39 protein-coding genes, 3 tRNA genes and 1 riboswitch (1 of these 43 cut by a window edge) are annotated in these 45,335 nt (G+C 55.2%); of the genes, 22 read left to right on the forward strand and 20 right to left on the reverse strand.

The annotated features are described in order from the left end of the window. On the forward strand, positions 1-489 hold the 3' portion of the coding sequence (locus HALTITAN_RS20255; protein WP_082116921.1) for a trimeric intracellular cation channel family protein. Its footprint begins 228 nt before the window's first position; 489 of the gene's 717 nt are visible here — the last part of the coding sequence; its start codon lies beyond the left edge, outside the window; its stop codon occupies positions 487-489. A gap of 10 nt (positions 490-499) precedes the next feature. On the opposite strand, the gene HALTITAN_RS20260 is transcribed toward HALTITAN_RS20255, so the two are convergent. Further along, positions 500-3,511 (reverse strand): AsmA family protein, encoded by a 3,012-nt coding sequence (locus HALTITAN_RS20260; protein WP_009288205.1) that lies wholly within the window; start codon positions 3,509-3,511, stop codon positions 500-502. Positions 3,512-3,620: 109 nt separating this feature from the next. On the opposite strand from HALTITAN_RS20260, the gene HALTITAN_RS20265 reads away from it, so the two are divergent. Then, positions 3,621-4,334: a DUF3581 family protein gene (locus tag HALTITAN_RS20265; RefSeq protein ID WP_009288206.1), complete on the forward strand. Its 714-nt coding sequence runs from the start codon at positions 3,621-3,623 to the stop codon at positions 4,332-4,334. A gap of 45 nt (positions 4,335-4,379) precedes the next feature. On the opposite strand, the gene HALTITAN_RS20270 is transcribed toward HALTITAN_RS20265, so the two are convergent. From HALTITAN_RS20270 to HALTITAN_RS20290, 5 genes are all read right to left on the reverse strand, one after another. Continuing rightward, a complete protein-coding gene (locus HALTITAN_RS20270) occupies positions 4,380-6,104 on the reverse strand; it encodes a potassium/proton antiporter (RefSeq protein ID WP_009288207.1) in 1,725 nt (574 codons plus the stop codon). A 93-nt stretch (positions 6,105-6,197) separates the two neighbouring features. Next, complete coding sequence (locus tag HALTITAN_RS20275; protein ID WP_027960031.1) at positions 6,198-6,623, reverse strand: hypothetical protein; 426 nt, start codon at positions 6,621-6,623, stop codon at positions 6,198-6,200. Positions 6,624-6,684: 61 nt separating this feature from the next. Beyond that, the gene (locus tag HALTITAN_RS20280) at positions 6,685-7,551 is read right to left on the reverse strand and encodes a transglutaminase family protein (protein ID WP_022522531.1); all 867 of its coding nucleotides are present in this window, start codon (positions 7,549-7,551) and stop codon (positions 6,685-6,687) included. Continuing rightward, complete coding sequence (locus HALTITAN_RS20285; protein WP_009288209.1) at positions 7,548-9,974, reverse strand: circularly permuted type 2 ATP-grasp protein; 2,427 nt, start codon at positions 9,972-9,974, stop codon at positions 7,548-7,550. Before HALTITAN_RS20285 ends, HALTITAN_RS20280 begins: the two co-directional genes overlap by 4 nt. Positions 9,975-10,037: 63 nt before the next feature. Then, positions 10,038-13,388 (reverse strand): transglutaminase family protein, encoded by a 3,351-nt coding sequence (locus tag HALTITAN_RS20290; RefSeq protein ID WP_009288210.1) that lies wholly within the window; start codon positions 13,386-13,388, stop codon positions 10,038-10,040. A 364-nt stretch (positions 13,389-13,752) separates the two neighbouring features. Here HALTITAN_RS20290 and HALTITAN_RS20295 point away from each other — a divergent pair, with 364 nt between their 5' ends. Both HALTITAN_RS20295 and HALTITAN_RS20300 read left to right on the forward strand, forming a co-directional pair. Then, positions 13,753-15,234 (forward strand): circularly permuted type 2 ATP-grasp protein, encoded by a 1,482-nt coding sequence (locus HALTITAN_RS20295; protein ID WP_009288211.1) that lies wholly within the window; start codon positions 13,753-13,755, stop codon positions 15,232-15,234. Between the two features lie 4 nt (positions 15,235-15,238). Continuing rightward, positions 15,239-16,249 (forward strand): alpha-E domain-containing protein, encoded by a 1,011-nt coding sequence (locus HALTITAN_RS20300; protein ID WP_009288212.1) that lies wholly within the window; start codon positions 15,239-15,241, stop codon positions 16,247-16,249. Here the strand turns inward: HALTITAN_RS20300 and HALTITAN_RS20305 are convergent. Beyond that, positions 16,246-17,316 (reverse strand): zinc-binding metallopeptidase family protein, encoded by a 1,071-nt coding sequence (locus HALTITAN_RS20305; protein ID WP_039860267.1) that lies wholly within the window; start codon positions 17,314-17,316, stop codon positions 16,246-16,248. The genes HALTITAN_RS20300 and HALTITAN_RS20305 overlap by 4 nt on opposite strands. Before the next feature lie 275 nt (positions 17,317-17,591). On the opposite strand from HALTITAN_RS20305, the gene HALTITAN_RS20310 reads away from it, so the two are divergent. Further along, positions 17,592-19,091 (forward strand): CoA-acylating methylmalonate-semialdehyde dehydrogenase, encoded by a 1,500-nt coding sequence (locus tag HALTITAN_RS20310; RefSeq protein WP_009288214.1) that lies wholly within the window; start codon positions 17,592-17,594, stop codon positions 19,089-19,091. A gap of 88 nt (positions 19,092-19,179) precedes the next feature. Here the strand turns inward: HALTITAN_RS20310 and HALTITAN_RS20315 are convergent, their stop codons facing one another. Next, entirely contained in the window at positions 19,180-19,872 is a 693-nt protein-coding gene (locus HALTITAN_RS20315; protein ID WP_009288215.1) for a hypothetical protein, read from the reverse strand. A 178-nt stretch (positions 19,873-20,050) separates the two neighbouring features. Between HALTITAN_RS20315 and HALTITAN_RS20320 the strand changes: the two genes are divergently transcribed. The 6 genes from HALTITAN_RS20320 to HALTITAN_RS20345 all read left to right on the forward strand — a co-directional run bounded on the left by HALTITAN_RS20320 (position 20,051) and on the right by HALTITAN_RS20345 (position 26,247). After that, positions 20,051-20,632 carry a peroxidase-related enzyme gene (locus tag HALTITAN_RS20320; RefSeq protein WP_022522537.1) on the forward strand — a complete coding sequence of 194 codons (582 nt, stop codon included), beginning with the start codon at positions 20,051-20,053 and terminating at the stop codon, positions 20,630-20,632. 124 nt (positions 20,633-20,756) lie between these two features. After that, positions 20,757-20,862, forward strand: a riboswitch (TPP riboswitch). Further along, on the forward strand, positions 20,852-22,264 hold the full coding sequence (locus HALTITAN_RS20325; RefSeq protein WP_009288217.1) for a sodium:solute symporter family transporter: 1,413 nt from the start codon (positions 20,852-20,854) through the stop codon (positions 22,262-22,264). It overlaps the preceding riboswitch by 11 nt. Further along, positions 22,236-23,204: a magnesium/cobalt transporter CorA gene (corA, locus tag HALTITAN_RS20330; protein ID WP_009288218.1), complete on the forward strand. Its 969-nt coding sequence runs from the start codon at positions 22,236-22,238 to the stop codon at positions 23,202-23,204. The genes HALTITAN_RS20325 and corA overlap by 29 nt, the downstream gene beginning before the upstream one ends. 164 nt (positions 23,205-23,368) lie before the next feature. After that, complete coding sequence (locus HALTITAN_RS20335) at positions 23,369-23,947, forward strand: NnrU family protein (RefSeq protein WP_009288219.1); 579 nt, start codon at positions 23,369-23,371, stop codon at positions 23,945-23,947. Between the two features lie 45 nt (positions 23,948-23,992). Continuing rightward, positions 23,993-25,171 (forward strand): alcohol dehydrogenase catalytic domain-containing protein, encoded by a 1,179-nt coding sequence (locus tag HALTITAN_RS20340; RefSeq protein WP_039860269.1) that lies wholly within the window; start codon positions 23,993-23,995, stop codon positions 25,169-25,171. Positions 25,172-25,182: 11 nt separating this feature from the next. Continuing rightward, positions 25,183-26,247, forward strand: a complete 1,065-nt coding sequence (locus HALTITAN_RS20345) for a proline racemase family protein (protein WP_009288221.1) — start codon at positions 25,183-25,185, stop codon at positions 26,245-26,247. Here the strand turns inward: HALTITAN_RS20345 and HALTITAN_RS25010 are convergent. From HALTITAN_RS25010 to HALTITAN_RS20355, 3 genes are all read right to left on the reverse strand, one after another. Then, positions 26,214-26,459, reverse strand: a complete 246-nt coding sequence (locus tag HALTITAN_RS25010) for a DUF1289 domain-containing protein (protein ID WP_083868861.1) — start codon at positions 26,457-26,459, stop codon at positions 26,214-26,216. The genes HALTITAN_RS20345 and HALTITAN_RS25010 overlap by 34 nt on opposite strands. Next, the gene (gene arfB, locus HALTITAN_RS20350; protein ID WP_027960041.1) at positions 26,459-26,875 is read right to left on the reverse strand and encodes an alternative ribosome rescue aminoacyl-tRNA hydrolase ArfB; all 417 of its coding nucleotides are present in this window, start codon (positions 26,873-26,875) and stop codon (positions 26,459-26,461) included. Before arfB ends, HALTITAN_RS25010 begins: the two co-directional genes overlap by 1 nt. A 181-nt stretch (positions 26,876-27,056) precedes the next feature. Further along, complete coding sequence (locus HALTITAN_RS20355) at positions 27,057-28,004, reverse strand: D-2-hydroxyacid dehydrogenase family protein (protein WP_039860271.1); 948 nt, start codon at positions 28,002-28,004, stop codon at positions 27,057-27,059. 122 nt (positions 28,005-28,126) lie between these two features. Here HALTITAN_RS20355 and HALTITAN_RS20360 point away from each other — a divergent pair, with 122 nt between their 5' ends. The 5 genes from HALTITAN_RS20360 to HALTITAN_RS20380 all read left to right on the forward strand — a co-directional run bounded on the left by HALTITAN_RS20360 (position 28,127) and on the right by HALTITAN_RS20380 (position 33,509). Then, on the forward strand, positions 28,127-28,741 hold the full coding sequence (locus HALTITAN_RS20360) for a flavin reductase family protein (protein ID WP_009288223.1): 615 nt from the start codon (positions 28,127-28,129) through the stop codon (positions 28,739-28,741). A gap of 318 nt (positions 28,742-29,059) precedes the next feature. Continuing rightward, complete coding sequence (locus HALTITAN_RS20365; RefSeq protein ID WP_169331560.1) at positions 29,060-30,181, forward strand: ABC transporter substrate-binding protein; 1,122 nt, start codon at positions 29,060-29,062, stop codon at positions 30,179-30,181. 45 nt (positions 30,182-30,226) lie between these two features. Next, on the forward strand, positions 30,227-32,326 hold the full coding sequence (locus HALTITAN_RS20370) for a methyl-accepting chemotaxis protein (RefSeq protein ID WP_009288225.1): 2,100 nt from the start codon (positions 30,227-30,229) through the stop codon (positions 32,324-32,326). A 111-nt stretch (positions 32,327-32,437) separates the two neighbouring features. After that, positions 32,438-33,007: a DJ-1/PfpI family protein gene (locus HALTITAN_RS20375; RefSeq protein WP_022522546.1), complete on the forward strand. Its 570-nt coding sequence runs from the start codon at positions 32,438-32,440 to the stop codon at positions 33,005-33,007. A gap of 139 nt (positions 33,008-33,146) precedes the next feature. Beyond that, complete coding sequence (locus tag HALTITAN_RS20380; protein WP_027960044.1) at positions 33,147-33,509, forward strand: ribbon-helix-helix domain-containing protein; 363 nt, start codon at positions 33,147-33,149, stop codon at positions 33,507-33,509. A gap of 29 nt (positions 33,510-33,538) precedes the next feature. Here the strand turns inward: HALTITAN_RS20380 and HALTITAN_RS20385 are convergent, their stop codons facing one another. Beyond that, positions 33,539-34,306, reverse strand: coding sequence for a DUF1499 domain-containing protein (locus HALTITAN_RS20385; protein WP_009288227.1), 768 nt, complete (start codon positions 34,304-34,306; stop codon positions 33,539-33,541). A 111-nt stretch (positions 34,307-34,417) separates the two neighbouring features. Here HALTITAN_RS20385 and HALTITAN_RS20390 point away from each other — a divergent pair, with 111 nt between their 5' ends. Further along, the gene (locus tag HALTITAN_RS20390; RefSeq protein ID WP_039860273.1) at positions 34,418-34,777 is read left to right on the forward strand and encodes a hypothetical protein; all 360 of its coding nucleotides are present in this window, start codon (positions 34,418-34,420) and stop codon (positions 34,775-34,777) included. On the opposite strand, the gene HALTITAN_RS20395 is transcribed toward HALTITAN_RS20390, so the two are convergent. After that, positions 34,774-35,007 (reverse strand): DUF3820 family protein, encoded by a 234-nt coding sequence (locus HALTITAN_RS20395; RefSeq protein ID WP_022522550.1) that lies wholly within the window; start codon positions 35,005-35,007, stop codon positions 34,774-34,776. The two genes, HALTITAN_RS20390 and HALTITAN_RS20395, sit on opposite strands and share 4 nt — an antisense overlap. Positions 35,008-35,039: 32 nt before the next feature. Then, a complete protein-coding gene (locus HALTITAN_RS20400; RefSeq protein ID WP_009288228.1) occupies positions 35,040-35,924 on the reverse strand; it encodes a LysR family transcriptional regulator in 885 nt (294 codons plus the stop codon). Positions 35,925-36,058: 134 nt separating this feature from the next. On the opposite strand from HALTITAN_RS20400, the gene HALTITAN_RS20405 reads away from it, so the two are divergent. Next, positions 36,059-36,484: a VOC family protein gene (locus HALTITAN_RS20405; protein ID WP_022522552.1), complete on the forward strand. Its 426-nt coding sequence runs from the start codon at positions 36,059-36,061 to the stop codon at positions 36,482-36,484. Positions 36,485-36,504: 20 nt separating this feature from the next. Here the strand turns inward: HALTITAN_RS20405 and HALTITAN_RS20410 are convergent, their stop codons facing one another. Further along, complete coding sequence (locus HALTITAN_RS20410; RefSeq protein ID WP_039860276.1) at positions 36,505-37,398, reverse strand: AraC family transcriptional regulator; 894 nt, start codon at positions 37,396-37,398, stop codon at positions 36,505-36,507. A gap of 220 nt (positions 37,399-37,618) precedes the next feature. Between HALTITAN_RS20410 and HALTITAN_RS20415 the strand changes: the two genes are divergently transcribed. After that, complete coding sequence (locus HALTITAN_RS20415; RefSeq protein ID WP_009288229.1) at positions 37,619-38,680, forward strand: NAD(P)-dependent alcohol dehydrogenase; 1,062 nt, start codon at positions 37,619-37,621, stop codon at positions 38,678-38,680. A 129-nt stretch (positions 38,681-38,809) separates the two neighbouring features. Here HALTITAN_RS20415 and lnt read toward each other — a convergent pair whose 3' ends face one another. The 5 genes from lnt to miaB form a co-directional block, all read right to left on the reverse strand. Then, the gene (gene lnt / locus HALTITAN_RS20420; RefSeq protein WP_009288230.1) at positions 38,810-40,291 is read right to left on the reverse strand and encodes an apolipoprotein N-acyltransferase; all 1,482 of its coding nucleotides are present in this window, start codon (positions 40,289-40,291) and stop codon (positions 38,810-38,812) included. A 63-nt stretch (positions 40,292-40,354) separates the two neighbouring features. After that, complete coding sequence (locus HALTITAN_RS20425; RefSeq protein ID WP_009288231.1) at positions 40,355-41,254, reverse strand: CorC family transporter; 900 nt, start codon at positions 41,252-41,254, stop codon at positions 40,355-40,357. Positions 41,255-41,433: 179 nt separating this feature from the next. Then, complete coding sequence (gene ybeY, locus HALTITAN_RS20430) at positions 41,434-41,919, reverse strand: rRNA maturation RNase YbeY (protein ID WP_009288232.1); 486 nt, start codon at positions 41,917-41,919, stop codon at positions 41,434-41,436. Continuing rightward, entirely contained in the window at positions 41,916-42,995 is a 1,080-nt protein-coding gene (locus HALTITAN_RS20435; RefSeq protein ID WP_009288233.1) for a PhoH family protein, read from the reverse strand. The genes ybeY and HALTITAN_RS20435 overlap by 4 nt, the downstream gene beginning before the upstream one ends. Before the next feature lie 285 nt (positions 42,996-43,280). Beyond that, complete coding sequence (miaB, locus tag HALTITAN_RS20440; protein ID WP_009288234.1) at positions 43,281-44,624, reverse strand: tRNA (N6-isopentenyl adenosine(37)-C2)-methylthiotransferase MiaB; 1,344 nt, start codon at positions 44,622-44,624, stop codon at positions 43,281-43,283. Positions 44,625-44,822: 198 nt separating this feature from the next. Between miaB and HALTITAN_RS20445 the strand changes: the two genes are divergently transcribed. From HALTITAN_RS20445 to HALTITAN_RS20455, 3 genes are all read left to right on the forward strand, one after another. Next, a tRNA-Asn gene (locus HALTITAN_RS20445) sits at positions 44,823-44,898 on the forward strand. 93 nt (positions 44,899-44,991) lie between these two features. After that, positions 44,992-45,067 (forward strand) — tRNA-Asn (locus HALTITAN_RS20450). Positions 45,068-45,163: 96 nt separating this feature from the next. Next, positions 45,164-45,239: transfer RNA gene (locus tag HALTITAN_RS20455), tRNA-Asn, on the forward strand. The last annotated feature ends 96 nt before the right edge of the window (positions 45,240-45,335 follow it).

Raw genomic sequence — 45,335 nt, forward strand, 5'->3', positions numbered from 1 at the left:
TCGTTGATGGGCTTTCACTATATCCACCGGCTGTCGCGGGGCTTTTTACCGATCGCTGATGCGTTTGGCTTGGCACTGTTTACTGTGATTGGGACTCATAAAGCACTGCTCCTGGGCACGTCTGGAACGGTAGCTGTCTTGATGGGCATGATGACCGGCGTAGCAGGCGGCATGATACGTGATGTATTGGCCCAGCGAGTGCCCATGGTGCTTCGCGAAGAAATTTATGCGACGGCAGCGATGGCTGGGGGAATCGTTTACGTGGCGCTGCATGCCCTGGAGGCGCCGCTAACCATGGCGATTGGCGCCTCACTAAGCGTCACCCTCGGGCTGCGTTTGGCGGCGATCCATTGGCACTTGGCGTTGCCGGTGTTTGCCTGGGTCACGGTGCCGCCGAAAACCCATGATGAGGCGGCAGCACCGCTCTCGACACCGCAAAAGGCTAAAGAGCGGGTGAGGATGATTCGCCGTGAGCGCAAAAAACGCTAATCATTAGAGACTAAGGATTAAGGGAGCGGTTCGTCTCCCGCCAGCGGTCAAACCAGCGGCGGGGTTGAATAACATGCAAGGTTGGTTCGCTGTCCTCAAGTTCAACCCCTAATCCAATCACGCCAAGGTGGGCATAGAGCGCGCCGTTTGCGCTGCGGTCTGCCAGAGCGACATCGGAAAGCAGCAGCAGCGGGCCACCAGCGAGCGTCAAGTCGCTAAGGCTGATCTGCTTGCCGCTGATCTCTAGCTGCGCCGTGCCCTCGATATCGTGCACATTTAGCAGTCGCCCTAACCAGTCGCTATCCCTTGCGCGTGCGAGAAATAGCCGGGCGAGTAAACCGGTATCGCGCATCTCAAGGCGGAGCTGGCTGACGAGACGAATAGGGTCTTCCCACGCCAATTGCGCATCCAACATGGAAAGCGTTACCCACCAACCGGCATCGGCAGAGCCATTTTCACTTTGTCGGCTAACGTTCTCCAAGCGTAAGAATGAGTCATCTGCGTTAAAACGACGCGTTTCCAGGTCGCCGTCGGTTAGGTGTAAGTCGAGATGAACGTCGCCGCGAAGCTGCTGATCCAACAGCACTAACTCTGCGCCGAAGGCGCGCAGAGTTAGTTCGCCCTGTGCATTTAATCCTTCCAACAGCCACTCGCTTTCCAGGCTGGCTTGCCCATCCAGCAACCTAACACCCGCGCCTTCGGGCAGGTAGCGGTTGTAACGGGTGAAGTCGGGCACCTCGGTAATCGGCAGCGCGATGCGCGTGGTGAAGTGCTCGGGCTGTGGAGATTCAAGCACATCGCTAAAGCGCTCGGTTTGCGTGGTGAGAGCAAAGTGGCGTCCTTCCAGGTGCGGGCTATCATCGCCTTGGCGACTCAAGGCAAAGCGGGGGATGCCAAGCGAGAGCTGGGCCCGCTCGGTGCTATCCAACTGGGCGGTGAGCTCGCCCCGTCCGGTGGCGAGATAATCTAAAAACGTGACTTCTAACTGGTCGGCGTTGACCCGCAGCCGAGTGGGTGCCAGCAAGCGGTTATCGCGAAAGGCGCCCTGAGAAAAGAGTTGTCCTTCACCCGCGATGGCTAAACCGTGGGCGTCAGGCAAAAACGCATTTAAAAAGCCTAGCCGTTGCACGCTTCCCTCGAGTGAAAATTGCCCGCTTGGTACGTCACCTCTGCGTTGAAAGCGACCATCATTTAGCACCAATATGCTCTCTAAGCGTTCGCTCGGTTGGTCGATATCGGCCACTTGCCAGCTCAACCGGGTGCCGCTGATGTTCAGCGTTGAGCCATCCATTGCTGCCTGCTGAATAGGCAGGAAAAGCTGCATATCACTGGTTAACGTGCCGACTTGTTCGCCATGTTGCCAGCGTGTGGTAAGCCCGTTTCCGGCTAAATGTACCTCTCCGCTGAGCTGTTTTGACGCCATGGTGAGCTGGCCGTGGCTGGCGGCTTTCCCGCTAAGCAACTGCAGTGGCGCGGGGTCAGGTAAAATGGCGCCTAAGTAGGTTTGTAAAACGCTGATATTAGGCAGTTGCGCGGATTGCCAGCTCAATGTCGCGGATGCTTCTTCGCGGGCCTTTTCTGGATCAGCTGGGCTCGATGCCGAGACGTTGATAGCGGCATCGTCAAGCAGCAGACGCTCCTGGTGGTGCAGCGTGGCGTTGGCAAAGTAAAGCGTTGCTTCGATAATTTCTTGTGGCGTTAGCTGGGCATCTAATGAGCCGCCACCTCGGGCAATGAAGCCACGCGTATCTGCCATCAACTCAGTTGCTTGAATACTTAGTTGGGCATCAAAAAGGCGCGATTGGCGAATGCTGGCAGAGGCCTCAATTTGCCCATGGCCGGAAAGACTGATGCCTTCCAGTTCAGAGTTCTCACGTTCAGAATCCTGTCCTTCAGAACTCTCTCCTTCAGAACCCCGTTCTCCTATACCGGGCGAAAGATATCGATCCAGCATATCCAGGCGGGTGATATCGCCTTGCAAGGCGAGTGTCGCTGAGGTGGGAAGGTCGAGTTGATCCAGTCGCTGATTAGGAATTTGGGTCGCAAGGCGTAGCTCGGTATGCTCTGCGTAAGGGTGCGTGTCGGCTAGCTCAACATCGGCCAGCTGCGTTGAAAAATGCAGTTGATCGTTCTCAACCGACAAGCGCACTTGGCCCTCGCCCGTAGCCGTGTGACGAGGCGGAGGGGTATCCGCCAGTATCCAGCGCGGCGAGTCAGTCGGCGCATGTAAACGTTGCTCATCAATCGCTAAGCGTAGCAGGGGCGCGTTCAGTATAAGCTTGCTGCCGGGCTGTAATTCTCCTGCGGTGAGCTCCAGTGCTCCAGTTAGCGCCCCGCGCCCTTCAATGGTTAGCCAGGGCAGGGTGCCTAGGTAGGGCATAAAGACATTCCAGGCATCCGCCTGGGCATCCAACTGAAGCTGCGCTGAGAGCGCTGCTAGTAGGTTGGGGTTCAGCTCGCCGCTGGTAGCGTCGACAGGAGTTATCGAATTGAGCGTTGCATCAGCGTTAAGGTTAATATCACGCACTAAGGTCTCTTGATCACTCAAGCGAACTAAACGACCATTGGTAATGGCGAGGGAAACGTTAGGAATCGCTAGGGTGTCGCGACTTAGCGTGGTCTCCGTTACCTGCAGCTGGCCGTCAGCTTCAAGCGCGATGTCACCAACGGTCAGGCGGCGAATACCCTCGGCATCGAGTGTGTCGATATGCAGTTCGCCGCGTAATAGAGCCATTAGCGAGAGCGAAAGGGTGGCGCGTTCGGCTTCAATTGAGATGGGCAGTGCTTCATCTTCACGAGCGAGATAGAGTCCCTCTACTTCCCAGCGGCCTGGGGGGCGGCTAACGCCTTGCTCCCAGCGGATGTCGATGCCCTCGAATTGTGAAATGCGCTCGGGCAGCCACTGGCTGTTAAGCAGCCAATAGCTGCCCGCCACCCAGGTAAAGAGGATAAACAGTAGGCCAACCAACGCCCTTCGCAGCAGGCGAGGTAGGCGATTTTTACGAGTGTTCGCGTCTGACATAGTGGCTTCCCTAGCAGATAACTCCTGTTGGGGCGTGTTTTATGGCATTATGCGCGGCGTTGGGCAGTGACGGGTTTTCGATTTCAACGCTAGGCAGGCAACAAACGCCATGTTCAAGGATTTTTACGCGCAGCGCGGAGAGTATGTAGTGATCTCCGCAGAGCAGGCCAGTCGCTTCGCCAAAGGCGTGGCGGGTGACTACAACCCCATTCATAACCCGGATGCACGCCGTTTTTGTGTGCCCGGTGATCTACTGTTTGTACTGATACTCACAAAGTTTGGGTTGTCGCGGCAAATGGAATTTCGCTTCACCAACATGGTGGGCGCTGATACGCCGCTTAAGTTTAGCGAAGCAGACAACGGTGCACTTCACGTCTGTGATGAGAGCGGCAAATGTTACTTACAGGTGGTGCGTAGTGGTGACATTACCCACGATCCTGCGGTGGTGGAAGCCTTTGCGCGTTGCTATGTCGCGTTTTCAGGCAAAAACTTTCCGCACTATCTCAAACCGCTGATGGAAGAGCACGGGGTCATGTTTAACCCCAAACGTCCACTGGTGATCTACGATAGCATGGGGTTTTCACTCGAGCGCTTGGATGGTTTTGCACCGGGCTTGACGCTGAACCACTCTTCGCTGGAGGTGCACGGTAAACGCGCCGATGCACTGCTGGAGTTCTCTATTGAGTCCGCCGGGGAGGCCGTAGGGGTGGGTTCCAAAAAGCTCGTAGTGAGCGGCCTTTGTGACTATGACGCCGATGAAATGGCCGCTATTGTAGAAGAGTTCTATCGTCTCAAGGCCGCTTACGAGACGGCCTCGACTTGAACACTGGTACTTAGCCTCTTGCGAGGCTAAGTATGGATAAGACGCTTATTGGTCAGGCTTGTCCTGCACCGTCAAGCCAACCGTGGTAATACGGCCACCGAGTGTCGCCAGTACCGCCAGCATGATGCCATCGAGCTGAAGTGAGTCGCCTATCTCCGGTTGGCTGGAGAGTGTATTGCGCAGCAGTGCGTCGAGAGTCGTCTGGCCATCCTCTCCTTCGATCAACACGCCATACGAGTGGCGTAAATCGTCTATCCTTGTACTGCCCTTGAGCTTTAGCTCCTGATCGGGCAGCTCTTCACTGACCACGCCCACCGCATCTGAAAAGACACAGTCGATAAACGGCCTCGTCTCGGGACGCAGCACCACGAACAGGTGATCGCCAGCCATTAGCTCTGTCGAGCCTCGCGGGGGAATTACGTCCTTACCCCGGGTAATCATCGCGACGACCGTCGTATCGGGTAGTGCCATTTGTGAAAGCCGCCGACCCGCTGCGCGTGGATGGTCGCTCAGGGTGTACTCCACAATATCGGCATCTACCTCTTCCAGCGCGGTAATCTCAAGGCTGGCCGCCGGTACCGCTGGCGGTTTTTCAGTCAATCCCAGCTTGCGGGCCACCACTGGCAGAGTGGTGCCCTGGATGGTTGCCGAGATCAGCACCACGAAAAACACCACATTGAAGATTAATTCTGCACCCTCCAGCCCAAACATCAGCGGAAAAATAGCCAGGATAATAGGGACGGAGCCACGTAGGCCTACCCAGGCCACTAAACTGGCTTCACGGGCATTGAAGCCGAACAGTTTCATGACCGGCAACACGGCGATTGGCCGGGCAACCAAAATCAGTACCGCAGCAATCACCAGCCCTTCCAGCCATACATCCAGCAGAGACACCGGGTTTATCAGCAGCCCCAATACCACGAACATCACGATCTGGCTTAGCCAGGCGAGCCCATCATGAAACAGGAATGTGCTGCGCTGAAAGGCGATACGGTGGTTGCCAATGAACACCCCGGTCAGGAAAATGGCCAGGAATCCGCTACCCCCTGCGTTGGCTGAGATACCAAAGGAAAGGAAGCCACACGCGGCCACCATTACCGGGTAAAGGCCCGAGGCCACCAGATGGATGCGGTTAATGATCTTGACCGATGCCCATCCTACGCCAAGCCCTACCAGGCCCCCTACGCCCATCTGCATGACGAAAAGCTCAAGCAGCCCCATGCCTGGTTTCATGCCATTGACCAGCACTTCCAGCAACCCGACGGTAAGGAAAATAGCCATCGGGTCGTTTGAGGCGCTTTCGATCTCTAGCGTGGATTTCAGTTTTTTATTGATATGTATGCCGGCGTTTCTTAACAGCGAAAATACCGCTGCGGCATCTGTGGAGCCCACGATAGCCCCTAGTAGCAGGCCTTCCAGCAGCGGTAAGTCGAGAATGTAGGCGGCTGCCACGCCGGTGATTAGAGCCGTGATCAACACCCCGAAAGTGGCGAGCAGGGAGGCGGGTTTCCAGACTTTTCGAATCGATGAGGTAGGCGTTTGAAGCCCGCCGTCAAAGAGGATCATTGCCAGCGCCAGCGTGCCTAGGGCATGTGCCCCCGCTGGGTTGTCGAAGGCGATCCCTCCAATACCACTCTCACCGGCCAGCATGCCAATGACCAAGAACAGAACCAGGACAGGTAAGCCAAGGCGGGCAGATAATTTGCTCGATACAATGCCCACCAATATCAAAATCGCAGCAAGTAAAATGAGCTTGTCAACGGGAAACATAAACGGAGAACCCTTCTAAAAAGGTACTGATAGTTTGAATGGCAGCGTGTCTCTAAAGCGGTGCCACTAATGAATAACTGAACAACTACGTAGTTAGCTCTTTGCGAGGATAGGCGGTGCCCGACCGGGGGGAAGAAGGAGGGCACAGCCGCTGGTGTCGTTTGAAACGACACGGCCAAGAATTGCCTGGTGGGAGATAGCTGAATGCAGCGAGGCGAAAAAGCTAACGGGAGGGGGATCGTCGGCTGACCATTCGATGGCCTTCAAAAGCTCTTTATCTACCTGCCGCTTGGTGGCATCGTTTCTTATTCGTAGCTTGGTGGGGAGTGGCGCGAAAGCGTAGTGACTCGAAAGACTTTTCAGGCTTTCATCGGTCTGTTGCAGCTCGGTGAAATGTGGCTTGTAAAACTGTTCGACGGCACCCGATAGCAAGACCAGAAAACAGCCCAGAAGCAGGATCTGGGATGCCCAGAGAGGCGCATGCCCGACGTTTTTTCCATCCCCACCCCCTTGCTGCATCGAGTCTTCCTTGAACAAGCCAACTATGTAGCTGTTATACCTTAGGTGGAGTTGGTTTGCATCAGCCCACCAGTGGCATGACATCCACTTCGACTTCCAGGCGGTGTTCGCCGCCCCCGTTCATGACGCCTTTTAGCGGGGCTACGTCGGCGTAATCTCGCCCCCAGGCCAGTACAGGGTGCTGTTCACTGGCCACGGTGCCATTGGTGGGGTCTAGGGCCAGCCACCCCCATTCGGGAATCCAGGTCGCCAACCATGCATGGGAAGCATCTGCGCCGATCAGGCGTGGCTGCCCGGGCGGGGGCTGGGTTTCCAAATAGCCACTGACATAGCGCGCAGCAAGACCTACCGAACGCAATGCACCAATCGCGAGATGAGCAAAATCCTGGCAGACACCCCGCCGGTTGGCGAGTACTTCGCTTAGCGGCGTTGCAAGTGTGGTAAAGCTGGGGTCGTACTCGAAGGTTTGATGAATCAGTTCATTGAGCGCGAGAGTCGCCTCGACTATTGGCCTGCCTGGGGTAAAGCAGCTGTGGGCAAAGGTGGCCAGCTCATCATTACGGCGAATAAACGGTGAGTCGAGGCGGTAAAGTTGAATGTCAAAACTGTTGTTCTGGCTAAGCTGCTGAGCGACTTGTTCCCACGTCGTTGAGGTGGTGGGTAGCGCTGCTAAGGGGTGTGTACTCAACTGCGTTACCACCGTGACATCCAAGGTTTGATGAACTTCCTCCATGGCGAAATAGAGCACTCGATTGCCGAATACATCGCGGCGCTCCATCTGTACCTGCGGCGTGGGGCTGATCTGCAGTTCCGAGGCACCACAGTGCTGATGCGGCGTTTTACGTGGTAGCACCCGAGCTTCACTATGGCACAGCGTCACGGGGGCGCTGTAGTGGTAGCGGGTGGTATGGCGCAGCGTGTAGTTCATGCATCAGGCTCCATGCTGACTAACTGGCGTGGCCGCTCCACGTGGCTGAAATGACTCTGACTGATGGCTTCAGAAAGCGCGCTTAAGGGGGCAATTAAAGCATCCAGCAGTTGCTCTAAGGCATCCTGTGCCTCCGGTGTATCGGCTAGATGACTTAAGCGATCAATGTCGGCCAGGTGCAGTGCCGCATTGGCCTGAATTAATAGCCGCCGTTCGGCGTTACGGTAGGGCGATGAGCTGCCCGGCAGGCGATCCATCTGTCGTTCAATGCGCTTGAGCATATAGCCCACCGAGCGAGGATTGGTTTCATCGAACAGCAGTAGATCGAGAATCGCCGCAGGGTGAAGCTCACTGCGGTAGCGGCGGCGATAGGCGGTAAAGTTATCGGTGGTGGCGAGCACGACTTCCCACAACGCCAGCCCCGGCGAGTGCGGCGCATTGAGGGTGAGCTTGAGCAGCGAGAGCAGTCCCAGCACGCGATCCAGGAAGCGGCCGATATCCATAAACCGCCAGCCGTAGTGATGGGGCATGGTTTCGTTACACAGCCCGAAGAAGGCGGCTAGCTGAGCAGACAGCCCTTCGCAAGCGCGCCGCGCCGCGCTTGCCCCCAAGCTGGGGTTGAAGGTAGCCATGCGCTGACGCAGTTGATGCACCACCCGCCAGGAGTCATCGCCTAAGTGGTCACGCACGCTGCGTGCGTTGCGCATTAGTTGGGCAAACAGTGGCTGTAAGGCCTGGGGATCCACGTCATCAAACTGCGCCAGTAACGCGGCGCGCTTTAGATCAAAACCAATCAAAGGTGCCTGTAGTCGCTGTTGGTCCTCTTCGTTTAGCGTGGTGATATCCAGTGCCAGCAGAAGTTCATCGAGCAGCTGATCGGCGATCTCATCCTGGTCGTACTCCATTAGCCTCATTAGCGCTTCACGCAGAAGTCGCGCGCGGGTGTCTAAGCGCTCGCCGTAGCGGCCTAACCAAAACAGGCTTTCGGCTACTCGGCTGGGTAGGTCGGTGCCGTCACGGGTGGCCACCACCGGGCCGCGGGCCTGGCGGAGCTGGCTGACATGGGGCTGAGGAGAGGCTGCCGTAACCCAGACATCTTTAACGATGGTGCTGCTTAGTGATGGCAAGCCAGGTTCGCCAACCCAAGCTAAACCACCGGGCATTACTTGGTACTCGCCAGCCGCACTATTTTTAGCAGCAGTGCTGCTTTTGGCAGTGGCATTGGGGGTGCGTGTTACAAAGCAGCGTAGGTTGAGCGTGGTGGGCTCCAGGCGCTGTAGGTGGCTATCAAAAACCGGCGCGGTGGCTGGCTGCGTCGTGGCATTGACGTTGGGCAGCAGCAGGGTCTCACCCAGAAGATGCTCGCACAGCATCGGTAAGTAGTCCGCTAACACCGGGGCTTCCAAAATGCCTACCCCCAAGGCGTTAGATAGCGCCACGCCGCCTGAGCGCATGGCCTGGAGTAGCCCGGGTACGCCCAGCTGCGAATCGCCGCGCAGTTCCAGCGGGTCGCAGTAAGCGTCGTCGCAGTGGCGCAGTATCACATCGACTGGCTGTAGACCGCCCAGGGTGCGCAGCCATACTTGGGTATCGCGTACGACTAAATCCTGGCCTTCTACCAGTGCAATATTGAGGTAATTGGCTAAATAGGCGTGCTCAAAATAGCGTGGGCTCCCCGGCCCCGGCGTTAATAAGATAAGCGTGGGGTTATCGCGATGCTGATAGGCCATGGCGATCAGCGTGCGGTGGTGTAGGTCAAGAAACCCCGCTAGCCGCTTTAAGGGTGCATTGCGATACATATCCGGCAGGGCGCGGGCCATCAGTATACGGTTTTCGAGCGCAAGCCCAGTACCGGATGGCGCCTGTAGGCGGTCTGCCAACACCCGCCACTGGCCCTGAGTATCCTGAATCACATCCACACCGTGGAAAATAATCGGCGCGCGGTCATTGGGCAGCGACTGGTGGCAGGGCAGTAATAAATGCGCTGAGGCAAGCAGCTCTTGGGTGGGGAGTAGTCCAGCCTCAAAGAGCGTTTTGGGCCCATAGATATCGTCGTAGAGGGCGCTCAGCAGACGACTGCGCTGGATTAGCCCCGCTTCTAATGCTTGCCACTGTGGTTCATCAATCACCCAGGGTAGCGGGTCGAGCCGCCACGAACGCCCCTGGGTTTCATCATGCATATTGAAAATTACGCCGTTTTCAGCCAGTAGGCGCTGAATCTCGTCATGCTGCTGGTGACGACCCGTCGGGCCCAGGCCCTCCAATGAGCCGAGTAAGCTCTGCCAGCCAGGGCGTAACTGCCCCTGGCCATCGAGCATGGCGTCGAACGTGCCGGGCTGTCCCTTGCCTAGCTGGTGTAAGTAATCCTCAACGAGCCCGTTAGCCACGGGCGCGAGAAGTGAGGGAGAGACAGGGGCCGTCATTATCCTTGTAATCCTAAGCAGTAGGAGGCGGATTATCCTGCACTAGTCGCTAAGAGAAAAGCATTAGCTAGGCGTCCAGCGCAGGTCGAGGGTCTGCGGCAGTTCCAGGCTGGGGGTTTCCAGCTTGGGAACCTGATGGCCATGACTATGGCCGCTGTCACTAAAACGCCCCAGTCTTCGCGCTTCGGCTTCAAACGCATTGACCGGGAAGGTATCGAAATTACGCCCTGTGGGGTGCACTACGTAGTAAGTACAGCCCGCGACTGAGCGCTGGTTCCAGGTGTCGATCACATCAAACACCAGCGGCGCGTGAATGGGGATCTGCGGATGCAGCGCCGAGGGCGGCTGCCAAGCGCGGTAACGCACCCCGGCCACCGCTTCGCCGTTTCTGCCGGTAGCTGAAAGGGGCACCCGGCGGCCGTTGCAGGTCACCACATAGCGGTCACCGCTCATGCCACTCACCTTGACTTCCAGGCGCTCCACTGAGGAATCCACGTAGCGGGCAGTGCCGCCAGCTGAGGCCTCTTCGCCCAATACATGCCAGGGTTCGATGGCTTGGCGCAGCTCAATATCCAGCATGGGGGTGTGCAAGCGTCCGTGCAGCGGGAAGCGAAACTCCAGGAAGGGGGCGAACCACTCTAGATCAAAATCGAAGCCGTGGTGGCGCAAGTCACCCAGCACGTCGTCAAGGTCGCTCCAGAGGTAGTGGGGAAGCATCCAGCGATCCTGCAAGGCGCTGCCCCAGCGCACCGGTTTGGCTCGGTAGGGCGTTTTCCAGCAGCGGGCTACCAGTGCGCGGATCAGCAGCATCTGCATCAGCCCCATGCGGGCATGGGGTGGCATCTCAAAGCCGCGTAGTTCCAGTAAGCCGAGGCGACCGCTGTCGCTATCCGGCGAGTAGAGCTTGTCGATACAGAATTCGGCGCGGTGAGTATTGCCGGTTAAGTCGGTGAGCAGGTGGCGCAATAAGCGATCGACCAGCCAGGGCTGCACCACTTCGCCTTCGGGCATTTGCTGTAGGGCGATCTCCAGCTCATAGAGGGCTTCATGGCGAGCTTCATCCACCCGCGGCGCCTGGCTGGTGGGGCCAATAAACAGACCCGAAAACAGGTAAGAGAGACTCGGGTGGTGCTGCCAGTAGGTGACTAAACTGGCGAGCAGATCCGGACGACGCAAAAACGGTGAATCGTCAGGCGTCAACCCGCCCAGGGTGACATGGTTGCCACCGCCGGTACCGGTGTGGCGGCCATCGAGCATAAACTTTTCAGTGCCCAGGCGGGTTTCACGGGCTTCCGCATACAGCCGTTCGGTTTGTGCAACCAGGGTTTGCCAACTGGCCGCAGGCATAATATTCACTTCGATCACGCCTGGGTCGGGGGTGATCATAAAATTTTCCAGACGCGGATCCCGAGGTGGCGAGTAGCCCTCTATCATGACCGGGCAAGCGAGTTCCTTGGCGCACTCCTCAACGGTGCTAAGTAGATCCAGGTAGTGCTCTAAGCCGGTCAGCGGGGGCAGGAAAATATTTAGGCGACCATCCCTTGGCTCCACACATAGGCTGGTGTGAATAACATTACTTTCCCTATCGCTGTTTGCCTGGGGCTGCTGTTGAACGGATTCGCCCTCGGGGTGTGATGGGCTCGGGTGGCTTGAGCGCCCCAAGCGTTCGGCATCACTGATATGTAGCTGTTCGGCGTTGCGGCGGGCAACTTCACCGTGAATATCACCCAGCTCAGGCCGAGGAGCGAACAGCGATTCAGGCTGCGGCTGCTCCTCTGGGTCAGCCCAGGGAAGCGTTGAAAGGGGTAAGCGTAGGCCCATGGGCGAATCGCCGGGCACCAGAAATAAGTGGTCGCGCTTGAGCGGCCAGCGGCCGCTCTCCCAGCGGTGGGCTTGGCTGATCGAGTGGCGCAGCGGCAGGGCGTAGCCCACGACTTCGTCTAACCCCTGCTCCAATAAGCGAGCTAAACGGTGGCGTTCGGCGTCATCTTTTAGATTGGCTTCGCGTGGGTCGACATTGACCGGCAGCGATTGCTCTTTCCAGAGGTAGTAGTAGGCATCTTCATACGCCGGAATCCAGTAGCGCTCAGCCACGCCCAGGCGTTCGCTAAGTGCTTTGGTAAAGCGTTGGGCAGTGGTGTCATCCACGGCTACCTTGGGGGCGCCTTCCATACAAGCTAGCCATTTTGGATCTCGCCATAGCGGCACGCCATCTTTCCGCCAATAGCAGGCCAGCGCCCAGCGCGGTAACGGTTCACCGGGGTACCATTTGCCCTGCTGTTGCTGAATAGCGCTGCCGGGCTCATAGGCGGCTTGCAGCCGGGTTAGCAGTGCCTCGGCGCGCTCGCGCTTGTGCTCACCTAACGCTTCGGTATTCCACTGTGGGCTCTCCATATCGTCGACGGATACAAACGTGGGTTCGCCCCCCATAGTAAGGCGAACGTCCTGCTGTAAGAGTTCAGCGTCCACTTGGTCGCCCAGCGTGCAGATACGGTGCCACTGTTCATCGCTATAGGGCTTGGTGACCCGTGGGTCTTCATGGATGCGCTCGACCTCCATGGTCACATCAAAGGTGACTTCACACTTATCCGAAAATCCGGTGATGGCCGCGGCGCTACCCGTCGTCGGAGTGGCGGCGAGGGGAATGTGTCCTTCGCCAGCGAATAGACCTGAGGTGGGGTCAAGGCCTACCCAGCCGGCGCCGGGCAGGAAGACTTCGGTCCAGGCGTGCAGGTCGGTGAAGTCCACCTCGCTGCCGCTAGGGCCGTCCAGCGCTTTAACATCTGACTTGAGCTGAATGAGATAGCCGGACACAAAACGAGCGGCGAGGCCCAGATGGCGGAAAATTTGCACCAGCAGCCAGGCACTGTCGCGGCAGGAGCCGCTGGCGAGTGTCAGCGTCTCTTCGCAGCTCTGGACACCGGGCTCCAGGCGCACTAGGTAACCGATGTCATTCTGCAGGCGTTGATTAAGCGCGACCAGAAAATCGACGGTGGTAGTCGGTTCACGGGGAACGGCTTTGAGCCACTCCATCAGCCGTGGCCCTGATTCGGTTATTTCAAGATAGGGGCTTAGTTCTTGGCGCAGCGCTTCTGGGTAAGCAAAGGGAATCGTTTGCGCAATATCGTCCAAAAAGAAATCGAACGGGTTGATCACCGTCATCGGGGCGATTAGCTCGACGGCAATGGTTAACTCTTGGCGCGGTTCAGGGAACACCACACGGGCATTGAAGTTGCCAAACGGATCCTGTTGCCAGTTTAAAAAGTGGTCATCGCCGGAGAGTTTGAGCGAGTACGACTCAATGTGAGTGCGGCAATGGGGCGCTGGGCGCAGTCGAATAACATGGGGCGAAAGACGCACCGGGCGGTCAAAGTGGTACGTCGTACGATGATACAAGGCAACGCGAATGGTCATGAGCCACCCTCAAAAGAACCGTTATTAACCGGCTGGTCGGTTGGGTTAAGGAATAACCGAACGTTTCGCAAGTATCGTTCCACTTTTACTTTTTTGCAGCCGCTATCTTAACTAAGACGTTTAACTAAAGTGGAAAGCGCTTTGCGCACCAATTTGACGCCACTTTTATGCACCAATGCGGCGCATAAAAGCGCTTTAATTTTCTCGTGCTCTCTGTCAAGTAGCGTTTAAGTAAGTGAACGTTGAAATATCGCAAAAGATGGTACGCATTTTGCTCTCAATTGTTTGATTGTTTTGCACGCGGCAGGCCTACACTGAGCATTGAGGAAGTTGCCGCTTCCACCCCAGCGCCAGGAGAGCGCCCATGAGCCAAGTGAATTGGAATAACTATGCGTGTCGTGATTACTACGATGAGCTGATGGCCGCTCCCGGTCAGCCACGCGAGTCAGCGGGTGAATTGTGCAACATGTTGGCAAGGTTTAGCGCCGAGGAGTTAGCGGAGCGAAAAACCGCGGCGGAGATCGCTATTCGTACCATGGGGATTACCTTCACCGTCTACTCTGAAGGCGCGATGATTGACCGTGCCTGGCCCTTTGATATTGTGCCGCGAATCATTCCCGCCAGTGAGTGGCGTAAAACCGAGGCAGGCCTTAAGCAGCGCGTGCAGGCGCTGAATCTATTTATCGATGACCTTTACCATGATCAAAAAGTCATTAAGGACAAAGTACTGCCCGCCGAGGTGCTGGCACAATCGGTTAATTTCCGCCCCCAGTGTGTTGGCATTAACCCCCCTCACGGCGTATGGGCTCATGTATGTGGCTCTGACCTGGTGCGCGATGGCGACGGGACGCTCTACGTGCTGGAGGATAACTTACGCATTCCTTCCGGTGTCTCCTACATGCTGGAAAACCGCAATGTCACCAAGCGGGTACTGCCGGAGTTGTTCGCCTCAGGCAAGATTTTGCCCGTTGATGACTATGTGGCTCAGCTTTACGACATGCTGGCGGCGATGTCGCCAAGGCCAGGTGATGACCCCCAGGTAGTGGTACTGACCCCCGGGATCTACAACTCTGCCTATTTTGAGCACGCCTATCTTGCCCAGCAAATGGGCGTCGAGCTGGTGCAGGGAAGTGATCTACTCGTTGATGACGATGATGTGGTGTACATGCGCACCGTGGAAGGGCTACGCCGGGTCGATGTTATTTACCGCCGTGTAGACGATGAGTTTCTCGACCCGGAAGCATTTAACCCGGAATCCATGCTGGGGGTGGCGGGCCTAATGCGCGCCTGGCGGGCGGGGAAAGTAGCACTTGCCAATGCTCCGGGGGCCGGCGTGGCGGACGATAAGGTCGTTTACGCCTTTGTTCCCGCGTTGATTCGCTACTACCTCGATCAAGAGCCGCTGATCCCCAACGTGCCCAGCTACCTGTGTATGTTCGAGGACGATCGCCGCTATGTACTCGACCACCTGGATGAATTGGTAGTGAAACCGGCCAATGAGTCGGGGGGCTACGGCATGCTCATTGGCCCACGCTCAACCAAAGAGACCCGCGAAGAGTTTGCCCGCTTGATTAAGGCGAACCCGCGCAACTATATGGCTCAACCGACCCTGGCACTGTCGACCACGCCTACGCTGGCGAATGGATTACCGCAGCCGCGCCATGTGGATTTGCGCCCCTTCATTCTGTCGGGGCCAGAAATCCACGTCACCACCGGTGGACTAACCCGCGTGGCATTGATAGAGGGTTCGTTGGTGGTGAACTCTTCTCAAGGTGGCGGCAGTAAAGACACCTGGATTGTAGAAACCGACGATAAGGCGGCAGCGGCCGCGGTGAAAGGAGCCTAACGCCATGCTGTCACGCGTTGCAGAGAACCTCTACTGGATGGCGCGCTATATTGAACGTGCGGAAGACACTGCCCGTTTGCTGAGTGTCAATAGCCACCTTATGCTCGATTTGCCGGGGCGCCTGCCGTTAGGTTGGGCACCGCTTATCGAAATGACCGGCAGTCTGGAAGCCTTTACCGCACGCCATAAAGACTTTGATGAACGCAATGTGGTGCACTTTTTATGCGCTGATACTGACAATGATATTTCGATTATCTCTGCGCTTGCCAGTGCCCGTGAGAACCTCAGAACCACTCGGGATGTGGTGCCCCGGGAGATTTGGGAAGAGGTTAACCAGCTCTATCTGAGCGTGGCCGATCATGCCGAAAACGGTGTTAGTCCACGCCGTCGCGATAGCTTTCTCAAAAGCGTCATCCGTAGCTGCCAGGCGTTGACGGGCCTGATTGAAGGCACGTTAAGCCATGGCCCTGCGCGTACCTTTATTGAGCTGGGGCGTCAGTTAGAGCGGGCCGATATGACTACTCGCATCGTGGATGTGCGCTCTGCCAGCCTGCTGCCGCAAAACCCTGAAGAGCTGCTGCCGTTTGAAAACCTGCAGTGGATGAGCGTACTCAAATCGCTCACCGCCTACCAAATGTACCGTCAGCAGGTACGCTTACGCGTTCGGGGCCCTGATGTGCTGCGCTTTTTGCTGCAAGATCCTAATCTGCCACGCTCCATTGCCTGCAGCTTGGAGACGCTGGGCCATGAGCTGACGCTACTGCCAAGACAGGATCGACCGGCAGCGACCGTTTCACTGGTGCGCGCCGATGTGGTGGATGCTGATATTCAAGCGCTGGCCCACTCACCCAGCAAGCTGCACCTGTTTATCGACGAACTGCAGATCGGCTTTGCCGCTATCCACGATACGCTTAGCGCAACCTACTTTGTGAATGACGACAGCGTGCCCCGCGTCACCCAAAACCAGAGTCAGAGCCAGAGTCAAAGCCACGCAGGGGATAACGATAACGACTAACCAGTGGGGGAGCCGCGCTCTAGCGGGCTGGCGGCCTGCACGATTCGATGCAGGTACGCCAGCTTCTCGCGCACCGCTGGGGCAAGCACTCCTGGGGCCAAATCGAGCAGGCCCATATCCCGGTTGAGCTCATTCACTGCCATCCCTACCTGATGAAAGGCAATCAGCATGCTCTCCAGACTGCCGTCGTACTCAACGGGGGTAATGCCCATGTGCAGTGCGGTATTCAGCACGGCGACCATATCCAAGTAGTAGGCAAATGTTTCAGCAAAATCTTCCCAGGGGTGCATGGTGGCGTAAGCAGAGATGAAGCGATTAGGCCAGTCGCTGGGCGCCCCCTGCTGGTAGTAGCGCTCTAACGCTTCGGCATAGGTTGGCCGGTGGTGATTGCCAAATACCGCACGGCAATTCTCTTCATCGCGATCCTTAACCAATACATCCCAATAGTAGTGGCCGATTTCATGGCGGAAATGACCAATTAATGTGCGATGGGATTCGTTCATGTCGACCCGCAAGCGCTCGCGTTCAACGTCGTCGGCTTCTTTGATGTTGATGGTGATATGCCCTGCTGCATGGCCGGTATACACCTTCTCTGTCTTGGCGGTGGAACGCCATAAGCCCTGGTCGGGGAGGGCATCAGCCATAAATGAGAAGCTTAACGGCACAGCAATGTCGTCGTCTTTGGTACCGTGGGGAAGTTTAAGTAGGTCCAGAGTATGAAAAAGGCGCCGTTTAGCAGCCTCTAGTGCCGCCCAACGCTCACGGTGGCCTGCAATATTGAGGTCGGGTATTACTTCGTTGTAACGACAGCAGTCGCAGAGCGTGTCCGCTTGGCCGTGCTCCATCACCACCAGCCGATTACATACGTTTTCAACAGCGTAGTTGTGGCACTTCATTAGCGCTGTATCGCAACCCGGGTGGGTACAGCGATAGCCGCCGTTATCCAAGGGCTCAATGGCCACGATATTGCTACAAGCAGGGCACCAGCCTACTTCTGACTGACAGGCAAGGCAGTGGGTGTTTTCGTAGAACAGCGTATTGCCACAGCGGCAGTGAAAGGTCTGCATAGATAATTCCCTGTGTTTAAACACGCGCTTTCGCCGTGGGCGATCCGCAAGCCTGCGGCACACTGATTAGCCGAAGCATAGCCAGCGCGGTGCCACAATGAAAAGGCTAATTGACGTTCTGGCGTAGATTTTGTTTACTCATGAGATACTTGGTTGACGTTAACGTCAACTTGCTGCTATACCCTGTGTACTTGTCTTACCGCGATGCGTTTTAAAAACAGCTTTTTTTAATACTCGCAACCATAACAACCACAACCATAAATAGGAGCAACGCTATGTCCGTTCGCGAAATTCCCATGTATATCGATGGCCAGCCCGTCCAGTCACAGAGCCAGGAGTGGCGCGACGTGGTCAACCCTGCGACGCAAGAAGTAGTGGCTCGAGTGCCGTTCTGTACCGCTGACGAAGTAGAACGCGCTATCAGTAGTGCCAAAGAAGCGTTCAAGGAGTGGCGTAAAGTGCCGCTGGGGAAGCGCATGCGCATTATGCTCAAGCTGCAAGCGCTGATTCGCGACAATACCGCTGAACTCGCGGCACTGATTACTGAAGAGCACGGTAAAACCCTGCCCGATGCGGAAGGCGAAGTGGGTCGTGGTCTGGAAGTGGTAGAGCACGCTTGTTCGATTACTTCGTTGCAGTTGGGTGAATTAGCCGAAAACGCTGCCAACGAGGTAGACGTTTACACCATGCACCAACCGCTGGGGGTGGGGGCTGGGATTACCGCCTTTAACTTCCCGATTATGTTGCCCTGCTTTATGTTCCCGCTGGCGATTGCCACCGGAAATACCTTTGTGCTTAAGCCCTCCGAACAGGATCCCAGCTCCACCATGCGCTTAGTGGAGCTAGCCCATGAAGCGGGTATCCCTGCGGGCGTGCTCAACGTAGTGCACGGTGGCCCGGACGTGGCCAATCAAATTGCCGATCATCAGGATATCAAAGCGCTCTCGTTCATCGGCTCTACCCATGTGGGGTCGCTGCTGTATAACCGTGCAGCAGCGGCGGGCAAGCGCATGCAGGCGATGATGGGCGCCAAGAATCACTGTGTGGTTATGCCCGATGCTAACCGTAGTCAAGCGATCAACAACCTGCTGGGCTCAGCTTTTGGCGCTGCGGGCCAACGCTGCATGGCGAACTCGGTAGTGGTGCTTGTCGGCGAGGCACGCGAGTGGCTAAGCGATATAGTAGATGCGGCGCGAGCAATGAAAGTAGGCCCAGGCACTCAGCTTGATGCGGACTTGGGCCCGCTGGTGTCACCTGCTGCCCGTGATCGTGTACTACGTTTAATCGATGCAGGGGAGAAAGAGGGCGCCAAACTGATGGTTGATGGTCGCAAGGTTCAGGTAGAGGGTTACCCCAACGGTAACTTCGTGGGGCCGACCCTGTTTGCCGATGTAACCGCCGATATGACCATTTATCGCGAAGAGATTTTTGGCCCCGTGCTGTGTGTGGTCAGTGTTGAAACCCTGGATGAGGCGATTGCCTTTATCAATGCCAATCCCAACGGCAACGGTACCTCCATCTTTACTAACTCAGGCTGGGTAGCGCGCCGGTTTGAAACCGATATCGATGTTGGACAAATTGGTATTAACGTGCCAATCCCCGTACCGGTCGCTTACTTTAGTTTCACCGGGTCAAGGGCTTCAAAGCTGGGCGATTTAGGGCCCAATGGTAAGCAGGCGATTGCATTCTGGACACAAACAAAAACCGTAACGGCACGTTGGTTTGAACCCGAGAATGTTTCCAGCGGTATTAATAGCACGATTTCGCTGGGTTAAAAAAGTGGCGCTAACTGGCTCCGCTTAAGCGGGGCCAGTTGCTAACGAGGTCGGTTAACCGCTTGGCAGATCAAGCCAGGTGGCTGGCTTAAAAGTTGTCAAACAGCGGAAGGCTCTCTTCAAGCAGCTGTTCAATGGGGCCGAGCTGGCTTTCATGCAATACTAACAGCGACTCCTTACCCATAAAGTGTTCAGCGGGGGGGACGAGCAGAGCAAACTCACCCTCTTCAAGGTGAAACTCATGTATTTCGCGCATTCCCAGCGGAGTTACACACTGCGTGCAGCGGTAGGTGTCATCTTCGCCATAAATCAGCCGATGGTACATTTTAAACAGCGTATATAGTGCCAAACCACCCTCAAAGGCTGGCCAGCGCGCAGGGGTCTCGCGAATATCGTTGGTAAGGTCTTGCCCTTCGGCTTCGGCGTCTGCAATTGCATTGGCAAGCGGGGCGGCAAGAATGGCGCTGTTGTCGGCAGGTAACGGCGTGTTGTGCTTAGAAGCGTGTTCAAAATCTTGTACAGCGCGCTTAAAGTCAGGAACGCCATCAAGAGTATAGTCGACATGCTGGAGGTCTTCGGGCTCACAGCCGCCATTTTCCCAGCCATGAATGACGCGAAGTGTCATTTGACCCCGTGTCATTGGGCGGGCAAGCAGCATATGCAGCATTATACGAATGTGCAGCTGACGCTCATCGGTATCATTTTCAAATGCTCGGTAAGGGTCAGTAAACAGCTCGTTTAGACGACCGGGGGTATGTTCCTTGGCTTCGTTATGGCTCATGACAGTGTCCCTTTGAACGAACTGTTTATTAAGAGTAGCGCATGTTTTTTTGTCACAGAACGAATCTTCAGTATGGCGAGTAGGGCGGCTGAATAAAAGCCTCTTAATTCAGCTTTTTGTTACACAACCGCTAAGCCGTTTTTATGAGATGGCTAAACTTAACAAGAAAGAGGTGAGCATGTCTTCATCATTAAGTCGTTTTAACGTGCCTGAAACATTGGATGACCTGCCTGACGATATTCGCAGTACCATTTTGACCGTTCAGGGTAAAGCGGGTTTTGTGCCCAATGTCTTTCTGATGTTGGCCCATCGCCCTGCTGAATTTCGTGCTTTTTTTGCCTATCACGATGCGTTGATGGAGCGCGAATCAGATACCCTCACCAAAGCCGAAAAAGAGATGATTGTAGTGGCTACCAGCGCACGTAATCGCTGCCTATATTGTGTGGTTGCTCACGGGGCACTGGTGCGCATTTACAGTAAAGACCCGCTACTCGCTGACCAAGTGGCGATCAACCATCGGGTGGCGCCGATTAGCGAGCGCCACCGGGTGATGCTCGATTTCGCCATGCACTGTGCCATCGATGTGGGTGAAATGACTGATGAATGGCTTGCCCGCCTGCTGGAAGTAGGCTTTAGCCAAGAGGATTGCTGGGATATAGGCGCGATCGCGGCGTTTTTTGGCTTGTCGAATCGGTTGGTTACCCTGGCAGGTACGCCACCCAATGAGGAGTTCTACCTGATGGGGCGAGTGCCTCGCTAAGAGGCGACCAGCGCACCTTAACTTTACTAAGCTATGATTTTGATTGAGAATAGTTCTTGAGACAGCGCTTCGAAAAGTACCCAAAAACGTACTTAGAAAAAGCGCTTAGCAAAACACCTACATTCACTGTCGCCAGGGGAGCCCTGCATAAAAGGGCTGAGATGCGGCTACGCAGACCCTGGAACCTGATCCGGTTCGTACCGGCGGAGGAAGTGCGACATGCTTTACCTAACGTTAGCCGTGCTTGGTGCGGCGCTGTGCTGCTTTGCTTACTTAGGCCTCCGGGCTCGCTGGGTGAATGGCCCACTTGATGACTATGTCACCGCCCGTAACTCGCAAACGGCATCTACCCTGGGGCTCTCCTTCCTTGCCTCCGGCATGGGCGCATGGATTCTCTTTGCTCCTCCTGAAATCGGCGCCTTTGTTGGCCCGCTGGCCCTGGCAGGCTATGCATTAGGCTCTGCGCTGCCGTTTATCGTCTTGGGGCTGTATGGGCCGAAGATTCGCCGGGCGCTGCCCGAGGGGCGCAGCATCGCCGAGTTTGCCGAAGCGTGCTATGGCCCTGGTGTAAGGCGCTGGGTAACGCTGGTATCAATCGCCTATATGGCGTGCTTTTTAGCTGCCGAGCTAACCGCTATTGGCGCCATTACCGCGCTGCTTTCCGATGTGCCCCCCGCACTGGTGATTATTGGCGTGGCGCTTACCACGCTCATCTATACTGCGGCAGGTGGTCTACGGGCCAGCCTTGCCACTGACCGTTGGCAGGCGTGGTTGTTACTGGTACTGCTGTGTGTGGTCGGTGGCATGGCCCTATGGCGGCTTCCCACTATTCCCAACGAGGCTGCGCTTCCTGCCATTCCCATCACCAGTGCGCTCAGCGTAGCGTTAACGCTAGTGATCGCGGTTACCGCGGCCAATCTCTTCCATCAAGGCTATTGGCAGCGCGTGTGGGCCGCTCAAGACGATCAAAGCCTGGGGCGCGGGGCATGGTTAGGTGGCGCAATGACGGTAGTCGTCGTCATGGTGATTGGTGGTCTGGGTGTATTGGCCGCGATGAGTGGTGTGCCATTAGGCGAGCCGCCGATGCCATTTTTTGCCCTGTTAAGTGATGCTCCTGTTTGGCTGACGCTACCCGCCTTGGTATTAGCGGTGACCTTGGTGGCCTCCAGCGTTGATACGCTGCAAAATGGTATTGCCTCGTTGGTGGTCGCGCGCAGCGAGCAGCAGGGCGTATCACTGGTGGCTGCCCGCTGGGTGACAGTGGTAGTAATGGTACCGGTGGTATTAATTGCCTTGCAGGGGTTGTCAGTACTGCGTCTGTTTTTGATTGCCGACCTGCTGTGTGCTGCCATTGTGGTACCTGTGCTGTTGGGCCTGTGGCAACGAATGACGCCACTGGCCGCCATTGTAGGTGGCATCGCGGGGCTGCTGGGTGCCATTCTCCCAGGGTGGTTAAGCCAAGGAAGCTTGGTCGCCGGGATGGTGGCCGCCAGTTTTCCGGGCAGTGTCCCTACCTTGGGGCCATTCGTCGGGGCGTTAATCGCCTCAACGCTGGTGAGTGTGCTGTTAGCCTACTTAACGCTAGCTATTCGCAAGGACATCCATGATTCGAACTCTTCTGACTACCCCTGAAGGTGAGACCCACGAGGGGGATGAAAGCCTGTTGGCTGTCTGGCAGGCGACGCCTGGCAGCCATATCTGGATCGATATGCAGGGCGAGTCCCAACAAAGCGAGCGGGCGATTTTAGAGGCGTTTGAGTTTCACCCCATGGCGATTCAAGATGCCCACAAAGAGCGCCATCCGCCAAAAATTGAAGAGTTTGATAATCACACCTTGATTATTTATCGTGGCATCTCCTCCTTTGATGCCGAACTAAACTATCTGCCTCAACAGGTCTGTTTCTTTGTGGGGGAGCGATTTCTGGTCACCCTCCATCCCGGCCAAGCGCTCTCCATAGAACGGCTATTCAACGAGCACGGTAAAACCTTGCTGGCCCATTCGCCGGAACATGTCGCGCTGCGGGTGATGTATATTTCTGCGGGCTTTTATATCGATAGCCTGCTTGAGTTCGAAACGGCGTTAAGCGATCTGGAAGACGAACTGCTGGAAAATGGTAATGATGTGCTAATGCGCAAGATCATCACTTACCGTTCCCGGCTGGTTAAAATGCGCCGCATCTTTAGCTACCACCAGGGGATTACCCAAGAACTCACCGCTTATGACTATGAGCATTTACCGCGGGAAGAGAGCGAAACCCTGCACGCCATCAACGATGTAGCGGATCGCTTCGAACGCCTCTACACATTGACCCAAATGTACTACGACATTTGCGGTGACCTAATCGATGGCTATATCTCTATTTCCTCCCACCAGCTAAATATCACCATGCGGGTGCTCACGGTGATTACCGCGATTTTTGTGCCGCTCACGTTTATTGCCGGGATTTACGGTATGAACTTCGAAAATATGCCCGAGCTGCGTTATCAGTATGGCTACTTTTTTGTCTGGGGAGCCATGTTGGGTATTGCGGGTGTCATGATTTGGCTATTTAAGCGCAAGCATTGGTTTTAAGGACAGGTTTTAAGGACGGGGTTTAGTCTCCCCATAGAACGACTCCAGGAAACAAAAAGTTGACCCATGCATAGGTGGTCGGTGGCTGAGTGTGGCATCCTCTCCAGCGACCAAGACTATAAGGCATAAAGCCGTCGACTAGCGTTTTCACTGGGAGTTGTTCCATGACGATTATGATTATCGGGCTGCTGATTTTTTTAGGCAGCCACTCTGTACGTATCTTTGCTGAAAACTGGCGTCAGCAGCAGATTGCGAAACATGGCGAAACCACTTGGAAAGTCGCCTATTCGGCGGTATCCATCGTTGGCCTGGCCATTGCTATATACGGTTTTGGCCAGATGCGCCTTGATCCCATCTATATCTGGTACCCGCCAATGGGAATGCGCCATGCGGTGGCGCTGCTGATGGTGCCGGCCTTTATTATGCTGGTGGCGGCATACATTCCGCATAACGCGATTAAGGCCAAACTTGGCCATCCGATGATGCTGGCGGTGAAAGTCTGGGCTTTTGCTCACCTGCTGGCCAACGGTCGCTTGGGTGATATTATCTTTTTTGCTGCCTTTCTTATCTGGGCTATCCTGGCGTTCAAAGCCGCCAAAAAACGTGGCCGTCTTGCACCGCCCGCGCCCGTCAGCACCCATAAAATGGCCACCATTGTTACCGTACTCGTCGGCTTGGTAGCGTATGTGGTGTTTGCCTTTTACTTGCACACAGTACTGATTGGCGTCCCTGTTTTTAGCTAATCTATTTTTAGCAGTTTGACGTTAGCCCAACCTAGGAGTCACTCCATGGCCGAGACAACACACACGGTGCCCACCACAATGGCTGCTATGCTTTTGATCGGACATGGCGGTATCGAAAAGCTGGAATACCATCAGGATGTCGCCACGCCGCAGCCCAAGGCGGGCGAAGTGCTGGTGCAGGTGACCGCCACGGCGAAGAACAACACTGATCGCAAAGCGCGTGAAGGGCTGTACCCTACCAAGGACAAAGGCGATGTCACGTCCTTTGCCATGGGAGGTACGCCAACCTTAACTTTCCCGCGTATTCAAGGCGCCGACGTCGCTGGCCGCATAGTGGCGGTGGGAGAGGGCGTTGACGCCGGGCGCATTGGTCAGCGAGGTTTGCTGGATTTTAATATTTACGCCGATGAACGCCGTGATATTAATCTAACCCCGGATTACTATGGCCATGGAGCCGACGGCGGCTTTGCTGAGTATATCGCTGTGCCTGCTGATCAGTTTTATCACGTGCCCAACCCCGAGCTTCACGACGCTGAATTGGCCTCAATGGGCATGTGCTCTTATCAAACGGCTTACCACATGATGACTGCCGCCAAGGTGAGTGCTGGCGAGCGTGTGCTGGTCAGTGGTGCTAGTGGCGGTGTTGGCACCGCGCTCATTCAGCTCTGCCGTATTGTGGGAGCGGTTCCGTATGCCGTTAGCCAGTTAGATAAAGCCGAGGCGCTCAAAGCACTAGGCGCAGAAGCGGTCATTGATCGTGGCGACCTACCGACGTTTGTTGACCGGGTGCTGGAAACCACTGGCGGCAAACCAATCGATGCGGTGATGGACTTAGTCGGCGGTGAGATGACCAACCTGTTTATTGACACCATGATTGTCGATATGCAGGGGCGTAAGAGCTACCCCCGTCTCTCCATTGCTGGTGCCAGCGGTGGCAACCTTAGCGAAATGATGTGGACCCGCGTGTACCTTTACCAAGTACAGATATTTGGCGTTTCCCATGGCACCCGCGAAGAGGCCGAACAGCTGGTGGCGTGGATTCGCAGTGGGGAATTAAAGCCGGTACTTCACGCCGCTTTTAAGCTTTCTGACCTGCATGCCGCCGAGCGCTATTTTGTTAACCGGGGCAGCAATTATCTGGGCAAAATTGTGCTTGTTCCCGATGCTCAGTGGGCATCTCACGGTGCGCCGTTCGCCCTTGAAAATCCTTCTTCTGCCGTTTAGGAGCGCCGCTAGTGCATAACCTTCATACCATCCAGCTAATGGACACTCATGCCGGTGGTGACGTTAGCCGTATCGTCACAGGGGGGATTGATGTTCTGCCTGGCGCCACCGTTCGCGAGCAGATGGAGTACCTGCGTGATGACGCCGACGGTTTGCGCCGCCTGCTGCTCGAAGAGCCCTACGGCATCCCGGAAATGTCGGTCGACTTGTTGGTGCCGGCCACTCACCCTGAGGCGGTGGCGGGTTACATCATTATGGAAGTGATGGGGTACCCTATTTACTCTGGCTCCAACACGCTGTGTACCGCCACGGCCGTGCTGGAGAGCGGCATTGTGCCCAAGCAGGAAGGCATACAGCGCTTTAAGCTTGAAGCGCCGGCGGGGCTAGTGCAAATCGAAGCGAAGGTGCATAACGGTGTGGTGGAGTCGGTTACTTGTGGCGGCCTTCCCAGCTATATCGATACCTATCGCGATACGATTCAAGTGCCGGGGATTGGCGAAGTCACCTATTCGATCGCCTATAGCGGTGGCTTTTACGCCTTGGTCGATGCAACCGAGCTGGGCTTTAAGTTGGTGCGTGATGAGGAGCGCGCACTTTCAGAGTGTGCCTACAAAATTGTTGAGGCAATAAAAGCGCAGCGGGGCTTTTCTCACTACACTCTGGGCGATGTGGGGCCTCTGCCATTTTTGCACTTTATGGGGCCTGAAGAGCAGATAGGGGAGGGGTATACACGTTCACGGTCAACGACCTACGTTCATCCAGGCGTTATTTGCCGCAGCACAACGGGCACCGGCACCTCGGCACGTCTAGCGCTAATGAACTACGAAGGGCGTTTGAATGTAGGTGATAAGCTAGAGACGGTGTCACTGCGTGAGACGGGGTTTATCGGCACCTTCATTGGCACCCATCAGGAAGGGGCTTACCAGGTAGTGGAAAATACCATTACTGGCCGCAGCTATGTATTGGCCCACTCGGATATTGTGATTAACTGTGATGACCCGATGGTCGCGTGTGGCGAGCTACACCATATCTTGCGCGACCGTCACTCGCCGGAAGCCCTGCCTTTAGAAACATAGCCCCTAGAAACATAGTCCCTAGAAACATAGCCTTCGGCTATTAAGCGTTCCCATACCGGGGTCTTTTCGGCCTCGGTCATGCTGCCCCAAACCGCAATTTCATCCAGCGTGCGACCACACCCTTCGCACACCGATGTTGTTGGTTCAATCTGACAGATTTGTATGCAGGGCGAAAGGGGGCGCTGAGCAGGAGGTGCGGTGTCTTTAGTCATTAAGAGGCCGACACCTTACCGCGCAGCGATTTAATTTTGCCCTTACGGGTTTTGTGATCGACGCGGCGGCGCTGTGAACCTTTGGTGGGCTTAGTGGCGCGGCGTGCTTTTTGCTGCTTGGTGGCACTCTGTATCAGCTCTTTTAAGCGTGCCAACGCATCCTCTTTATTCAGCTCAAGCTTACGATGGCTCTGGGCTTTAATAATCACCACGCCCTCTTTACTGATGCGCTGATCGGACAGCGCCATTAAGCGCTCTTTGTACAGCGGTGGCAGTGTTGAGCTAAGAATATCGAAGCGCAGGTGTACCGCTGAAGCGACTTTATTGACGTTCTGTCCGCCCGCGCCTTGGGCGCGAATCTGGCTAATATCAATCTCCCAATCAGCCAGGGTAACGTTGCTAGAAATGGTGAGCATTAATGGCCCCTGTGTTACTCGTGAACCCATAAGGCTAGCACAATTGGCACACCTGAGACGAAGGAGGGCTTTCAGCACTTGTGGTAGGGAGCTTCAGCTCGCGAATGTGTGGGCTACCAGCCTGATGAGACTATGGGGCGCTTGCAGCCCTGATGTTTAGCCCACGTTTTAGCGCGCCCGGTTAGCCAGCTAGATTGTTGACTGGCTGACCATTAATGTAGGCCAGCAGGTTACTAAACGCATCGCCAAAGTAGAGCTCGTAGCTATCCTTTTCCACATAGCCAAGGTGTGGTGTGGCGACCAGATTGGACAGTCCCAGCAGTGAGTTTTCGAATACAGGTTCTGCATCGAATACGTCTACCGCAGCTTGACCGGGTCGCCCGGCTTTTAGTGCTCTTTCCAGCGCCCCAGGTGCCACTAGCTGAGAACGGCTGGTATTCACCAACAGAGATGTGGGCTTCATCTGGTCTAGGGTTTCAGCGTTGACGATACCGCGAGTATCGTCGTTTAAACGAAGGTGTAGGCTGAGCACATCCGCACGCTGGAACAAATCAGCCTGATTTTTGGCTACCTCTAGTCCAGCATCTGAAGCGCGCTGGCGGGTGCCTTCTCTTCCCCACACCAAAACGTTCATTTCAAATGCCTGGCCATAGCGCGCTACTAAGCTGCCGATTTTGCCATAGCCAAAAATGCCTAGGGTGCGGCCTTTAAGGCCCGTGCCTAAGGTACGCTGCCAACGGCCCGCTTTCAGGTTCTCGACCTCTGCGGGTATATGGCGCATCGCGGCAAGCACCAAGCCCCAGGTTAATTCTGCCGCCGCATAGGGCGAGCCAGTGCCCGTCATAACAGTGATGCCATGACGGCTGCAAGCCTCCATATCCACGTGCGCTGCACCGCCACCCGTTTGGCTAATGACTTTCAGGTTGGGCAAGCGTTCAAGCAGGGCGGCCGTGATAGGCGTGCGTTCACGGATGAGTACCAACGCCTCGGCATCCTGAAAGCGCGCGCTCAATGCATCCAGGTCAGTAAGCGTATCGTGATAAACCTTTACCTCTTGACCTTCTAGCTGCTTGAAAGCGTCTAAACTGCGCACACAGTCCTGATAATCATCAGCAATGACAATCTTCATTGAATCGGTTCCTTGCTGGGCAGCATATGTTTGTAAAACGCGTCTATGCTGGCAATGCTGTTGTAAAGTGATAGCTGTTATAGGTTGATAATACGCTTAAACCCATTACTCAGGAGTCAAAAATGAGCGACTACCTATTGGATGATTCCCCACTAAGCCCAGGGGTTATTTATCGGTTGCTGTCGGGCACTGTTTGCCCCCGGCCTATTGCCTGGGTGTCTACCCAGAATAAGCAAGGAAATGCCAATTTGGCGCCATTTTCCTTTTTTAACGTGGTCAGCGTGAATCCACCGGTGCTGGCGTTTTCTCCACTGCTGAATGGTAGCGGTGAACTTAAAGATACCGTGCGCAATTTAAAAGAAGTACCTGAATGTGTCGTACATGTGGGTAGTGAAGGGTTGATAGAAGCGCTCAATACCACTAGCGCCAGCTTGCCGCCAGGAGAGGATGAGTTTGCGCTGGCCGACCTTGAAAAAGCTGAGATGCCTGGGGTCAGCGTGCCACGCATTGCCAACGCTCCCGTGGCGTTTGGTTGCAAACTATTCGATATGATTAGCTTTGGTGACCAGCCGCTAGCAGGTACTTTGGTGCTGGCTCAGGTTGTCTCCATCCATATTGACGATTCGCTGTGGGATGGTCGCCATGTAGATATGGATCGACTCAAACCTGTTGGTCGGCTTGCAGGCAGTGATTACATCCGTATCAGTGACCGTTTCGCCATCGAAAGACCTGCTTAAAAGCATAATTTTGCGCTAATGGCGGGTGTGACATCAACTGTTACAATCTAAGTAATATTTGTTACTTAGCAACCAACGATAATTAATCTTTAGTCGTATATCCTCCCGCCGATAGAGATAAGAACTGGTTGGTGATTTCGAACGCGTGCGGTGTTAACCATTGCACGTATTCGATATTGCCATTTATGTAGTGGGGAAGTGATCTAGCCAGCAAGGAGCAGATCAATGCAACGATTGGGAATCGGGTTGTTAATAAAAGCCTTGTCACAAAAGGTCTTATTAAGAAAATACTTATTGAATATAGCATTAGCAGTGGGAATGTTTGTTCCACTTCTTGCGCAGGCAGAGCTGAGTTTCGGTATTGTTGCTCCTTCCAGCGGTGGGGCCGCACCGCTAGGATTGGGTATGCAAAAAGGTATCGAGACCTACTTTGCCGAAGTCAACGAGGCAGGTGGGGTTAATGGTGAAACCCTGGCGTTAATTGCCCGGGATGATCAGTACAAACCGCTGCAGGCCGCCAGTAATACCCGACAGTTGATTCAAGAGGATGAAGTGCTCGCGGCGATCGGAAATGTCGGCACTCCGACGGCCACCGTTACTATTCCCATCTTTAACGAATATGAAACGCTTCTGTATGGCGCTTTTACTGGCGCGGGTGTGCTGCGCAAAACGCCGCCTGACCGCTTCGTGATTAACTACCGGGCAAGCTATGTACAAGAAACCGCCGCCATGGTGGGCGGGCTGTTGGAGGCAGGTGTTTTGCCCGAGGAGATCGCCTTCTTTACGCAGAACGATAGCTTTGGCGATGCAGGATACAATGGTGCCACCCAGGCATTAACTGCCCATGGCGTCGACAATATCGCGGCACTGGCTCATGGCCGCTTTACTCGCGGTACACGTAATATTCACCAGGGCTTAGCGACCATTCTGGAAGCGCCGGTGACACCACGCGCCGTTATCATCGTCGGTACTTACGGCCCCGCAGCGGACTTCATTCGCGAAGCGAAAAATGACCTACCTGATACGCTATTTCTGAACGTTTCTTTTGTGGGCAGCCAAGCACTTATGGATGAACTTGGCGATCTGGCGGAAGGTGTCATTATTACCCAAGTCGTCCCCCCGCTAAATGCCGACCTGCCCGCCGTTGAGGCCTACCGCAAAGCGTTGGAAACCCATGCCCGTGGTAGTGAACCTGACTTTATTTCCCTGGAAGGTTATTTGGCGGCAAAACTCTTTGTTGAGGGCGTAAGAGCGGCCGGTGCTAACCCTGACCGTGAGGCGATTGTGGATGGTCTGCTTGGGTTGGGCTCGGTTGATATTGGTTTGGAAGAGCCGTTGAGCTTGGGGCCAAATGACCATCAAGCCAGTGATGCGGTATGGCCAACCATTATTAAAAACGGCCGTTTCGAGTCGGTGGAATGGGCAAGCCTGTTGCCCTAAAGCTTACGTTACCTGTCTGTCCCCTGACACAAGTGAAAACAGATAATGAAAAAAACCTTAAGTATTCGAGCGATGTTGATCAGCCTGTTCTTAGCCGCAGTGCTAGGCGCTGTGGTGCTGGCGGCAACCGGTTGGACGACCAACCAACGGCTAATCGACTCACAGCGTTATATTACCAATGAAGTATTGCCGCTTCAGGATGCCAGCATGGGCATGGTGCTTACCATGGGGGCATTTGGTCAACGCCATGCGGATTTGCTTGCCGCAGAAAGCGTGACTGATCTAGATGAGACCACCTCTCAAGCGGCACTGGATGAGCGTTTTAATGATGCACGGCAAGGCCTCCATGGGGTTGATCAAGCGCAAGGGTTGAGTGAGCTGGATAGCCACTATCAAGCATTGCTGGAAGGAGATACGGCGCTGGAAGCCGTACGCCGCGAAGAGCTGAGCCTACAAACCCAGATGGCTGAGCGCATCAGTGCAATGCAAGCGCTTATTTCTCAAGTAATACTAAGTGCCGAAGATATTGCCGGGCGGACGGCGCTAGCACAGGTTCGCAGTGACCGTGAACAGCGCGAGTTAGTGGAAGCCTGGCGCGAAGATGGCATGACCACGTTACCGACCCAATTGCTCGACAATATGTTTACCGCGCAAGCGGACATCGGACGCCTGAGCGGCAATGCGCGCATGGCATTAGCGCAGCTGTCAGATCTTGGCCGCCAGATGATGCAAACGACTAGCGTCGATGCGCTGGTCAATTTGCGTCACAATGAAATTGCCCAGCAGGTGGGTCTAGCTCGCCAATCACTGGCGGCGATCGCCGACGCGCCTAGCACCGAAGTAGACCAGCGAGCGCAAATCAGTGATCTAGACGATGTCATCGTAGAGCTGGATGGGTTGATGGTATCCGATGACAACGCTGTCTATGAGCTGCGTTTACAGCAGTTAGAGTTAAACGCCCAGGTGCAAGCGGCGCTCACTAATGTTGCCCAAGCCATGGCGCAGATGCGCACGGCGCTGAGCGACGTGGAGGCATTTACCGTGGCTCAGGCGGACAGCGCCGCGACCCAGGCCGAAGCATTAGCCAACGCCGGGCGTTCACTGCTGATTATGGTTACTCTGGCGGTCATCGCGCTGCTTGCCATCTTTGGCTGGCGTACCATGGTGCGTGTATTGGGCCCGCTAGTGGCGATGCGCCAGCAAATGGAAAACATCAGCGGAGCCGCAGGGGAAAACGCTGACCTTTCTAAGCGACTAGAGCTTAAGCGCAATGATGAAGTGGGCCAAACTGCCCAAGCGTTTAACAACATGATGAATACTTTTGAAGGCATGGTGGCACAAATTCGTGAAAGTGCCGAAGCCATCGCGGCCAGCAGCCGCCAAATTGCCGCCGGTAATGAAAACCTCTCCCAGCGTACTGACCAGCAGGCAGCATCGTTGGCGGAAACGGCTTCAAGCCTCGAACAGATCACGGCCACGGTGAAACAGACCGCTGATTACGCTGACCAAGCCAAAGACGCTAGCGGTAATGTTGATCAGCGCGCCCGTGCCGCTGGTGAGGTATCAACGCGCACCACGGCGGCAATGGGTGATATCCGCGAGGCGAGCGAAAAGATTACCTCGATCATCAAAGCCATTGACGATATCGCTTTTCAAACCAACTTGCTGGCGCTCAACGCTTCTGTTGAAGCGGCGCGAGCGGGTGAGCAGGGCCGTGGGTTTGCCGTAGTGGCCCAAGAAGTGCGCAAATTAGCGGGACGTAGCGCCGATGAAGCGGCCCAAATTCGTCATTTGGTAGACGACAGTGTCGCCAAGGTAAGCGAGGGTGAGCAACTGGTAAACGCCTCAAGCAAACACCTGCAGGAAATCATTGATAGCCTGGGAGAGGTGACGCGCTATGTTACCGAGATTGCTGGGGCGACCCATGAGCAATCTGCTGGTATTGATCAGATCAACCAGGCAATTTCGCAGCTGGATCAGGTGACACACCAGAACGCCCGCTTGGTGCAAGAAGCGACGACTGCCAGCCATACGCTGGATGATCGTGCCGGTGATATGCATTCACTGGTAGGGCGCTTTCGGGTCGGCGACGCGGCAGGGCAACGGCATCTAGCGCTTCCGCAGCAGGAGAAAGTGACTCAGTAGTAAGCAATTACTACCTATTGTCGGAAAGCGCTTGCTAGTCTCATCTAACACGCCCTGCGTGTGCTCAAACACTCGATCAATAACCATAAGATAACCAAGAGGAGCACTGAGATGAGCAGCAAGCGCATTTTAATGATCACCGGCGATTTCACTGAAGATTATGAAACCATGGTGCCATTTCAGGCACTTATGGCAGTCGGCCATCGTGTCGATGCAGTTTGCCCCGGGAAAGCCTCGGGCGATACTGTGGCGACGGCGATTCATGACTTCGAAGGCGATCAAACCTATTCCGAAAAGCCCGGCCACCGTTTTGCCCTGAATGCCGATTTTGCCAGCATTAATCCCGCCGATTACGATGCCTTGGTAGTGCCTGGTGGACGTGCACCTGAATATCTTCGTTTGAACAAAGAGGTGCTAACCATGGTTCAGCACTTTTTTGAGACCAATAAACCCGTGGCGGCGATTTGCCACGGCGCTCAGCTATTAGCCGCTGCAAAAGTACTGGAAGGGAAGCAGTGCTCCGCTTACCCGGCCTGCCAGCCGGAAGTAGAGCTTGCGGGTGGCCACTTTGCCAACCTGGAAGTGACCGATGCGGTAACCGATGGCAACCTGGTCACCGCCCCCGCATGGCCTGCCCACCCAGCCTGGCTGGCGCAGTTTATGGCGCTACTGAATAAGTGAGCTTGGCCCACTAACCTAACGAAATTTGCGCCCAGCACCCGCTGGGCGCTCTTGTTTGCTGTGCCAATAATTGCCGCTATGCTCTAATCAGAGGATTCCTGATAATGCGTGTGGTTACGAACACCCCGAGAGACAGCCTATGTGTAAACTGTTTATTCAAGCCGACCCAGAGCTGTGGCGCAGTGCGACACACTCGCTGCGTATAGATGGCATGGTTACCAGCGTGCGAATGGAAAATTACTTCTGGCACATTCTCGAAGAGATTGCCCAGCGTGATGGAATGAACACGGCCCAAATGATTACTCGGCTTTATCATGAATCTATCGACGCCGGACACGATTTGGGTAACTTTACCTCGTTTTTACGCGTTTGCGCTCTGCGTTATCAGGCGCTTCAATTGACGGGTGATATTCCTACCCAGCATCAAGTGCCTATCGCCACCCTGGATGCTGAGCAAATTTTAGCTCGCGAGGGCGGCAATAGACGTGATCCATTGCATTGACGGGAGTGAGTAAGGCGTTATTGAAGCGGTCACTCAAGTCGCGCTTCCAGCGCCGTTAAAAATTTTTCAATACGTGCTGCGTTGGTGCCCACGTCGCTGGCACCCAGACGTGATGCCGAGCGCATATCCACCTGTACTCCGTTCTCAAGCTCGGTTAGGCGAATGACCACATCATCCTCAAAGCCAAACCAGCGCGTGGTCGCGGTGGCTTCTATGTGGTTGTCGGTAATTCGTGCGATCCGCCAGCCAGCCTCTTCGGCCTCAGCTTGTGCGGCAGCGAGTACCATTTGTGGGGCCTCGTCCAAGACCAGCGGCTTGATATAAGGGTAGGCTGCTTGCTGCTGCTGAGCGGTGGCGTCGCCCGGGTAGTCAACCGCGTTAGGCGCCGCTTCTCGTGCGTCAGCTAACGCTTCAAAGACAGGAGGGTTCTGCGTATCGGTGGTGATGTCGTGAATCGCGGGCACTTGTTGAGCGCGTTGCCAATGCTGCCAGGGTACGTAAAGCAGTGCAGCAGCGGCGACGATAACCAGCGTGGCTATTAAGGCGGGCCTAGAGCGATGAACCAGCAGGCTAAACAGTAGCGTGACAATACTGACCGCGACTGCTCCTCCAGCGGCATAAACGCCGTTACGGAGTAAGTTGAACGCCTCGCCTAGGCTGATAAATTCGCCCCGATAAGCAGGTCCGGAGCCCGCCATCATTAGGGTCGCCACCGCTAGCAGCAAAATGGCTAAGCCAGCTAGCACGCCTGGCCAACGGCCTCCACGAGGGCGTACCGTTGTTAGTCGCGTTACCATGTTCTCTCCTTATCACAGCGTATTTCGCTATTCTTAGCACAACTATTTCTTAGCACAAACACTGGGTCAATGGGCAATGTGAACGTGTTAAAACCTGACGATAGGATATATATGACCGATAACGTAGCCGCTCTTCGCCAGCTACTGCTCAGCGCACCGCGTGACGCCCTGCCAATGACATATCAGCAGGTGGCTAGCGCGCTAGCGCTAACACCGCCGCGGACTATCGCTCAAGTCACTCAGGCGTTAGAGCAGTTAATGCGCGAAGACGCCGCACAGCAGAAGCCTTTCATCGCAGCACTGGTGGTCAGCCGGCGAGGCGGCGATTTACCTGCGGCTGGCTTTTTTGAACTAGCCGTCACCTTAGGCCGCTTTCCTGCGGATACCGCACAGCACGAGGCCGCTTACCGTGTTGAGTTTCAGGGTGCTCTTGACGAGCGTGAGAATGCAGATAAAAACGCTCAGCCTTAAGTTTCGCCACGCTGGCTAGGCGTTTTTCGCAGTGGGTCAAGCAACGGGCCAAGCCCATTATGATCAATTTCGTGCATCAGATGCAGCAGTTGGCCAATTTCCCCGGAGGGAAACCCCTCCCGAGCGAACCAGTTTAAATAAGGGCCGGGAAGGTCAGCGATAAGCCGACCCTCGTACTTGCCAAAGGGCATGGTACGCGTCACTAGCTTTTCCAGATCCTCTGGTTTCATGTAGTTACTCCTTTGATATTGAACGAAACATTTTAGGCGCCATTATCAGGCCGCTGGGCGATTTCGCCAATCAATTGGGCCAGCGCCCGGGCGGGTTCGCTCAAATGGCCGCTACTGGGATGTATCAGCCCTATGTCGCGGTGAAAGGTGCGTTCGCCTAAATCAATCGCACGCACTTTCGCTGGCCAGGGTTGCTGTGCAATCGCTTGGGGCACCAGAGCAACGCCTACCCCTTTGGCGACCAGTTTAACGATGGCCTCCAGTTCATCCACTTCGCATACTTCACGTACATTGCAGTGATTGTCGCGTAGAAAGCGTTCGACCTGCCGTCCTCCAAAGGAAGCACGGTCGTAGCGGACAAATGGCTGGCGGGCGATCAGCTCCTGCCAGTGATCGCCCTCAATATGGCGCGGCACGATTAAACGAAATGGCTCGTGGGCAAGGGGCGTCCAGCGTAAATCGCTGTGCAGTGAAAAGGGCGGGCGAATAATCACCGCCATATCCAGTTCCCCAGCGTCGACTTGATTCACCAGCTCCATGGAGAGCCCAGGCACCACGCGGGTGCGGCATTCGCTATAGGCGTGATGAAAGCGCGCCAGCGCATCGGGCAGTAGCGAGCGCTGTATGGACGCGATGGCCCCAATGTTGACCCGTTGAGTGGTGGCTTGGCCTGCAGTCGTCGCACCCAGCGTGCTGTAGAGGGTGAGCAGTGCATGAGCTTGCTTTAACGTTTCCTGCCCACGCTGCGTCAAGATGGCGGCACGCCCTTTACGCTCAAACAGTGGGATACCCAACTCTTCCTCGAGGCGTTTCATTTGTGCGCTTACCGCCGCTTGAGTCAGGCCAATTTTATTGCCCGCTGCGGCAAAGGTGCCTTCCTGTGCTACCGCAATCAGCGTTTTTAGCTCACGGATCATTGATCAATCCTTTTTGTGAATCAGCTAAATAGTTATTGATTTTATTTTCCCATGAGCGGCCCTAGGATTAATACAGCGGGGCTGCATAAAGTGCCCGCTAACCCTCATAAAACCCAATAATGTGGAGAATGACCATGAGCCTTTCACCCTTCCATCTGGCGATTCCCGTTTACGATGTGGCGCTGGCGCGAGCGTTTTATAATGATGTGTTTGGCCTGGAAGAGGGGCGTTCCAGCGAGCAGTGGGTCGACTTTAATTTCTTTGGCCACCAACTGGTCATTCATGAGCAGCCCAAAACGCCGGGGCAAGAGAGCGCCCACACTAATCCGGTAGATGGGCACAACGTCCCGGTGCCGCACTTTGGCGTAATATTAGCGTGGGACGAGTGGGAAGCCCTGGCCGAGCGCTTGAAATCGCGCGATACGCAGTTTGTGATCGAGCCGTATATTCGCTTTAAAGGCGAAGTAGGTGAGCAGGCCACCATGTTTCTGCTCGACCCCTGCGGAAATGCCCTGGAGTTCAAGGCGTTTAAAGATATGAGTCAGGTGTTTGCTAAATAAGCCCTGCATTAAATCTCGTTTTAAGCGCGTAACGCTTGCTCCTGGCGGCGATGCTGAAGCGGGGGCTCGCCAAAGTAGCGCTTATAGTCACGGCTAAACTGAGGCACGCTGCGGTAACCCACCGCCGCAGCGGCCTGATTAACGTTGTGATTATCCTGCAGCAGCAACTGCTGCGCTTTGATTAGGCGCAACCGCTTTAAGTACTGAGCCGGTGATGAGCGGGTAATTTGCTTAAAGTGCTGGTGAAAAGTCGAGGGGCTCATATGGGCCTGTGCTGCCAACTGCTCCACGCTAAAGTCGTCGGCAAAATGGGTGTGGAGCTTAGAGAGCACCTGCACAATGCGTGAATAGTTACCATGCCCCAGTACGAGCGCCCGTAAAGCAGGCCCCTGTTCTCCCTTCAGCGCTTCAAACACCACGTCACGAATGCGGGCGTTGCCCATGGCGCTGCACTCTACCGCTACGTTTAGCGTGCGCGCTAAGCGCCATACGGCGTCCTGCATGCCCTCTGTCATGGCCACCGAGGCCATTGGCAGCGGTGCCTGGGCGTGATGACCGGTATCGCCCATAGCTGTCACCATCTCGCTTAATAGTGCCGGATCCAGGCGCACCGATATACCCAGCAAAGGGGCTTCCGGCGAGCCGTAGGTTTCGCACTCAAAGGGCAGTGGTAGCGTTTGCACTAAGTAGTGGCCGGGGTCGTAATAGATTTCGCGATCACCCAGATAACCCATTTTACGCCCCTGGGCAATGATGGTCAGGCTTGGCTCATAGATCAGCGGTGTGCGAATCTGGTGGCGGCTTAAACAGAGTAACGACACGCCGGGCAGTGATGTGCTATTGATTCCGTCGCTTTTAACCAGTGGTGCGATAACGGCAGCCAGCGTATTGCCAGCCTGAGCGGTGGAGGTCATGAGGATTTCTCTTAGGTTTCTAGTGGAATTCGCATAATCATAATGATTTATGCCAATTTTTTGTTATTTTATTACGTGTTATCGGAGTATTTGGCAAAAATGACGTAGCTTCGTTCATCGCTATCATCACTGATTAGGCGAATACTATCGGCATACCTCGCATGCGGGGAAATGTCTGCTGATTTATATGGCAGTCTTTTGCTGATAAGGAGTTTCACCGATGAGCCAAGCATTATCCTACGCCGCATTCGCTGCCGATAAGCCCTTAGCACCGTTTACTTTTGATCGTCGCCAGCCGCGCCCCGATGACGTCGCCATCGAAATTCTCTACTGTGGTGTCTGCCACAGCGATCTGCATTTTGCTCGCAATGACTGGGGCATGAGCCAGTATCCCGTCGTACCTGGCCATGAGATTGTCGGACGCGTGACCTCTGTGGGCGATAAAGTATCGCGTTTTAAAGCCGGTGACCTGGTGGGTGTCGGTTGCATGGTCGATTCATGCCGTACCTGTGCTGCCTGTAAAGATGGCGTAGAGCAGTACTGCCTGGAAGGCTTCACCATGACCTACGGCAGCGAAGATCGTCAGGATGGCACCCTAACCCAGGGTGGCTACTCCGATTCCATCGTGGTGAGCGAGCACTTTGTGCTACAGATGCCTGATGGTATTGATCTGGCCTCAGCGGCGCCGATTCTATGCGCCGGTGTAACGACTTACTCACCGCTCAAGCATCACGGCGTGGGCAAAGGCCATAAAGTCGGTGTGATCGGTATGGGTGGCTTAGGCCACATGGGCGTTAAATTGGCCAAAGCGTTGGGCGCTGAAGTCACGGTGTTCACCCGTTCCGACGCCAAGGTTGAAGAAGCGAAGCGTAACGGTGCAGACCACGTGGTGGTTTCCAGCGACCAGGCACAAATGGATGCCGTGGCTGAAACCTTTGATTTCATGCTCGACACCGTACCTGTCCAACACGATCTAAACCCCTACCTAACGTCGTTGAAGTATGACGGTACCCATATCATTGTCGGCTTGTTAGAGCCCATTGAGCCTGCTATTGAAGCGTTCAATTTGGTCTTTAAGCGTCGTGTGGTTGCCGGTTCACTAATTGGTGGCATTGCGGAGACCGAAGAGCTGCTCAAGCTGTGCGCCGATCAGGGCATTACCTGTGATATCGAGATGCTCGATATCAATAACATTAACGAAGGTTTTGAGCGCATGGAAAAAGGCGATGTGCGCTATCGTTTCGTGATTGATATGGCCACGCTAAAAAACAGTGCAGCCTAAATAACGGATTGTCTAGCTGCCTATCTATCCACTCAGGTAGGTAGCTAGCTGGAGCAAAACAAAACGGCCCGAGTCCTGCAGAGGACTCGGGCCGTTTTTCTAGCTAGCCACTTTAGCGCCTGAGGCGTTTCAACTTCGTGGTTGGCGTGTGACTCTTGCTGCCACCACGCCGGGCAAGAGCATCAAGCCTGCTAACAGCCAAGCTGGCCAGCTACCCAAGCGGGTGAAAGGCGTTAGACCCTCCATGGCGTAAAACTCACCGGTGAGCGTGGTTGTCTCAAACTGCGGCGCGCGTTCAACAATGCGCCCACTGGAATCGATAATAGCGGTAATGCCATTGCTGGTGGCGCGGATCACATAGCGTCCATTCTCTAGAGCGCGTAGGCGTGCCATCTGCAGATGCTGGTGGGGGCCAATTGAGGCGCCAAACCAGGTGTCGTTAGACACCGTCATGATGACACCGCTGTCTTGGGCTCGGCGGGCGACTAGCTGTGGGTAGATGATCTCATAGCAAATAGCGTTACCAATATGAATCCCGGCGGCCTGCATCGGTGTTTGCTCATGCTCACCTTTGGTAAAGGTCGACATGGGCAGGTCAAAAAAATCAATCGCCCCGCGGAGTACACTCTCCAGCGGCAGGTACTCACCAAAAGGCACCAGGTGTTCTTTCTGGTAGCTGCCCTCTACGTCGCCGACGCCAATCACGCTATTGAAGTAACGCTCCTGCTCGTCGCGCTGAACGATGCCGGTGAGCAGAGCGACGTCGGGCGGTAGGTTCGCTTGCACCCGCTCCAGCACTGGTCGGGCCTGGGTCTCCATCATTGGCAGCGCGGTTTCTGGCCAGATGATCAGGTCAACCTCATCGGCGACTTCGCGGGTGAGGTTGCTATAGGTATTCGCCGCCGTGCGCTGCCCTTCGGGCGTCCACTTCAGCAACTGCGGCAGGTTGCCCTGTAGCAGTGCCACGCGCGTGGGCTCGTCCACAGGCGTGGTCCACTGATGGGGGAGTGCCAAGGGAATTAGCCAAATAGACGCCAGTGGCGCAAGTGTCCACCACTGACGGCGCAGCAGTAGTTCAGCGCCAAGCGCACCGCTAAGTGCGACCAGCAGCGAGAGCAGGTAGACGCCGCCAACGGGTGCCCAGGCAGCCAGCGGCGAGTCGACGTAGCCAGAGCCCAGCAACAGCCAGGGAAAGCCGGTAAACAAGTAGGTGCGTAGCACCTCGCCCAGTACCCAGGCGCCAGCAAAGCTGATAAACGCAAGCCGGGCGGAGGTGAAGCGCCGGTAGAGCCAGAAAGTGCCGGCAAAAAACAGCGCCAGAATCGTCACAAACAGCGCTGTTAGGAAAACAGCTAGCGGTACACCGGTGTAGCCATAGTCGTGGATAGAGACATACACCCAAGAGGTGCCGCTGGCGAACAGTGCCACGCCATATAACCAGCCCTTCAGGGCCGCTTGGGAGGGGGTTAAAGTGTGCAGGCCCACATAGAGTAAGCCAATTGCCACCGGGCCAAGCCACCAAAGCTCAAAAGGGGAAGCCGTTAGGGTGGTGAAACCGCCCGCCACCAGGGCGGCAAGCAGCTGTAACAAAAACGCGGGGGGTAAACCCATAGCGATAACCTATCTACGGTAAAGTGCGAGGGAGTGGAGAGAAAACAGCGCGACAACAAGCGCCTAGGCTGGCTTGTTCTCCTGGTCATCATCCTCTTCGTCATCGCGGCGGGTGTCGCGATAGGCTTCGAGTAGACGGATGCGTCGGGTGTCGGCATTGAGAATCACAAACCGCCAGCCGCCCAGAATGGTGTGTTCACCGCGCCGCGGTAGATGGCCAAACTGCTGCATTACCAGGCCGCCAACGGTATCGAACTCATCGTCAGAGAACTCGGTGTCAAAGCGTTCGTTGAAATCTTCGATGGGGGTCAGTGCGCGAATGGCGTAGCGGCCATTCTCTATTTCGCGGATATCGTCCTCTTCATCGGTATCGTGCTCATCTTCGATGTCGCCAACGATCTGCTCAAGAATATCTTCGATGGTGATAATGCCCGCGGTGCCGCCGTATTCATCCACCACCACTGCCATGTGATTGTGGGTATCCCGAAACTCTTTGAGTAGGCTGTTTAGCCGTTTTGATTCAGGGATAAACATCGCGGGGCGCAAAATGTCATCTAACTTGAACGCATCACGCTGGGCCTGTGTCTGGGAGAGCAGGGGGAGTAAATCTTTTACCAGCAGAATGCCTTTTACATCGTCCAGATTTTCGCCAATCACCGGGTAGCGGGAGTGGCCGGTTTCCTGAATCAGTGGTAGGTAGCCGTCGCTGGTTTGATCCAGAGCGATGGCTGAGACCTGGGAGCGAGGTATTAGCACTTCACGAACCTGCTGATCGCTGATATCAAGCGCCCCTTCGATGATCATAATGGCGTCTTGATCCAGCTTTAATTTCCCTGCGGTATGGCGTAAAAACGTCATCAGCTCATCGCGTGAGCTGGGTTCGTCATTGTCTCCGGAAAGGGCGCCAAAGAGTTTCTCGAGCCAGGATTTTTGATTGGGGTTGCTCGATCGGTCTTCGCTCATGCGTCAATTCTCTCGTTTGCGGGCAGACAGTTGCTATCTCGTTGACGACATCGTTATATAAACCATGTCGTCAGGTAGCTGTTTTATCACTGAAACGGGGGATAGTACCAGATTAGTTGTTACGTGATTTAACGCACTCACCGCTAAATAATAAAGAGGTAAGGGGCTAAGCGTGTTCCCTATTGAGCGGGGGGGCTGTCAGCATACGGATCAGGAATGCTTAGCTCGGCTAACAGCTCGCGCTCAAACTGCTCCATTTCCTCGGCCTCGTGATCATCAATATGATCGTAGCCCATTAAATGCAAGATGCCATGCACGACCATATGGGCGTAGTGGTGCTCGATCGACTTGTTTTGCTCGTTGGCTTCTTTGGCCACCACGGCATGGCAAATCACCAGGTCGCCGAGTAACGGTAAATCCACACCCGGCGGGCTCTCAAAAGGGAATGACAGCACGTTGGTGGTTTTGTCTTTGCCGCGGTAATCACGGTTGAGCGTTTGGCTTTCAAGCTCATCCACAAAGCGAATAGTCACTTCAAGACGCTGATCGTCAGGGTGGTGGGCAAACACACAGCCCACCCATTGGGTGAGCTGTGGCAGGCTGGGTAGCAGTGGTTCGTCAATCGCCGCCTGACGATCAACGATGACTTCAATGGCCTCGCTCATCGCGAACTATCCCATGCGTCTTCGCGTGCCTGCATACGTGCGTCACGCTCTTGCTGGCGTGCCTCGCGGCGAGCACGCTCTTCCACTTCCTGCTGGGATTCGAACATATCGTAGGCTTCGATAATGCGCTGTACCAGCGGGTGGCGTACCACATCCTTGGCGGCAAAGTGGGTGACGCCGATGCCTTGAGTGTCTTTCAACACGTCGAGCACCTGAATCAGCCCTGAACGCTGGCCTTTGGGGAGATCGACCTGGGTCACGTCGCCGGTAATCACGGCGGTGGAGCCAAAGCCAATCCGGGTCAGGAACATTTTCATCTGCTCCGGGGTGGTGTTCTGGCTCTCATCCAGAATGATGTAGGAGTTATTGAGTGTGCGGCCACGCATATAGGCCAGCGGGGCAATCTCAATCACCTGACGCTCAATCAGTTTTGCCACCTGCTCGAAGCCAATCATTTCATACAGGGCATCGTAAAGGGGCCGCAGGTAGGGATCGATTTTCTGGGCCAGGTCGCCGGGCAAGAAGCCAAGTTTTTCACCCGCTTCCACCGCCGGGCGCACGAGCAGGATGCGGCGTACTTCCTGTTGGTTGAGTGCCTCAACCGCGGCGGCAACAGCGAGGTAGGTTTTACCGGTACCCGCAGGGCCAATGCCGAAATTGATATCGTGTTCGCGGATACTGGATACGTAGCGCTGCTGGTTGAGCCCGCGCGGTTTGATCATGGTGCGTGGGGTGCGCATGATCACTTCATCGCTGCTGCCGACGCCGTCAGCTTCCTCTTCCAGCGCTTCAAGCCCAGACTCTTGCAGGAACAGGTGCACAGTGTCGGCCTCAAGTTCGCTCGCCGCTGTTTCGCGATAGAGGTGTTCCAACACGTTCGCCGCTGCTTTGATGCGGTTGGCTGGGCCCGCCAGTTGGAACACATTGCCCCGGTTGCGCAGCGTCACATCTAGGCGGCTTTCAATCAGCTTCAAATGCTCGTCCTGCTGGCCGCAAAGGCTAGCAAGGCGCTGCGGATCATTGGGTTCAAGGCTTAAGGTGATGATGCGATTGGCCTGAGGTGTTGGCTGGCTCAAGAGTGGGAAACCCCTCGTTAGTGTGTGTATCGTTCAGCTTACTGCCCCGCCAGAAGCGGGGCAATGATCTATGCTAACTGAAAGGTACTTTATACAGTACGGTGCCGAGAGCAGGTTTCCGCGAGGGCGCTGTGAACCCTTCCTTGGGCGCTACTTTTGCCATCTGACCGCCATGGATGGCGGAAATGCCGGAATTGTTGGGAACCCTTTCCGGCCCTGGCAAAAGACCCTCGCTACAACCTGTTCTCGCACTCGTTATCGGGCATTTATAAATGCGTTAAACAATCAATAGCGCTCAGGTGAGGCAAGCTCACCGCGTAGCGAATTGGGAAATGCCTCGGTGATCTCTACATCGACAAAGTAGCCGATTAGTTCGGTGGGGTTGGCAGCGCGGAAGTTAACCACTCGGTTATTCTCGGTACGCCCTGAGAGTTGGCCGGGGTCGCGGGGCGAAAAGCCGTTAACCAGTACACGCTGTGTGCTGCCGACCATGCGGCGGCTAATTTGCGCGGTTTGCTGAATGATCCGCTCCTGCAGAATCGCCAGACGCTGCTTTTTGACACTCTCCGGTGTTTCATCCGGCAGGCCAGAAGCAGGTGTGCCGGGGCGTGCGGAGTAAACGAAGCTGAACGAATGATCGAAGCCGATTTGATGAATTAAATTCATCGTCGCTTCAAAATCTTCTTCTGTTTCGCCAGGGAAGCCGATGATGAAGTCAGAAGAGAAGCTGATGTCCGGGCGGTTGGCGCGGATGCGCTCCATCTTTTCAATGTATTCGGCCGCCGTATGCCCGCGCTTCATGGCAGTAAGAATACGGTCTGAACCCGACTGTACCGGCAGGTGAAGGTGGCTCACCAGCTCAGGGATATCGGCAAAGGCGTCAACTAGGCTGTCGGTAAACTCCACCGGGTGTGAGGTGGTAAAGCGGATGCGGTCAATGCCCTCAACCGCCGCAACGCAGGCAATCAGTTCGGCCAGGTCGATTTCATCGCCAAGCTGGTTTTCACCGCGGTAGGCATTGACGTTCTGGCCCAACAGGTTGATCTCGCGCACGCCCTGGTCGGAAAGGTGAATGACTTCATCCATTACTGCCTCAAAGGGGCGCGAGACTTCTTCACCGCGGGTGTAGGGCACCACGCAGAAGGTGCAGTACTTTGAGCAACCTTCCATGATCGACACAAACGCCGTTGCGCCATCAGAAGAGGGCTTGGGCAGGTGGTCGAATTTTTCGATCTCTGGAAAGGTGACATCTACCGCCGCAATCTGATTATTGCCACGGGCATCCAGCATTGAGGGTACGCGGTGCAGGGTTTGCGGCCCGAACACCATGTCCACGTGAGGCGCGCGCTTGCGAATGGCTTCGCCTTCCTGGCTTGCCACGCAGCCGCCCACGCCAATCACCAGGTTGGGATTGGCGTCTTTAAGTTTTTTCCAGCGTCCCAGCTGATGAAAAACTTTTTCCTGCGCTTTTTCGCGAATCGAGCAGGTGTTTAACAGAATGACATCGGCTTCACGCTCATTATCAGTGAGTTCGAGCTGGTGAGATTCGCCGAGTAGATCCGCCATGCGGGAGGAGTCGTACTCGTTCATTTGGCAGCCGTGCGTTTTGATGAAGAGCTTCTTCGCCATCGGTACCTGTCATCTATGAGTCGTCGGGGGACGAGGATGAATGGAGTGTCGTCGTGCGGTCGGCAGTGATAGTGCCCGAACCGCTATCGTTAGTTGGCGCATTATACGGATACAAGAAACCAGCGGCTAGCGTTCATCCATAATCGATACTTGACCCTCACGATTCTATGGGTATACTACGCACCGTGTTTGAGCAGTTCCTCGATAGCTCAGTTGGTAGAGCAAATGACTGTTAATCATTGGGTCGCAGGTTCGAGTCCTGCTCGAGGAGCCAATCAATTGCTGGAAGTTATTAGCAATTTTGGTTTCGCTTTAAACATGATAGCGTTTGAAAAGACAGCGCTTATGAAAAAATAGCTTAAGATGTTCCTCGATAGCTCAGTTGGTAGAGCAAATGACTGTTAATCATTGGGTCGCAGGTTCGAGTCCTGCTCGAGGAGCCAAGTTATCACATCAGTACTTCACAGGTACTGCGCATTAGCTAGCTGTTTAAGATATGCCGATACGGGGATATCTTCATATAACAGGTAGTGCACTGTTCCTCGATAGCTCAGTTGGTAGAGCAAATGACTGTTAATCATTGGGTCGCAGGTTCGAGTCCTGCTCGAGGAGCCATTTAAGCCCCCTGTTAGTCTAAGTCTCACTGTTTCTTTAATACCCGCTGCTTAATGGCATCTGGGTGTTTTTCTGTGCCTGAATGCCGCGCATTCG

Origin of the sequence: Vreelandella titanicae BH1 (assembly GCF_000336575.1) — a bacterium.
GTDB lineage: Bacteria > Pseudomonadota > Gammaproteobacteria > Pseudomonadales > Halomonadaceae > Vreelandella > Vreelandella titanicae.

What these genes read in the sequence shown, in the direction of transcription:
- HALTITAN_RS20290 (WP_009288210.1), bottom strand. Translation starts at nt 13,388, where the DNA reads ATGACCATTCGCGTTGCCTTGTATCATCGTACGACGTACCACTTTGAC.
- HALTITAN_RS20285 (WP_009288209.1), bottom strand. Translation starts at nt 9,974, where the DNA reads ATGACGGCCCCTGTCTCTCCCTCACTTCTCGCGCCCGTGGCTAACGGG.
- HALTITAN_RS20395 (WP_022522550.1), bottom strand. Translation starts at nt 35,007, where the DNA reads ATGAAACCAGAGGATCTGGAAAAGCTAGTGACGCGTACCATGCCCTTT.
- HALTITAN_RS20325 (WP_009288217.1), top strand. Translation starts at nt 20,852, where the DNA reads ATGCTTTACCTAACGTTAGCCGTGCTTGGTGCGGCGCTGTGCTGCTTT.
- HALTITAN_RS20405 (WP_022522552.1), top strand. Translation starts at nt 36,059, where the DNA reads ATGAGCCTTTCACCCTTCCATCTGGCGATTCCCGTTTACGATGTGGCG.
- HALTITAN_RS20320 (WP_022522537.1), top strand. Translation starts at nt 20,051, where the DNA reads ATGTCTTCATCATTAAGTCGTTTTAACGTGCCTGAAACATTGGATGAC.
- HALTITAN_RS20275 (WP_027960031.1), bottom strand. Translation starts at nt 6,623, where the DNA reads ATGCAGCAAGGGGGTGGGGATGGAAAAAACGTCGGGCATGCGCCTCTC.
- HALTITAN_RS20375 (WP_022522546.1), top strand. Translation starts at nt 32,438, where the DNA reads ATGAGCAGCAAGCGCATTTTAATGATCACCGGCGATTTCACTGAAGAT.
- HALTITAN_RS20340 (WP_039860269.1), top strand. Translation starts at nt 23,993, where the DNA reads ATGGCCGAGACAACACACACGGTGCCCACCACAATGGCTGCTATGCTT.
- HALTITAN_RS20310 (WP_009288214.1), top strand. Translation starts at nt 17,592, where the DNA reads ATGTCCGTTCGCGAAATTCCCATGTATATCGATGGCCAGCCCGTCCAG.
- ybeY (WP_009288232.1), bottom strand. Translation starts at nt 41,919, where the DNA reads ATGAGCGAGGCCATTGAAGTCATCGTTGATCGTCAGGCGGCGATTGAC.
- HALTITAN_RS20370 (WP_009288225.1), top strand. Translation starts at nt 30,227, where the DNA reads ATGAAAAAAACCTTAAGTATTCGAGCGATGTTGATCAGCCTGTTCTTA.
- HALTITAN_RS25010 (WP_083868861.1), bottom strand. Translation starts at nt 26,459, where the DNA reads ATGACTAAAGACACCGCACCTCCTGCTCAGCGCCCCCTTTCGCCCTGC.
- HALTITAN_RS20415 (WP_009288229.1), top strand. Translation starts at nt 37,619, where the DNA reads ATGAGCCAAGCATTATCCTACGCCGCATTCGCTGCCGATAAGCCCTTA.
- HALTITAN_RS20380 (WP_027960044.1), top strand. Translation starts at nt 33,147, where the DNA reads ATGTGTAAACTGTTTATTCAAGCCGACCCAGAGCTGTGGCGCAGTGCG.
- miaB (WP_009288234.1), bottom strand. Translation starts at nt 44,624, where the DNA reads ATGGCGAAGAAGCTCTTCATCAAAACGCACGGCTGCCAAATGAACGAG.
- HALTITAN_RS20265 (WP_009288206.1), top strand. Translation starts at nt 3,621, where the DNA reads ATGTTCAAGGATTTTTACGCGCAGCGCGGAGAGTATGTAGTGATCTCC.
- HALTITAN_RS20280 (WP_022522531.1), bottom strand. Translation starts at nt 7,551, where the DNA reads ATGAACTACACGCTGCGCCATACCACCCGCTACCACTACAGCGCCCCC.
- HALTITAN_RS20355 (WP_039860271.1), bottom strand. Translation starts at nt 28,004, where the DNA reads ATGAAGATTGTCATTGCTGATGATTATCAGGACTGTGTGCGCAGTTTA.
- HALTITAN_RS20390 (WP_039860273.1), top strand. Translation starts at nt 34,418, where the DNA reads ATGACCGATAACGTAGCCGCTCTTCGCCAGCTACTGCTCAGCGCACCG.
- HALTITAN_RS20315 (WP_009288215.1), bottom strand. Translation starts at nt 19,872, where the DNA reads ATGAGCCATAACGAAGCCAAGGAACATACCCCCGGTCGTCTAAACGAG.
- HALTITAN_RS20260 (WP_009288205.1), bottom strand. Translation starts at nt 3,511, where the DNA reads ATGTCAGACGCGAACACTCGTAAAAATCGCCTACCTCGCCTGCTGCGA.
- HALTITAN_RS20360 (WP_009288223.1), top strand. Translation starts at nt 28,127, where the DNA reads ATGAGCGACTACCTATTGGATGATTCCCCACTAAGCCCAGGGGTTATT.
- lnt (WP_009288230.1), bottom strand. Translation starts at nt 40,291, where the DNA reads ATGGGTTTACCCCCCGCGTTTTTGTTACAGCTGCTTGCCGCCCTGGTG.
- HALTITAN_RS20335 (WP_009288219.1), top strand. Translation starts at nt 23,369, where the DNA reads ATGACGATTATGATTATCGGGCTGCTGATTTTTTTAGGCAGCCACTCT.
- HALTITAN_RS20270 (WP_009288207.1), bottom strand. Translation starts at nt 6,104, where the DNA reads ATGTTTCCCGTTGACAAGCTCATTTTACTTGCTGCGATTTTGATATTG.
- corA (WP_009288218.1), top strand. Translation starts at nt 22,236, where the DNA reads ATGATTCGAACTCTTCTGACTACCCCTGAAGGTGAGACCCACGAGGGG.
- HALTITAN_RS20295 (WP_009288211.1), top strand. Translation starts at nt 13,753, where the DNA reads ATGAGCCAAGTGAATTGGAATAACTATGCGTGTCGTGATTACTACGAT.
- HALTITAN_RS20410 (WP_039860276.1), bottom strand. Translation starts at nt 37,398, where the DNA reads ATGACCTCCACCGCTCAGGCTGGCAATACGCTGGCTGCCGTTATCGCA.
- arfB (WP_027960041.1), bottom strand. Translation starts at nt 26,875, where the DNA reads ATGCTCACCATTTCTAGCAACGTTACCCTGGCTGATTGGGAGATTGAT.
- HALTITAN_RS20385 (WP_009288227.1), bottom strand. Translation starts at nt 34,306, where the DNA reads ATGGTAACGCGACTAACAACGGTACGCCCTCGTGGAGGCCGTTGGCCA.
- HALTITAN_RS20305 (WP_039860267.1), bottom strand. Translation starts at nt 17,316, where the DNA reads ATGCAGACCTTTCACTGCCGCTGTGGCAATACGCTGTTCTACGAAAAC.
- HALTITAN_RS20300 (WP_009288212.1), top strand. Translation starts at nt 15,239, where the DNA reads ATGCTGTCACGCGTTGCAGAGAACCTCTACTGGATGGCGCGCTATATT.
- HALTITAN_RS20365 (WP_169331560.1), top strand. Translation starts at nt 29,060, where the DNA reads ATGTTTGTTCCACTTCTTGCGCAGGCAGAGCTGAGTTTCGGTATTGTT.
- HALTITAN_RS20425 (WP_009288231.1), bottom strand. Translation starts at nt 41,254, where the DNA reads ATGAGCGAAGACCGATCGAGCAACCCCAATCAAAAATCCTGGCTCGAG.
- HALTITAN_RS20400 (WP_009288228.1), bottom strand. Translation starts at nt 35,924, where the DNA reads ATGATCCGTGAGCTAAAAACGCTGATTGCGGTAGCACAGGAAGGCACC.